This window comes from Pseudomonas sp. B21-023 (assembly GCF_024749165.1).
Taxonomy (GTDB): Bacteria; Pseudomonadota; Gammaproteobacteria; order Pseudomonadales; family Pseudomonadaceae; genus Aquipseudomonas.
Map to the genome: position 1 here is coordinate 1 of NZ_CP087190.1, position 55779 is coordinate 55779.

At 63.2% G+C, this 55779-nt stretch carries 54 protein-coding genes (1 of these 54 only partly in view); 31 read left to right on the forward strand and 23 right to left on the reverse strand.

The features are described 5' to 3' along the window. Genes dnaA through gyrB form a run of 4 tightly spaced genes read left to right on the forward strand, consistent with a single transcriptional unit; the run spans position 1 to position 6215 of the window. Positions 1-1527 carry a chromosomal replication initiator protein DnaA gene (gene dnaA, locus LOY42_RS00005; protein WP_102683382.1) on the forward strand — a complete coding sequence of 509 codons (1527 nt, stop codon included), beginning with the start codon at positions 1-3 and terminating at the stop codon, positions 1525-1527. A gap of 40 nt (positions 1528-1567) precedes the next feature. Continuing rightward, on the forward strand, positions 1568-2671 hold the full coding sequence (gene dnaN, locus LOY42_RS00010; protein ID WP_102683381.1) for a DNA polymerase III subunit beta: 1104 nt from the start codon (positions 1568-1570) through the stop codon (positions 2669-2671). Positions 2672-2686: 15 nt separating this feature from the next. Then, positions 2687-3790, forward strand: coding sequence for a DNA replication/repair protein RecF (recF, locus tag LOY42_RS00015; RefSeq protein ID WP_094010826.1), 1104 nt, complete (start codon positions 2687-2689; stop codon positions 3788-3790). Positions 3791-3794: 4 nt separating this feature from the next. Next, positions 3795-6215, forward strand: coding sequence for a DNA topoisomerase (ATP-hydrolyzing) subunit B (gene gyrB / locus LOY42_RS00020; protein WP_102683380.1), 2421 nt, complete (start codon positions 3795-3797; stop codon positions 6213-6215). A gap of 73 nt (positions 6216-6288) precedes the next feature. Here gyrB and LOY42_RS00025 read toward each other — a convergent pair whose 3' ends face one another. After that, positions 6289-7590 carry a sigma-54-dependent Fis family transcriptional regulator gene (locus tag LOY42_RS00025; protein ID WP_198754083.1) on the reverse strand — a complete coding sequence of 434 codons (1302 nt, stop codon included), beginning with the start codon at positions 7588-7590 and terminating at the stop codon, positions 6289-6291. A gap of 244 nt (positions 7591-7834) precedes the next feature. Between LOY42_RS00025 and LOY42_RS00030 the strand changes: the two genes are divergently transcribed. From LOY42_RS00030 to LOY42_RS00040, 3 genes are read left to right on the forward strand one after another with little or no spacing between them, the layout of a single operon-like run. Then, positions 7835-8719: an MBL fold metallo-hydrolase gene (locus LOY42_RS00030; protein WP_139674720.1), complete on the forward strand. Its 885-nt coding sequence runs from the start codon at positions 7835-7837 to the stop codon at positions 8717-8719. Positions 8720-8760: 41 nt separating this feature from the next. After that, complete coding sequence (locus tag LOY42_RS00035) at positions 8761-10038, forward strand: FAD/NAD(P)-binding oxidoreductase (protein ID WP_139674717.1); 1278 nt, start codon at positions 8761-8763, stop codon at positions 10036-10038. After that, positions 10035-10853 carry a sulfite exporter TauE/SafE family protein gene (locus LOY42_RS00040; protein ID WP_139674714.1) on the forward strand — a complete coding sequence of 273 codons (819 nt, stop codon included), beginning with the start codon at positions 10035-10037 and terminating at the stop codon, positions 10851-10853. Before LOY42_RS00035 ends, LOY42_RS00040 begins: the two co-directional genes overlap by 4 nt. Here LOY42_RS00040 and LOY42_RS00045 read toward each other — a convergent pair. Further along, complete coding sequence (locus LOY42_RS00045; protein ID WP_102683375.1) at positions 10842-11729, reverse strand: LysR family transcriptional regulator; 888 nt, start codon at positions 11727-11729, stop codon at positions 10842-10844. The genes LOY42_RS00040 and LOY42_RS00045 overlap by 12 nt on opposite strands. Before the next feature lie 252 nt (positions 11730-11981). Here LOY42_RS00045 and LOY42_RS00050 point away from each other — a divergent pair, with 252 nt between their 5' ends. Both LOY42_RS00050 and LOY42_RS00055 read left to right on the forward strand, forming a co-directional pair. After that, positions 11982-13631, forward strand: a complete 1650-nt coding sequence (locus LOY42_RS00050) for a GMC family oxidoreductase (protein ID WP_139674712.1) — start codon at positions 11982-11984, stop codon at positions 13629-13631. A 97-nt stretch (positions 13632-13728) separates the two neighbouring features. Further along, positions 13729-15348, forward strand: a complete 1620-nt coding sequence (locus LOY42_RS00055) for an MFS transporter (RefSeq protein WP_139674709.1) — start codon at positions 13729-13731, stop codon at positions 15346-15348. Positions 15349-15667: 319 nt separating this feature from the next. On the opposite strand, the gene LOY42_RS00060 is transcribed toward LOY42_RS00055, so the two are convergent. The 4 genes from LOY42_RS00060 to glyQ all read right to left on the reverse strand — a co-directional run bounded on the left by LOY42_RS00060 (position 15668) and on the right by glyQ (position 20034). Next, positions 15668-16438, reverse strand: coding sequence for a 1-acyl-sn-glycerol-3-phosphate acyltransferase (locus LOY42_RS00060; RefSeq protein WP_102683373.1), 771 nt, complete (start codon positions 16436-16438; stop codon positions 15668-15670). A gap of 65 nt (positions 16439-16503) precedes the next feature. Then, positions 16504-17031 carry a D-glycero-beta-D-manno-heptose 1,7-bisphosphate 7-phosphatase gene (gmhB, locus tag LOY42_RS00065; protein WP_139674706.1) on the reverse strand — a complete coding sequence of 176 codons (528 nt, stop codon included), beginning with the start codon at positions 17029-17031 and terminating at the stop codon, positions 16504-16506. 4 nt (positions 17032-17035) lie between these two features. After that, complete coding sequence (gene glyS, locus LOY42_RS00070) at positions 17036-19090, reverse strand: glycine--tRNA ligase subunit beta (protein WP_258599657.1); 2055 nt, start codon at positions 19088-19090, stop codon at positions 17036-17038. Next, positions 19087-20034: a glycine--tRNA ligase subunit alpha gene (gene glyQ, locus LOY42_RS00075; protein ID WP_023629852.1), complete on the reverse strand. Its 948-nt coding sequence runs from the start codon at positions 20032-20034 to the stop codon at positions 19087-19089. Before glyQ ends, glyS begins: the two co-directional genes overlap by 4 nt. An 83-nt stretch (positions 20035-20117) precedes the next feature. On the opposite strand from glyQ, the gene LOY42_RS00080 reads away from it, so the two are divergent. Further along, entirely contained in the window at positions 20118-20669 is a 552-nt protein-coding gene (locus LOY42_RS00080; RefSeq protein WP_139674700.1) for a DNA-3-methyladenine glycosylase I, read from the forward strand. Positions 20670-20710: 41 nt separating this feature from the next. Further along, entirely contained in the window at positions 20711-21598 is an 888-nt protein-coding gene (locus LOY42_RS00085; RefSeq protein ID WP_258599658.1) for a lysophospholipid acyltransferase, read from the forward strand. A gap of 179 nt (positions 21599-21777) precedes the next feature. Here LOY42_RS00085 and LOY42_RS00090 read toward each other — a convergent pair whose 3' ends face one another. From LOY42_RS00090 to def, 5 genes are all read right to left on the reverse strand, one after another. After that, a complete protein-coding gene (locus LOY42_RS00090) occupies positions 21778-22086 on the reverse strand; it encodes a tetratricopeptide repeat protein (protein WP_023629850.1) in 309 nt (102 codons plus the stop codon). Positions 22087-22097: 11 nt separating this feature from the next. Next, the gene (gene trkA, locus LOY42_RS00095) at positions 22098-23471 is read right to left on the reverse strand and encodes a Trk system potassium transporter TrkA (protein ID WP_023629849.1); all 1374 of its coding nucleotides are present in this window, start codon (positions 23469-23471) and stop codon (positions 22098-22100) included. Between the two features lie 24 nt (positions 23472-23495). Further along, a complete protein-coding gene (rsmB, locus tag LOY42_RS00100; protein ID WP_139674693.1) occupies positions 23496-24803 on the reverse strand; it encodes a 16S rRNA (cytosine(967)-C(5))-methyltransferase RsmB in 1308 nt (435 codons plus the stop codon). Next, complete coding sequence (gene fmt, locus LOY42_RS00105; RefSeq protein ID WP_139674690.1) at positions 24800-25732, reverse strand: methionyl-tRNA formyltransferase; 933 nt, start codon at positions 25730-25732, stop codon at positions 24800-24802. The genes rsmB and fmt overlap by 4 nt, the downstream gene beginning before the upstream one ends. A 62-nt stretch (positions 25733-25794) precedes the next feature. Further along, positions 25795-26301 (reverse strand): peptide deformylase, encoded by a 507-nt coding sequence (gene def / locus LOY42_RS00110; protein WP_038707094.1) that lies wholly within the window; start codon positions 26299-26301, stop codon positions 25795-25797. 209 nt (positions 26302-26510) lie between these two features. On the opposite strand from def, the gene dprA reads away from it, so the two are divergent. The 4 genes from dprA (at position 26511) to LOY42_RS00130 (ending at position 29805) form a co-directional block, all read left to right on the forward strand. Next, on the forward strand, positions 26511-27608 hold the full coding sequence (gene dprA / locus LOY42_RS00115; RefSeq protein ID WP_258599659.1) for a DNA-processing protein DprA: 1098 nt from the start codon (positions 26511-26513) through the stop codon (positions 27606-27608). A 38-nt stretch (positions 27609-27646) separates the two neighbouring features. After that, positions 27647-28204, forward strand: a complete 558-nt coding sequence (locus LOY42_RS00120) for an L-threonylcarbamoyladenylate synthase (protein ID WP_094010815.1) — start codon at positions 27647-27649, stop codon at positions 28202-28204. A 368-nt stretch (positions 28205-28572) separates the two neighbouring features. Next, positions 28573-29016 carry a hypothetical protein gene (locus tag LOY42_RS00125; RefSeq protein WP_139674684.1) on the forward strand — a complete coding sequence of 148 codons (444 nt, stop codon included), beginning with the start codon at positions 28573-28575 and terminating at the stop codon, positions 29014-29016. A gap of 477 nt (positions 29017-29493) precedes the next feature. Then, positions 29494-29805 carry a hypothetical protein gene (locus tag LOY42_RS00130; RefSeq protein WP_139674681.1) on the forward strand — a complete coding sequence of 104 codons (312 nt, stop codon included), beginning with the start codon at positions 29494-29496 and terminating at the stop codon, positions 29803-29805. Between the two features lie 116 nt (positions 29806-29921). On the opposite strand, the gene LOY42_RS00135 is transcribed toward LOY42_RS00130, so the two are convergent. Next, a complete protein-coding gene (locus LOY42_RS00135; RefSeq protein WP_139674678.1) occupies positions 29922-30899 on the reverse strand; it encodes an NADPH:quinone reductase in 978 nt (325 codons plus the stop codon). 133 nt (positions 30900-31032) lie between these two features. Between LOY42_RS00135 and hemF the strand changes: the two genes are divergently transcribed. Beyond that, positions 31033-31944 (forward strand): oxygen-dependent coproporphyrinogen oxidase, encoded by a 912-nt coding sequence (gene hemF, locus LOY42_RS00140; RefSeq protein WP_139674675.1) that lies wholly within the window; start codon positions 31033-31035, stop codon positions 31942-31944. Positions 31945-31969: 25 nt separating this feature from the next. Beyond that, complete coding sequence (aroE, locus tag LOY42_RS00145) at positions 31970-32794, forward strand: shikimate dehydrogenase (RefSeq protein WP_139674672.1); 825 nt, start codon at positions 31970-31972, stop codon at positions 32792-32794. 159 nt (positions 32795-32953) lie between these two features. On the opposite strand, the gene LOY42_RS00150 is transcribed toward aroE, so the two are convergent. From LOY42_RS00150 to betC, 3 genes are all read right to left on the reverse strand, one after another. Further along, the gene (locus LOY42_RS00150) at positions 32954-34519 is read right to left on the reverse strand and encodes a SulP family inorganic anion transporter (protein ID WP_139674669.1); all 1566 of its coding nucleotides are present in this window, start codon (positions 34517-34519) and stop codon (positions 32954-32956) included. 146 nt (positions 34520-34665) lie between these two features. Beyond that, positions 34666-35589 carry a choline ABC transporter substrate-binding protein gene (gene choX / locus LOY42_RS00155; protein ID WP_139674666.1) on the reverse strand — a complete coding sequence of 308 codons (924 nt, stop codon included), beginning with the start codon at positions 35587-35589 and terminating at the stop codon, positions 34666-34668. A gap of 14 nt (positions 35590-35603) precedes the next feature. After that, on the reverse strand, positions 35604-37121 hold the full coding sequence (betC, locus tag LOY42_RS00160; protein WP_139674663.1) for a choline-sulfatase: 1518 nt from the start codon (positions 37119-37121) through the stop codon (positions 35604-35606). A 109-nt stretch (positions 37122-37230) separates the two neighbouring features. On the opposite strand from betC, the gene LOY42_RS00165 reads away from it, so the two are divergent. Both LOY42_RS00165 and LOY42_RS00170 read left to right on the forward strand, forming a co-directional pair. Continuing rightward, positions 37231-38127 (forward strand): choline sulfate utilization transcriptional regulator, encoded by an 897-nt coding sequence (locus LOY42_RS00165; RefSeq protein WP_102682983.1) that lies wholly within the window; start codon positions 37231-37233, stop codon positions 38125-38127. Positions 38128-38178: 51 nt separating this feature from the next. Then, entirely contained in the window at positions 38179-38511 is a 333-nt protein-coding gene (locus LOY42_RS00170) for a DOPA 4,5-dioxygenase family protein (protein ID WP_011531491.1), read from the forward strand. Between the two features lie 74 nt (positions 38512-38585). Here LOY42_RS00170 and trpA read toward each other — a convergent pair whose 3' ends face one another. Then, complete coding sequence (trpA, locus tag LOY42_RS00175) at positions 38586-39395, reverse strand: tryptophan synthase subunit alpha (RefSeq protein WP_102682984.1); 810 nt, start codon at positions 39393-39395, stop codon at positions 38586-38588. Next, positions 39392-40609 (reverse strand): tryptophan synthase subunit beta, encoded by a 1218-nt coding sequence (gene trpB, locus LOY42_RS00180; RefSeq protein WP_139674661.1) that lies wholly within the window; start codon positions 40607-40609, stop codon positions 39392-39394. Before trpB ends, trpA begins: the two co-directional genes overlap by 4 nt. 111 nt (positions 40610-40720) lie before the next feature. Here trpB and LOY42_RS00185 point away from each other — a divergent pair, with 111 nt between their 5' ends. Further along, positions 40721-41617: a LysR family transcriptional regulator gene (locus LOY42_RS00185; RefSeq protein ID WP_139674658.1), complete on the forward strand. Its 897-nt coding sequence runs from the start codon at positions 40721-40723 to the stop codon at positions 41615-41617. Here the strand turns inward: LOY42_RS00185 and LOY42_RS00190 are convergent. Beyond that, positions 41614-41937, reverse strand: a complete 324-nt coding sequence (locus LOY42_RS00190) for a YqjD family protein (protein WP_023632598.1) — start codon at positions 41935-41937, stop codon at positions 41614-41616. The genes LOY42_RS00185 and LOY42_RS00190 overlap by 4 nt on opposite strands. Before the next feature lie 150 nt (positions 41938-42087). Between LOY42_RS00190 and LOY42_RS00195 the strand changes: the two genes are divergently transcribed. Continuing rightward, on the forward strand, positions 42088-42303 hold the full coding sequence (locus tag LOY42_RS00195; protein ID WP_102682987.1) for a dodecin: 216 nt from the start codon (positions 42088-42090) through the stop codon (positions 42301-42303). Positions 42304-42411: 108 nt separating this feature from the next. Continuing rightward, positions 42412-42633 carry a DUF1161 domain-containing protein gene (locus tag LOY42_RS00200; protein WP_102682988.1) on the forward strand — a complete coding sequence of 74 codons (222 nt, stop codon included), beginning with the start codon at positions 42412-42414 and terminating at the stop codon, positions 42631-42633. A gap of 79 nt (positions 42634-42712) precedes the next feature. On the opposite strand, the gene LOY42_RS00205 is transcribed toward LOY42_RS00200, so the two are convergent. After that, the gene (locus LOY42_RS00205) at positions 42713-43717 is read right to left on the reverse strand and encodes an LLM class flavin-dependent oxidoreductase (protein WP_139674656.1); all 1005 of its coding nucleotides are present in this window, start codon (positions 43715-43717) and stop codon (positions 42713-42715) included. Between the two features lie 153 nt (positions 43718-43870). Between LOY42_RS00205 and LOY42_RS00210 the strand changes: the two genes are divergently transcribed. Both LOY42_RS00210 and LOY42_RS00215 read left to right on the forward strand, forming a co-directional pair. Then, positions 43871-44296, forward strand: coding sequence for an OsmC family protein (locus tag LOY42_RS00210; protein ID WP_139674653.1), 426 nt, complete (start codon positions 43871-43873; stop codon positions 44294-44296). Positions 44297-44371: 75 nt separating this feature from the next. Next, positions 44372-44605: a DUF1161 domain-containing protein gene (locus LOY42_RS00215; RefSeq protein WP_111531929.1), complete on the forward strand. Its 234-nt coding sequence runs from the start codon at positions 44372-44374 to the stop codon at positions 44603-44605. 132 nt (positions 44606-44737) lie between these two features. Here the strand turns inward: LOY42_RS00215 and LOY42_RS00220 are convergent, their stop codons facing one another. Continuing rightward, on the reverse strand, positions 44738-45151 hold the full coding sequence (locus LOY42_RS00220; RefSeq protein WP_139674650.1) for a DUF2057 domain-containing protein: 414 nt from the start codon (positions 45149-45151) through the stop codon (positions 44738-44740). 55 nt (positions 45152-45206) lie between these two features. Then, entirely contained in the window at positions 45207-45620 is a 414-nt protein-coding gene (locus LOY42_RS00225) for a hypothetical protein (protein WP_023628734.1), read from the reverse strand. 88 nt (positions 45621-45708) lie between these two features. Here LOY42_RS00225 and LOY42_RS00230 point away from each other — a divergent pair, with 88 nt between their 5' ends. Further along, the gene (locus LOY42_RS00230) at positions 45709-46827 is read left to right on the forward strand and encodes an aminopeptidase (protein WP_139674647.1); all 1119 of its coding nucleotides are present in this window, start codon (positions 45709-45711) and stop codon (positions 46825-46827) included. 7 nt (positions 46828-46834) lie between these two features. Here LOY42_RS00230 and LOY42_RS00235 read toward each other — a convergent pair whose 3' ends face one another. Beyond that, positions 46835-47482, reverse strand: coding sequence for an HAD family hydrolase (locus tag LOY42_RS00235; RefSeq protein ID WP_102683049.1), 648 nt, complete (start codon positions 47480-47482; stop codon positions 46835-46837). A gap of 20 nt (positions 47483-47502) precedes the next feature. Then, positions 47503-48051, reverse strand: coding sequence for a gamma carbonic anhydrase family protein (locus LOY42_RS00240; RefSeq protein WP_139674644.1), 549 nt, complete (start codon positions 48049-48051; stop codon positions 47503-47505). A 66-nt stretch (positions 48052-48117) separates the two neighbouring features. Here LOY42_RS00240 and prlC point away from each other — a divergent pair, with 66 nt between their 5' ends. The 6 genes from prlC to LOY42_RS00270 form a co-directional block, all read left to right on the forward strand. Continuing rightward, positions 48118-50205, forward strand: coding sequence for an oligopeptidase A (gene prlC, locus LOY42_RS00245; protein ID WP_139674641.1), 2088 nt, complete (start codon positions 48118-48120; stop codon positions 50203-50205). Continuing rightward, the gene (locus tag LOY42_RS00250; protein WP_046853600.1) at positions 50202-50483 is read left to right on the forward strand and encodes a YheV family putative zinc ribbon protein; all 282 of its coding nucleotides are present in this window, start codon (positions 50202-50204) and stop codon (positions 50481-50483) included. Before prlC ends, LOY42_RS00250 begins: the two co-directional genes overlap by 4 nt. 112 nt (positions 50484-50595) lie before the next feature. Further along, a complete protein-coding gene (locus tag LOY42_RS00255) occupies positions 50596-52590 on the forward strand; it encodes a M3 family metallopeptidase (RefSeq protein WP_139674638.1) in 1995 nt (664 codons plus the stop codon). A 63-nt stretch (positions 52591-52653) separates the two neighbouring features. Continuing rightward, a complete protein-coding gene (locus LOY42_RS00260) occupies positions 52654-53709 on the forward strand; it encodes a PA0069 family radical SAM protein (protein WP_177486069.1) in 1056 nt (351 codons plus the stop codon). A gap of 308 nt (positions 53710-54017) precedes the next feature. Beyond that, positions 54018-54737 (forward strand): carbonic anhydrase, encoded by a 720-nt coding sequence (locus tag LOY42_RS00265; RefSeq protein ID WP_139674633.1) that lies wholly within the window; start codon positions 54018-54020, stop codon positions 54735-54737. A gap of 188 nt (positions 54738-54925) precedes the next feature. Next, positions 54926-55779, forward strand: partial view of a SulP family inorganic anion transporter gene (locus LOY42_RS00270; RefSeq protein WP_372241256.1) — the 5' portion only. It continues 682 nt past the right edge of the window; 854 of the gene's 1536 nt are visible here — the first part of the coding sequence; the start codon lies at positions 54926-54928; its stop codon lies beyond the right edge, outside the window.

Consider the following 55779-nt stretch of genomic DNA (forward strand, 5'->3'; position numbering starts at 1 on the left):
GTGTCAGTGGAACTTTGGCAGCAGTGCGTGGAGCTTCTGCGCGATGAACTGCCTGCCCAGCAATTCAACACCTGGATCCGTCCGCTACAGGTCGAAGCCGAAGGCGACGAGTTGCGCGTCTATGCGCCCAACCGCTTCGTGCTTGATTGGGTCAACGAGAAGTACCTTGGCCGCCTGCTCGAACTGCTGGGTGAACAGGGCAGCGGCATTGCTCCCGCGCTTTCCTTGTTGATAGGCAGCCGTCGCAGTTCCGCAGCGCGTGCTGCCCCCAACGCACCTGTCAGCGCCGCCGTTGCCGCAACCCTTGCGCAGCAGACGCAGGTGCAGCCTTCGGTGGCTGCGGTTCAGCATGCGAACACTCCAGCGGTCGAGCCAACTCAGGCCGCCGAGGTCGAAGAGCCCTCGAGCCGCGACAGCTTCGACAGCATGAGCGACACCACCACGGCCCCGAAGGCCAACGGGCGTACCGAGCAGCGCACGGTGCAGGTCGAAGGTGCCTTGAAGCACACCAGCTACCTGAACCGTACCTTCACCTTCGAGACCTTCGTCGAGGGTAAATCCAACCAGCTGGCCCGCGCCGCGGCCTGGCAGGTCGCCGACAACCCCAAGCATGGTTACAACCCGCTCTTCCTTTATGGGGGCGTGGGCCTGGGTAAGACCCACTTGATGCACGCTGTGGGTAACCACCTGCTGAAAAAGAATCCGAATGCCAAGGTGGTCTACCTGCATTCCGAGCGCTTCGTGGCCGACATGGTCAAGGCGCTGCAACTGAACGCGATCAATGAGTTCAAGCGTTTCTACCGCTCGGTCGATGCGCTGCTGATCGATGACATTCAGTTCTTCGCCCGCAAGGAGCGCTCGCAGGAAGAGTTTTTCCACACCTTCAACGCCCTGCTCGAAGGTGGCCAGCAGGTGATCCTCACCAGTGACCGCTACCCGAAGGAAATCGAAGGCCTGGAAGAGCGCCTGAAGTCGCGTTTCGGCTGGGGGCTGACGGTCGCCGTCGAGCCACCGGAGCTGGAAACCCGTGTGGCCATCCTTATGAAGAAGGCCGACCAAGCCAAGGTCGAGTTGCCGCACGATGCCGCCTTCTTCATCGCCCAGCGTATCCGCTCCAATGTGCGTGAACTGGAAGGCGCCCTGAAACGGGTGATTGCCCACTCGCACTTCATGGGCCGCGACATCACCATCGAGCTGATCCGCGAGTCGCTCAAGGACTTGTTGGCGCTGCAGGACAAGCTGGTCAGTGTGGATAACATCCAGCGCACGGTGGCCGAGTACTACAAGATCAAGATCTCCGATCTGTTGTCCAAGCGTCGCTCGCGCTCGGTGGCGCGGCCACGGCAGGTAGCGATGGCGTTGTCGAAAGAGTTGACCAACCACAGTCTGCCGGAGATCGGCGACATGTTCGGCGGTCGCGACCACACCACCGTGTTGCACGCTTGCCGCAAGATTAATGAATTGAAGGAATCCGACGCGGACATCCGCGAGGACTACAAGAACCTGCTGCGTACGCTGACGACCTGATGACCGTCTGCGCAGCTATTTGAAGGCAAGGGACTAGACCATGCATTTCACCATTCAACGCGAAGCCCTGTTGAAACCCCTGCAACTGGTCGCAGGCGTCGTCGAGCGCCGCCAGACCTTGCCGGTTCTGTCCAACGTCCTGCTGGTCGTGCAAGGCCAGCAGCTGTCGTTGACCGGTACCGACCTGGAAGTCGAACTGGTTGGCCGCGTACAGCTGGAAGAACCGGCTGAACCGGGCGAGATCACCGTCCCGGCGCGCAAGCTGATGGACATCTGCAAGAGCCTGCCCAGCGATGTGCTGATCGACATCAAGGTCGACGAGCAGAAGTTGCTGGTCAAGGCCGGTCGCAGCCGTTTCACCCTTTCCACTTTGCCGGCCAATGACTTCCCGACCGTGGAAGAAGGCCCAGGCTCGCTGACCTGCCAGCTTGAGCAGAGCAAACTGCGCCGCCTGATCGAACGCACCAGCTTCGCCATGGCCCAGCAGGACGTGCGCTACTACCTCAACGGCATGCTGCTGGAAGTATCCCCCGGCACCCTACGTGCTGTGGCCACCGATGGACACCGCTTGGCGTTGTGTGCGATGCAGGCACCGATCGACCAAGCTGATCGTCATCAGGTCATCGTGCCGCGCAAAGGTATCCTGGAGCTGGCGCGCCTGCTGACAGACCCGGAAGGCATGGTCAGCATCGTTCTGGGCCAGCATCACATTCGTGCCACCACCGGTGAATTCACTTTCACCTCCAAGCTGGTGGACGGCAAGTTCCCGGACTACGAGCGCGTTCTGCCTAAAGGTGGCGACAAGCTGGTGATCGGCGACCGTCAGGCACTGCGCGAAGCGTTCAGCCGCACCGCGATCCTGTCCAACGAGAAGTACCGCGGCATTCGCCTGCAACTGGCCGCTGGCCAACTGAAAATCCAGGCCAACAACCCGGAACAGGAAGAAGCGGAAGAAGAGATCAGCGTCGACTACAACGGCAGCTCGTTGGAGATCGGTTTCAACGTCAGCTACCTGCTGGACGTGCTGGGTGTGATGACTACAGAGCAGGTGCGCCTGATTCTGTCGGACTCCAACAGCAGCGCCCTGTTGCAGGAAGCCGGCAATGACGACTCGTCCTACGTTGTCATGCCGATGCGTCTGTAACCCGTAGCAGGCGACATGTCCCTTCGACGTCTCTCGGTCACCGCGGTGCGCAACCTGCACCCGGTGACCCTCTCACCCTCCCCTCGCATCAACATCCTTTACGGCGCCAACGGCAGCGGCAAGACCAGCGTGCTCGAAGCTGTGCATCTGCTCGGTCTTGCGCGCTCGTTCCGCAGCACCCGGTTAAACCCGGTGATCCAGTACGATCAGCCGACCTGCACGGTGTTCGGCCAGGTCGAGTTGGCTGAGGGCGGTATGAGCAACCTTGGTGTGTCGCGGGAGCGCCAAGGGGATTTCACCATTCGCATCGACGGACAGAATGCGCGCAGCGCCGCGCAACTGGCAGAGATGCTGCCGTTGCAGTTGATCAATCCGGACAGTTTCCGGCTGCTCGAAGGTGCGCCCAAAGTGCGCCGACAGTTCCTCGATTGGGGCGTGTTCCACGTGGAACCCCGCTTCATGGCCACCTGGCAGCGCCTGCAGAAGGCCCTGCGGCAGCGGAACTCATGGCTCCGGCATGGTACACTGGACGCCGTTTCGCAAGCCGCCTGGGATCGAGAGTTATGTCTCGCCAGTGCGGAGATAGATGAATACCGTCGCAACTATATCAAGGCCTTGAAGCCTGTCTTCGAGCAGACCCTGAGCGAACTGGTCGAACTGGACGGGCTGACCCTGAGCTACTACCGAGGCTGGGACAAGGACCGGGAACTCAATGAAGTTCTCGCGGCCTCCCTACTTCGCGATCAGCAGATGGGCCACACCCAGGCCGGGCCACAGCGTGCTGATCTGCGCCTTCGATTGGGCGCGAACAATGCGGCCGACATTCTTTCGCGTGGGCAGCAGAAGTTGGTGGTCTGCGCCCTGCGCATTGCACAGGGGCACCTGGTCAGCCAGGTTCGTCGCGGTCAGTGTATTTATCTGGTGGATGACTTGCCGTCCGAGCTGGACGAGCAGCACCGCCGCGCCCTGTGCCGCTTGCTTGAAGAATTGAACTGCCAGGTGTTCATCACCTGTGTAGACCACGAATTTCTGAGGGAAGGCTGGCAGACGGAAACGCCAGTTGCCTTGTTCCACGTGGAACAAGGCCGTATCACCCAGACCCACGACCATCGGGAGTGAAGGCATGAGCGAAAATCAAACGTACGACTCCTCCAGCATTAAAGTGCTGAAAGGGCTGGATGCCGTACGCAAACGTCCCGGCATGTACATTGGCGACACCGATGACGGCAGCGGCCTGCACCACATGGTGTTCGAGGTGGTCGACAACTCGATCGACGAAGCCCTGGCCGGGCATTGCGATGACATTACCGTCATCATTCATCCGGACGAATCCATCAGCGTTCGTGACAACGGCCGTGGTATTCCGGTCGATGTGCATAAAGAAGAAGGCGTTTCGGCAGCAGAGGTCATCATGACCGTGCTGCACGCCGGCGGTAAGTTCGATGATAACTCCTACAAGGTGTCCGGCGGTCTGCACGGTGTAGGTGTCTCGGTAGTGAATGCTTTGTCGGAGCAGCTGGTGCTCACCGTTCGTCGTAGCGGTAAGATCTGGGAACAGACCTACGTCCATGGCGTGCCCCAAGCGCCTATGGCGGTGGTGGGTGACAGCGAAACCACCGGTACCCACATCCACTTCAAACCTTCGGCTGAAACTTTCAAGAACATCCACTTCAGCTGGGACATCCTCGCCAAGCGTATCCGCGAGCTGTCGTTCCTGAACTCCGGCGTCGGTATCCTGTTGAAGGATGAGCGCAGCGGCAAGGAAGAGTTCTTCAAGTACGAGGGTGGCCTGCGTGCTTTCGTTGAGTACCTGAATACCAACAAGACTCCGGTCAACTCCCAGGTCTTCCACTTCAACGTCCAGCGTGAAGATGGCGTGGGTGTTGAAATTGCCCTGCAGTGGAACGACAGCTTCAACGAAAACCTGCTGTGCTTCACCAACAACATTCCCCAGCGCGATGGTGGTACCCACCTGGTCGGCTTCCGCTCCTCGCTTACCCGTAGCCTGAACAGCTATATCGAGCAGGAAGGCCTGGCGAAAAAGAACAAGGTTGCCACCACCGGTGACGACGCTCGCGAAGGCTTGACCGCGATCATTTCGGTCAAGGTACCGGATCCGAAGTTCAGCTCGCAGACCAAGGACAAGCTGGTTTCCTCGGAGGTGAAGACCGCCGTGGAACAGGAGATGAACAAGTACTTCGCCGACTTCCTGTTGGAAAACCCCAACGAGGCCAAGGCCGTGGTCGGCAAGATGATCGATGCCGCACGTGCCCGTGAAGCGGCGCGTAAAGCACGCGAGATGACTCGTCGTAAAGGTGCCTTGGATATCGCTGGTCTGCCGGGCAAACTGGCCGACTGCCAGGAGAAAGACCCTGCCCTTTCCGAACTGTACCTGGTGGAGGGTGACTCCGCGGGTGGTTCGGCCAAGCAAGGCCGCAACCGTCGCACCCAGGCGATCCTGCCGCTGAAGGGTAAGATCCTCAACGTCGAGAAGGCACGCTTCGACAAGATGATCTCCTCGCAGGAGGTTGGCACGCTGATCACCGCACTGGGCTGTGGCATCGGGCGCGAAGAGTACAACATCGACAAGCTGCGCTATCACAACATCATCATCATGACCGATGCTGACGTCGACGGTTCGCACATCCGTACCCTGCTGCTGACCTTCTTCTTCCGTCAACTGCCGGAGCTGGTCGAGCGTGGCTACATCTACATCGCTCAGCCACCGCTGTACAAGGTGAAGAAAGGCAAGCAGGAGCAGTACATCAAGGACGATGAGGCCATGGAAGAATACATGACCCAATCGGCCCTGGAAGATGCCAGCCTGCACCTGGATGAAGCAGCGCCTGCGGTCTCTGGTGTTCAGCTACAAGGACTGGTCAACGAGTTCCGCGGTGTGATGAAAACGCTGAAGCGTCTGTCGCGCCTGTATCCGGAAGAGCTGACCGAGAACTTCATCTACCTGCCAAAAGTTACCGTCGAGCAATTGGCTGACAAGGCGCAGATGGATGATTGGCTCAAGGCGTTCCAGCAGCGCCTGGACAACAGCCAGCGTTCTGGTTTGGCCTACAAGGCTGACTTGCACGAGGACAAGGAACGTAATATCTGGCTGCCGGTGGTTGAAACCACCTCCCACGGCTTGGCCAGCTACGTCACTTTCAACCGTGATTTCTTCGGCAGCAATGACTACCGCAGCGTCGTCGCCCTCGGCGAAAAACTCGGTACGTTGTTGGGTGAAGGTGCATACGTTCAGCGCGGTGAGCGCCGCAAGGCGGTCACCGAGTTCAAGGAAGCCCTCGACTGGCTGATGAACGAGAGCACCAAGCGCCACACCATCCAGCGATACAAAGGGCTGGGTGAGATGAACCCGGACCAGCTGTGGGAAACCACCATGGACCCGACTGTGCGCCGCATGCTCAAGGTAACTATCGAGGACGCCATCGCCGCCGACCAACTGTTCAACACCTTGATGGGTGATGCAGTCGAGCCGCGTCGCGACTTCATCGAAAGTAACGCGCTGTCGGTGTCGAACCTGGACTTCTGATAAGCGGGCAGTAACAGAAAGCCAATCCCCAGGGATTGGCTTTTTTTTGCCTTCACGAATGTTCCACGTGGAACTACGAAATCCCCAAGGCCTTTAGTCGACGGTACAACGTACGCTCACTCATCCCAAGATGTTCAGCCAACTCACTTCGAGAACCGTTAAAGGTTTCCAAGGCATGGGCCAGATCCGCCATCTTGTTCCTTCCGCGTCTGCGGTTAACAGACTGCGTTGTAGTCGAATGGATCTCCTCCGGGAGATGCTCCGGGCGAATAAGTCCATCATCAGCAAACAATCGCGCCCGCTCTAGTATGTTTCTGAGCTCGCGAATGTTGCCTGGGAAGGTATGAAGAACGAGGCGTTCGAGTGCCTCGGGGCTAACCTTGGGCGCGTGCTTGCCGGCCATACGTTGCAATAGGCTCTCACAGAGCAACGGCAAATCCTCGACTCTTTCGCGTAGCGATGGCAGGCGAATCGGGAAACCGCTGATGCGGTAGTAGAGGTCTTCGCGGAAGGTCCCTTCAACGGCCATCTCCTTCAATGGCTTGTGGGTGGCTGAGACCAGACGGAAGTCTGAATGGACCGTGCGCGTGCTGCCGACCGGACGGAAGCTTCCGGATTCGATCAGACGTAGCAACTTCACTTGCATGGCCAGCGGCACCTCACCGATCTCATCGAGGAACAGTGTTCCACCGTGAGCCGCTTCGGCCAGGCCGATCTTGCGCTGGGTCGCGCCGGTGAAAGCCCCCTTCTCATAGCCGAACAACTCACTCTCGAACAGTGATTCGGTCAGCCCGGTGCAGTCCACCACCACCAAGGGGCCATTGGCCCGGGGACTGCCCAGGTGCAATGCCCGTGCGAAAAGCTCCTTCCCCGTCCCGGATTCACCCTGGAGCAGGACCGGGATCTGCGCGGGGGCGGCACGTTGCAGACTGGAAACGGCGCTCTTGAAGGACGGAGCCCGGCCGACCAAGCCCTGTTGTTGAGGTTGTGCCGATGCCAGGGTGACGCTGGTCAGCCGCTCGACGAACGCTACCACCCTGCCCTCGCCGTCGAGGATCGGACGCAGTTCCACATCTACATGTTCCGGCCCACGTGGTGTGTGATGGATGTGCAGGACGCGCTCGGGCACCTTGCTGTCCAGCGATTTTCGCAGCGGGCAGTGCTCACCCGCCTGGTCGCAGGGAACGGCGTAGTGATGGGAAACCCGATGACACTTATCGCCGATTGGCGCGTGTTCCGCGTTGCCGAACTGGCGACGGTAGGCGGCGTTGGCGGCGAGGATGTTGTAGTCGGTGTCCAGCACGATGCTGGGCAGCACATCGTGTTCAAGGTAGGACACCAGCGCGATGATCGCGGGATGGGAAGCGGCTAGCATGACAGCACCAAATGGAGGACCTGGCGAGCGTAGCAAGGACTGCCAATCACTGCCATCGGCTGACAGTCGACTGCCAGGAACTGTCACCTGTGGGTTGCTGGAATGAGGGCTGCTGCTCGCCCTTCACCACACGAGACCGCTCCTACAGGGGGAAGGCGTCTATCTGAAAGGCTGGCATGCATCTTGATAAAGCACCTTCAACTGCCTATGCCTTCAAGGAGGCTTGGGATAACTGGAGAGTGCAATGATCATCGGCAACAACCTTCACGTTGAAGAGTTCTTCGACAAGGCGACCTGGACCATCAGCTACTTGGTCATGGATGGCGAGACGCGGCAATGCGCGCTGATCGACAGCGTGCTGGATTACGACCCCAAGTCCGGGCGTACCTGCACAAGCTCGGCGGACAAGCTGATCGCCCGCGTCGAGGCGCTGGATGCCAAGGTTCAATGGATTCTGGATACCCATGTGCACGCCGACCATCTATCCGCGGCAGCCTACCTCAAGGCGCGGCTGGGCGGCAGCATCGCGATCGGTGCGCAGATCACCCAGGTTCAGAAAGTCTTTGGCACCCTGTTCAACGCCGAGCCGGGTTTTGCTCGTGACGGCAGCCAGTTCGACGTCCTGTTCGAAGATGAAGAAGGATTTCGCATCGGTAACCTGCATGCCCGCGCCCTGCACACCCCTGGACATACCCCGGCATGCATGAGCTACATGGTCGAGGATGCGGGCGAGACTGCCGTGTTCGTCGGCGACACCTTGTTCACCCCCGACTATGGCACCGCCCGTTGCGACTTCCCGGGCGCCAGCGCAAGAACCCTGTACAAGTCGATCCGTCGGCTGCTCGCCTTCCCGGACCAGACCCGGCTGTTCATGTGCCACGACTACCTGCCTGGTGGCCGTGAGCTGCGCTTCGTCACCACCGTGGCCGAGCAACGCGCCGACAACATCCATATTCATCAAGGGGTCAGCGAAGACAGCTTCGTGCAGATGCGCGAAGCCCGTGACAAGACCCTCGACATGCCCGTGCTGATCTTGCCGTCGGTGCAGATCAACATGCGCAGTGGGCAATTCCCCGAACCTGAAGAAAACGGTGTGAGCTACCTGAAGATCCCGCTGAACAAGCTGTAAGCCACGCCGTACCCATAACGAGATTTCCAAGGAACACCGCCATGCCTGCCCTGTCCCCTGCCGATTCCTCCCGTGCCGACCACCACAAGGTGGTGATCGTTGGCGCAGGTGCCGCCGGTATCGCCACCGCCTCCAGCCTGATCGCCCGTGATCCGTCGCTGGATATTGCCCTGATCGACCCTGCCGATGTGCACTACTACCAGCCAGGCTGGACCATGGTCGGTGCCGGTGTGTTCAAGGCGTCGAGTACCGCCCACACCATGGCCGCCACCCTGCCCCGCGATGTGCGCTGGATCAAGGCGCGGGTGGACGGCTTCGATCCCCAGGGCCAACTGGTGCTGCTCGAGGGTGGTCGCGCTGTCAGCTATGAACAGCTGGTGGTCTGCCCGGGTTTGAAGCTCGATTGGAATGCCATCGAAGGCTTGAGTGAGACCCTTGGGCGCAACGGTGTCACCTCCAACTACCGCTATGACCTGGCACCCTATACCTGGCAACTGGTGCAGGACCTCAAGCAGGGGCGCGCCCTTTTCACCCAGCCGCCGATGCCGATCAAGTGCGCCGGAGCGCCGCAGAAGGCGCTGTACCTGTCGTGTGACCACTGGCTGCGCAGCGGCCACCTGGGCAACGTGAGGGCCAGCTTCTTCAATGCCGGCGCGGTGCTGTTCGGTGTGCCGGACTATGTGCCGGCGCTGATGAGCTACATCGACAAGTACGGCGTCGACCTGAACTATCAGCATCGCCTGACGGCGGTGGATGGCGCGAACAAGCGTGCCACGTTCGTGCGCACCCTCCCCGATGGCACTACCGAGACCCGCGTCGAAGCCTTCGACATGCTGCATGTGGTTCCGCCCCAGGTGGCGCCTGATTTCATCCGCCAGAGCCCACTGGCTGACGCGGCGGGTTGGGTGGATGTCGATCCGCATACCTTGCGCCATCGCCAGTTTGGCAATATCCATGCTCTGGGCGACGTGGCCAACACCACCAACGCCAAGACCGCCGCCGCCGCCCGCAAGCAGGCACCGGTGGTGGCCAACAATGTGCTGGTGGCGCTTGGTCGGCTCGCGACCCTCACGCAATACGATGGCTATGGCTCCTGCCCGCTGACAGTGGAGCGTGGCAAGATCGTCCTGGCCGAGTTCACCTACGGCGGCAAGCTGGCACCGAGCTTCCCGCGTTGGCTGCTCGATGGCCGCAGGCCAACCCGCCTGGCTTGGCTGCTCAAGGCGCAGATCCTGCCGCCGCTGTACTGGAAAGCCATGCTCAAGGGCCGCGAGTGGCTGGCCCGGCCGCAACCCTTGGTGGTCGAGGCGCAACAGTGATCGAGCAACAACTGCTGGGCGCCGGGCTTGGCGCGATCATTGGCGCGGTGTTGGCGTTGACCGGCGCCGGTGGCGGTATCCTCGCGGTACCGCTGCTGGTGTTTGGCCTGGGGCTGAGCATGGTCGAGGCGGCCCCGATCGGCCTGCTGGCCGTGGGGTTGGCGGCGGCAGTCGGTGCAGTGCTCGGCCTGCGCCAGGGGCTGGTGCGCTACCGGGCGGCCCTGTTCATCGCGCTGATCGGGATTGCCTGCGCGCCGTTGGGCCTGATGCTCGCTCACCGTGTGCCCAACCTACCTTTGGCCTTGGTTTTCGCCGGGGTGTTGGTGTATGCCTGTTTGCGAATCTGGCGCAAGGCAGCACGAGAGCTGCGCGGCGAGTCACCTTGCGGCGAACGGGAGATCATGCCTTGCGTGCTCAACCCGTTGCAGGGGCGCTTGCGCTGGACTCTCCCCTGCGCCCGCGCGCTGGCGTTTACCGGAATATTGTCGGGGTTGCTGTCTGGCCTGCTGGGCGTCGGTGGCGGCTTCGTGATCATTCCGGCCTTGAACCGCTACACCAACCTGAACATGAAAAGCATCGTCGCCACTTCGCTGGCGGTGATCGCCCTGGTGTCCACTGGCAGTGTGGTCAGCGCCAGCGTGGCGGGCGTGATGCATTGGAGGGTCGGTGCACCGTTCGCTGCAGGGGCGGTGCTGGGTTTGCTGCTGGCGCGGCCATTGGCGAGCAAGCTGGCCGGTCCGCGCCTGCAGCAGCTGTTCGCCATGGTGGGCTGCGGCGCCGCCGTGCTGCTCGCCGGCAAGGCACTACTCGGCTAGCAATTCTTCCTGCTGGGCGGCGCACAGCGCCAGCAGGTAATCCCACACCACCCGCAAGCGCACCGACTTGTGCAGCTCGCGGCGGGTACAGATCCAGTAGCTGCGCTGGATGGTCTCGCTGGGCAGTACGCGTACCAGCTTCGGATCGTGTCGGGCCATGTAGTTGGGCAGCACGGCGATACCCAGCCCGGCCTGGGCGGCGTGCTGCTGGGCGATCACGCTGGTGCTTCTGAACACCACGTTGGGCGCGCGGCAGAAGCTGTTGAGGAACAGCAGTTCCTGACTGAACAGCAGGTCGTCGACGTAGCCGATCCAGTTGTGCCGGGCCAGATCTTCGCGGGTGTTGAGCGACGGCGCCTGATTCAGGTAGTCCTGGCTGGCGTACAGGGCCAGACGGTAGTCGGTGAGCTTGCGGGTGATCAGCAGGTCGGCGTTGGGCCGTTCCAGGTGAATGCTGATCTCGGCTTCGCGGTTGAGGATACTGACGAACCGCGGCACCGCCACCAGTTCCACCTCCAGCCCTGGGTAACGCTGGAACAGTGCCTTCATGCGCGGAGTGAAGAACATGATGCCGATGCCTTCGGTCACGCCAAGGCGGATCTTGCCCAGCGGCGTGATGGCCTGGGTGATTTCTTCCTGCGCAAGCAGGGCAACGTTCTCCATGGCTTCGGCGTGCTTGAGCAGGGCCTGGCCGGAGGGGGTGAGTTCATAGCCCTGGGCGTGCTGCACGAATAGCGCGGTGCCCAGGTGCTTCTCGATGCTCTCGATATGCCGGGCGACGGTGCTGTGGGTAGTGTTGAGGCGCTTGGCGGCGCTGAGCAGGCGGCCGCTACGCTGCAACTCGAGGAAAAACCGCAGATCGTTCCAGTCGAACATGCTGATCCCTTGGCTGTTCATTGGCGTCGATTCACTGTAGGAGCGGCTTTAGCCGCGATCATCCGCGCAGCGGATGCCAAGCACCGCGGAGGCTGCATCGCGGCTGAAGCCGCTCCTACAGGATTTGCGCCGATCATTACTCCGGCGCTGTGCTAAAACGCACAACGGCTGCGCGAAATCTCGTGTTTCCTCCGCGAAATTAATCAATAAGATGGATCGGGACAAGAATAATAATCAGGCGCGAGGTTGCACATGCCATCAGCCGATTCTGTCTACGACTATGTGGTCGTGGGGGCCGGTCCCGCCGGTTGCCTACTGGCCAATCGTTTGTCCGCCGACCCATCCTGCCGGGTGTTGCTGCTCGAGGCGGGCGGGCGTGACAACTATCCCTGGATTCATATCCCCGTCGGTTACCTTTACTGCATCGGCAATCCACGCACCGACTGGTGCATGAAGACCGAGGCCCAGCCTGGGCTGAACGGGCGTGCCCTGGGCTATCCGCGGGGCAAGGTGCTGGGTGGCTGTTCGTCCATCAACGGCATGATCTACATGCGCGGCCAGGCTGCCGACTACGACCTTTGGGCCGAGCAAGGCAACGAGGGCTGGGCATGGAAGGATGTGCTGCCGCTGTTCAAGGCCAGCGAGAGCCACTATGCCGGTGCCAGCGACAGCCATGGTGCCGACGGTGAATGGCGGGTCGAGCAGCAGCGCTACAGCTGGCCGATCCTCGATGCCTTTCGCGACGCGGCCGAACAAAGCGGCATCGCCAGGATCGACGACTTCAATACGGGCGACAACGCCGGCTGTGGATACTTTCAGGTCAACCAGCGCAATGGAGTGCGCTGGAACTCGGCCAAGGCGTTTCTCAGGCCCATCCTCAAGCGAGCAAACCTGACTGTGCTGACCGGCGTGCAGGTCGACCAGGTTGTGCTCGGCAACACACGCGCCCGGGCTGTAAGGGCACTGTGGCAAGGTGCATGGCATGAGTTCGCGGCACGCCGCGAGATTATTCTCTGCGCAGGTTCGGTCGGTTCGCCCGGCATCCTGCAGCGCTCGGGGATCGGCCCACGCAAACTGCTCGAAGGGTTGGGCATCGCCGTGCGCCACGACATGCCTGGCGTCGGCGGCAACCTGCAGGACCACCTGCAATTGCGCCTGATCTACCAGATCCAGAACACACGCACCCTTAACCAGATGGCCAACAGCTTGTGGGGTAAGCTGGGCATGGGCCTGCGCTATGCCTACGACCGCAGTGGCCCGCTGGCCATGGCGCCAAGCCAGCTGGGAGCCTTTGCCCGCTCGAGCCCCGAGCAGGCGACCGCCAACCTTCAGTATCACGTCCAGCCCTTGTCGCTGGAGCGCTTCGGCGAGCCGCTGCACCGGTTCCCGGCCTTCACCGCGTCGGTATGTAACCTGCGCCCGGCCAGTCGAGGTCGAATCGATATCCGCTCGGCGGACATGAACGCCGCGCCGCTGATCGACCCCAACTACCTCAGCACCCCTGAGGACCTGCGTGTGGCCGCTGACGCCATCCGCCTTACCCGGCGCATCGTCCAGGCCCCAGCCCTGGCCGCCTTCGAGCCCCGCGAGTACCTGCCCGGCCCTGCCCTGCAGAGCGAGGAAGCGTTGCACCAAGCCGCCGGTCAGATCGGTACCACCATCTTCCACCCGGTAGGTACCTGCCGCATGGGCAGCGGTGCGCTCGATGTTGTGGATAACCAGCTGCGCGTGCACGGCATTCCGGGCCTGCGTGTGGCGGATGCCTCGATCATGCCGCAGATAGTCTCCGGCAATACCTGTTCACCCACGTTGATGATTGCCGAAAAGGCGGCACAACTGATTCTCAAGGGAGCCAACACCCAGACCAACCTCAGCGACAGCAACGCGATACCGACGCCCTGACCCGGGTGTGTGCAACAGCGGCAGCGCGAGGTCAGCAGCTGCCGGCAGTGGAACAACAAGAATAATCACTGTGGCCCCAGGGCCGAGGACAGCAACGATGTCGGATTACATCCAGGAACAGGGCGCGGCGGCGAGCAGCCCCAGCCGCCGTGAGGAACGCAAGATCATTTTCGCGTCATCCCTCGGGACAGTGTTCGAGTGGTATGACTTCTTTCTTTATGGCGCCCTGGCGGCGGTGATCAGCAAGCAGTTCTTTGCAGGGGTCAACGACACCACGGCGTTCATCTTCGCCTTGATGGCCTTTGCTGCGGGCTTTCTGGTGCGCCCGTTCGGTGCCCTGGTGTTCGGGCGGCTCGGCGACATGATTGGGCGCAAATACACTTTCCTGGTCACCATCGTGCTGATGGGCCTGTCGACCTTCGCGGTGGGCCTGCTGCCCACGTACGCCAGCATTGGCATTGCCGCACCGATCATCCTGGTGGTGCTGCGCATGCTCCAGGGCCTGGCGCTGGGCGGCGAGTACGGCGGCGCGGCCACTTACGTGGCCGAACACGCGCCGCCCGGCAAGCGCGGTTTCCACACCGGCTTCATCCAGTCCACCGCCACACTCGGCCTGCTGTTGTCGCTGATCGTGGTCCTGGCCAGCCGCTACATCAGTGGTGATCAGTTCGAGACCTGGGGCTGGCGCCTGCCGTTCCTGCTGTCGATCGTGTTGCTGGCGATCTCCACCTGGATCCGCATGAGCATGCACGAGTCGCCGGCGTTCGTGAAAATGAAAGCCCAGGGCAAGATAAGCAAGTCGCCGATCCGCGAGTCGTTCACCTCTTGGCCGAACCTGAAGGTGGTCCTGACCGCGCTGTTCAGCATCAACGCCGGGCAAGCGGTGACCTTCTATACCGCACAGTTCTATGTGCTGTTCTTCATGACCCAGATGCTCAAGATGGACCCGGCCCAGGCCAATACCCTGTTGATCATCAGCGTGGTGATCGGCGCGCCGTTCTTCGTGTTCTTCGGCTGGCTGTCGGACCGCATCGGGCGCAAGCCAATCCTCATGGTCGGGCTGTTGCTGGCCACCGTGTGCTACTTCCCGATGTTCAAGGCGCTGAGCCATTACGCCAACCCGCAGATCGACGCCGCCAGCCGAGAAGCGCCCATCGTCGTCAGCGCCAACCCGCAGGGCTGCACCTTCCAGTTCGACCCGGTGGGCAAGGCCCGCTTCGACAGCCCCTGCGACAAGGTAAAGACCTTCCTGGTCAAACAGGGCCTGCCCTACAGCTCGGTCGAGGCTGCCGGCAGCGAAGTGCAGGTGAGTATCGGCGACAAGACCATCAACGGCTTCGACGAGGCGGCCATGCGCAGCGCCATCGAAGCGGCTGGCTATCCGGCCAAGGCGGACCCGGCGCATGTGAATCAGGTGATGGTGGTGGTGTTGATCGTTGCCATGATCCTGATCGCCACCATGACCTACGGGCCACTGGCGGCGGTAATGGTCGAACTGTTCCCGACGCGAATCCGCTATACCTCGATGTCCCTGCCCTACCACATCGGCAACGGCTGGTTCGGTGGGTTCCTGCCAACGGTATCGTTCGCGTTGGTGGTGTATACCGGGGATATCTTCTATGGGCTTTGGTACCCGGTGCTGATTACTGGGGTGAGCCTGGTGGTGGGGATCTTCTGCCTGAAAGAGACCAAGGACGTGGATATCGATAAGGTCTGAGGTGGCCGGGGCTGCTTTGCAGCCCTTTCGCCGGCAAGCCGGCTCCCACCCCACCGCGCAGTTTTCGAGATTACGCGTACCTGTGGGAGCTGGCTTGTCGTGGCGACGAACCGCAGCGAAAGGGCCGCCAAGCGGCCCCAGCCTGCGGCTTCACGGGCATAAAAAAACCGGCGTAAAAGCCGGTTTTTTTATAGCGCGAAAAAACTTATGCACGATTTTCGCAAAAACGTCATACATGGAAATAAACAGCTAATTCAATCACTTAGCATATCTTGACGATCATCCATGCAAAACTTGCTAACAAGTTATCCACAGATCGTCAGGCTGGCTGCTGCTCCGGGTTTTCCGCCAGCGGCGGCAGCGAACCCATGGCACGCTGGGTCGCTTCGTTCCAGGCCTGGGCGCGGTCGTTCAGCTCGGCGATGGCACGTGGGCCAGTGCCCACTGCATACATCGGTTCACCGATTACCACCTCGATGGTGCCCGGGCGCTTGCCCCAGCCTTCACGCGGCCAGAACTTGCCGGCGTTGTGGGCAATCGGCAGTACCGGCAGCCCGGCGTTGACCGCCAGGGCTGTACCGCCGCGGGAAAACTTGCCGATCTGGCCATGGGGCACGCGGGTGCCTTCGGGGAAGATCAGTACCCAGGTGCCCTGCTTGAGCAGCTCGTCGCCCTGGCTGGCCACCTGGCGCAGTGCCTCTTTGGGGTTCTTGCGATCGATGGCGATCGGCCGCAGCATGGCCATGGCCCAGCCGAAGAAGGGCACATACAGCAGTTCGCGCTTGAGCACCTGGCTCAGCGGCGAGAAATATGCGGAGAGCAGGAAGGTTTCCCAGGTGCTCTGGTGGTTCGACAGGATCACGCAAGGTACTTTCGGCACGTTCTCGGCACCGGTGATCTTGTAGTCGATGCCCAGGACCGTGCGCACCAAAAACAATGCGCAGCGGCACCAGTACACGTTGATGAACTTGTAGCGCTTGGGGAACGGCAGGAAGGGCGCGACGAAGAAGCTCAGCGAGCACCACAGTAGCGAACTGGTGCCCAACAGCAGGTAAAAAAGAAAGATTCTGATCGCCTGCAGGATCGACATAGTGGCATGTACCGTTGCGGGGCGTGCCCGCCTAATGAAAAGTGCGCCACTCCAGGCGCACTCATTTAAATAATTTCTCTGGCGATAGCCGCCAGATCGTCGAAAATCAGTGTAGTTTGCGGGACGCCTTTTTCCAGGGTCCTCTCGCCCTTGCCGGTTTTAACCAGCACGGGTTGTGCATCGACGGCCAGGGCCGCCTCCAGGTCACCTTTGCTGTCGCCAACGAACCACACGCCGGCCAGGGGCACCTGGTAATGCTCGGCAATCGCCAGCAGCATGCCGGGCTTGGGCTTGCGGCATTCGCAGCCTGCGTCCGGGCCGTGCGGGCAATGCACGATCAGGCCGACCTCGCCACCCTGCTCGGCCACCAGCGCGCGCAGGCGCGCATGCATGGCCTCGAGGGTTTCCGGCGAATAGTAGCCGCGGGCAATACCGGACTGGTTAGTGGCCACGGCCACTGTCCAGCCCGCCTTGCTCAACTGCGCGATAGCCTCGATCGAGCCGGGAATGGGGACCCACTCCTCCAGCGACTTGATATAGGCGTCGGAGTCGTGGTTGATCACTCCGTCTCGATCAAGAATCAGCAGTTTCAACGACTTACCCCAGCAGCGAGATATCGGCCACGCCCAGGAACAGGCCGCGCAGGCGGCTGAGCAGGGCATAACGGTTGGCGCGTACCTTGGCGTCCTCGGCGTTGACCATCACCGCCTCGAAGAAGGCGTCGACCGGGTCACGCAGGGCGGCCAGGCGGGCCAGGGCTTCGCTGTACTGGCGCGCGGCTGCCATCGGTTGCACGGCCTGGTCGGCCTGCTGGATGGCCGAGTACAGGGAGAACTCGTTGGCGTTGTCGAAGTACTTCGGCTCGACCTGGTCGGCGATGGCACCTTCGGCTTTACCCAGCAGGTTCGACACGCGCTTGTTCGCTGCCGCCAGGGCTTCGGCTTCCGGCAGTTTGCGGAAGGCCTGCACGGCCTGCACGCGCTGGTCGAAGTCCAGCGCCGAGCCCGGCTTCAGGGCACGCACCGACAGGTAGGTGGAGACGTCGATGCCTTCGTCCTCGTAGCGTGCGCGCAGGCGGTCGAAGATGAACTCCAGTACCTGCTCGGACAGGCCGGCGGCCTTGACCTTGGCACCGAACTGCTTGACCGCGAACTCGACCGCGACATTCAGGTCCAGGTCGAGCTGCTTCTCGATCAGGATACGCAGCACGCCCAGGGCGGCACGGCGCAGGGCGTATGGGTCCTTGCTGCCGGTGGGCAGCATGCCGATGCCGAAGATGCCGACCAGGGTGTCGAGCTTGTCGGCGATGGCCACGGCGGCACCGGTGAGGGTCTGCGGCAGCTCGGCGCCAGCGCCGCGCGGCATGTACTGCTCGTTCAGCGCCAGGGCGACGTCTTCCGGCTCGCCATCGTTGAGGGCGTAGTAGTAGCCGGCGATGCCTTGCATCTCCGGGAACTCACCGACCATTTCCGAGGCCAGGTCGCACTTGGACAGCAGGCCGGCACGACCAGCGTTGGCGGCGCTGCCACCGATGTACGGAGCAATGAAGGCGGCCAGCTTGGAGACGCGCTCGGCTTTTTCGAACACGGTACCCAGCTGAGCCTGGAACACTACGTTCTTCAGGCGCTCGTTGAAGCTTTCCAGGGGCTGCTTCTTGTCTTGCTTGAAGAAGAACTCGGCGTCGGTCAGGCGCGGGCGCACGACCTTCTCGTTGCCCTGCACGATCTGCTTGGGGTCGCGGCTCTCGACGTTGGCCACGGTGATGAAGCGCGGCAGCAGCTTGCCTTCGCTGTCCAGCAGGCAGAAGTACTTCTGGTTGTCCTGCATGGTGGTGATCAGCGCTTCCTGCGGCACCTCGAGGAAACGCTCCTCGAACGAGCACACCAGCGGCACCGGCCACTCGACCAGGGCGGTCACTTCGTCCAGCAGCGCCGGCGGCACGATGGCCGTGCCTTCCTGCTGCATGGCCAGCTCTGCGGTGCGCTTGCTGATCAGCTCCCGACGCTCGGCAAAGTCAGCCAGCACGTGGGCCTTGCGCAGGTCCTCGACGTAGTTGGCCGGGGTGGTGATGAGTACGTTTTCCGGGTGGTGGAAGCGGTGGCCACGGGATTCACGGCCGGCTTTCTGGGCCAGGATGGTGCAGTCGACGACCTGATCGCCCAGCAGCATCACCAGCCACTGGGTCGGGCGCACGAACTCTTCACGGCTGGCGCCCCAGTGCATGCGCTTGGGGATCGGCAGGTCGTTGAGTGAATCCTCGACGATGGTTGGCAGCAGGCTGGCAGTGGCCTTGCCCGGAATGTGCTGGGAGAAGCGCAGCTTCGGGCCGCTCTGGTCGATGTCCGACAGTTCGACGCCACACTTCTTGGCAAAGCCCAGGGCGGCCTGGGTTGGCTGGCCTTCGGCATTGAACGCGGCCTGCAGGGGCGGGCCGTCGATGTTGATGCTGCGGTCCGGCTGCTGCACGTCCAGCTGGCGGATCAGCACGGCCAGGCGGCGCGGTGCAGCGTAGACATGCTTGCCGGTGTAGTTCAGGCCGGCGGCCTGCAGGCCTTTCTCGATGCCGGCGAGGAAAGCGTCGCCCAGCGTGGCGAGGGCCTTGGGTGGCAGCTCTTCGGTGCCCAGTTCAACCAGGAAATCTTGAGCACTCATTGTGCAGCCTCCAGCTTAGCCAACACTTCGTCACGCAGTTCAGGGGTGGCCATCGGGAAGCCCAGGCGTGCGCGAGCTTGCAGATAGCTTTGCGCCACGTCCCGGGCCAGGGTACGTACGCGCAGGATGTAGCGCTGGCGCTCGGTCACCGAGATGGCGCGGCGGGCGTCCAGCAGGTTGAAGGTGTGCGAGGCCTTCAGGACCATTTCGTAGGTCGGCAGCGGCAGGTCCAGCTTGATCAGGCGGTTCGCTTCGCTTTCGTAGAAATCGAACAGTTCGAACAGCTTCTCGACGTTGGCGTGCTCGAAGTTGTAGGTCGACTGCTCCACTTCGTTCTGGTGGAACACGTCGCCATAGGTGACCTTGCCGAACGGGCCGTCGGCCCACACCAGGTCGTAGACCGAGTCCACGCCCTGGATGTACATGGCCAGGCGCTCCAGGCCGTAGGTGATTTCACCCGTGACCGGGTAGCACTCGATACCGCCGACTTGCTGGAAGTAAGTGAACTGAGTCACCTCCATGCCGTTCAGCCAGATTTCCCAGCCCAGGCCCCAGGCGCCGAGGGTTGGCGATTCCCAGTTGTCTTCGACGAAGCGAATGTCGTGAACCAGCGGGTCGATGCCGATGGCCTTCAGCGAGCCGAGGTACAGCTCCTGGAAGTTCGCCGGGTTTGGCTTGAGCACCACCTGGAACTGGTAGTAGTGCTGCAGGCGGTTGGGGTTTTCGCCATACCGCCCGTCGGCGGGGCGACGGCTGGGCTGCACGTAGGCGGCGTTCCAGGTCTCCGGGCCCACGGCGCGCAGGAAGGTAGCGGTGTGGAAAGTGCCGGCGCCTACTTCCATATCGTAGGGCTGAAGCACCACACAACCTTGAGCTGCCCAGTAGTTCTGCAGGGCGAGGATCAGGTCTTGGAAGGTACGCACGGCTGGCGTAGGCTGGCTCACGAAATTCACCTGTATCTGGGGATGCGGATGTAAAGAGCGGGAGTATACCCGATTCGCCTCGCCCTCTACGTTATTGGAGCCTTATGCCACGCTGCTTTTGGTGTTCCGACGATCCGTTGTACCAGGCCTATCACGACCACGAGTGGGGAACGCCGCAGCGCGACCCGGCGTTGCTCTTCGAGATGCTTTTGCTCGAAGGGTTCCAGGCGGGCTTGTCGTGGATCACGGTATTGAAGAAGCGCGAGCGCTATCGCCAGGTGCTGGAAGGTTTCGACCCGGTGAAACTGGCGCGTATGAGCGACGAACGCATCGAAGAGCTGATGCAGGATGTTGGCATCATCCGCAACCGCCTCAAGCTCAAGGCCGTGCGCCGCAACGCCCAGGCATGGCTGGCTGTGGATAACCCCGCCGAGTGGCTATGGTCGTTCGTCGGCGGCGCGCCGAAGATCAACCATTTCCAAGGCCGTGGCGACGTGCCGGCGGTCACCGACGAGGCCAAGGCGATGAGCAAGGCCTTGCAGAAGGCTGGCTTCACTTTCGTCGGGCCGACCATCTGCTACGCCTTCATGCAGGCTACCGGCATGGTCATGGACCACACCACCGACTGCGATCGCTACGCCGCGCTGGTGCGCTGACGGGGTACAATGCGCGCCTTGCTGAAATAAGGAATTCGCCTGTGGAAAAGTTCAAGGGCGCCCTGATGGTCGGGGTGCTGCGCCTGTTTGCCAAGCTGCCCTGGGGCGCCGTGCAGCGCGTCGGCGCCGGTATCGGATGGCTGATGTGGAAAATCCCCAACGGCTCGCGCAATGTCGTGCGCATCAACCTGGCCAAATGCTTCCCGGAGATGGACCCGGCCGAGCGTGAGCAACTGGTCGGTCGCGCGCTCAAGGACATCGGCAAGTCGTTCGTCGAGAGCGCCTGCGCCTGGATCTGGCCGCCGCAGCGCTCGCTCGACCTGGTCAAGGAAGTGCACGGCCTGGAAGTGTTGGAGCAGGCCCTGGCCTCGGGCAAGGGCGTGGTCGGCATCACCAGCCACCTGGGCAACTGGGAAGTGCTCAACCACTTCTATTGTAACCAGTGCAAACCGATCATCTTCTACCGGCCGCCCAAGCTCAAAGCGGTGGATGACCTGCTGCGTGAACAGCGTGTGCAGATGGGCAACCGCGTGGCGCCTTCGACCAAGGAAGGCATCCTCAGCGTGATAAAGGAAGTGCGCCGAGGTGGCCAGGTGGGCATTCCCGCCGACCCGGAGCCGGCCGAGTCCGCCGGGGTGTTCGTGCCGTTCCTGGGGACCCAGGCGCTGACCAGCAAGTTCGTGCCGAACATGCTGGCGGGTGGCAAGGCGGTGGGGGTATTCCTGCACGCCCTGCGCCTGCCCGATGGTTCGGGCTTCAAGGTGTTCCTGGAAGCGGCGCCAGAGGCCATGTACAGCACCGATGTGAATGAATCGGCGGCAGCCATGAGCAAGGTGGTCGAGCGTTATGTGCGCGAGTACCCGAGCCAGTACATGTGGAGCATGAAGCGCTTCAAGAAGCGCCCGGCTGGCGAGCCGCGCTGGTACTGAGATTTCAGGGGGGCGCTTTGCGCCCCTTTCGCCGGCAAGCCAGCTCCCACCTTGACCGTGCCGGCCCGAGCTCATGCTTTCGGCTTAGACAAGCTCTGGCTTGTACAAGGCCCATGGGCTTGCTCGGCCCCGTGGGAGCTGGCTTGCCGGCGATGGGCTGCAAAGCAGCCCCGACAATCTCAGACCTTGTTCAGCTTCTTCAAGAACACCGTCATCTCTTTTTCGGCCTGCTTGTCCCCATGGGCCTGCGCTGCCTCGATCCCCTCCTCCCAGGCCTTGCGCGCGCCAGCCAGATCTCCGCTGAGCTGATACGCCTTGCCCAGCAGCTTCCACGCCGCCGAGTACTTGGGGTCCTGCTTCACGCAGCTGGCCAGGTGCACCGCCGCCTCAGCGCCATTGCCCTCGTCCAGCCAAGCCTTGCCCAGGCCAAAGCGCAGCAGCGGGTTATCCACACCTTTGGCCAGCATCTTCTCCAGCGATTCACGCATGCCCTTCCCTCCTAGAAGAAACTCAAGCCCACGTGGAACAGCTTCTCCACGTCCCGAATATGCTTTTTATCCACAACGAACAGGATCACATGGTCGCCCGACTCGATCACCGTGTCGTCGTGGGCGATCATCACTTCGTCCTCGCGGATGATTGCGCCGATGGTGGTACCCGGCGGCAGGTTGATGTCCTCGATGGCCTTGCCCACTACCTTGCTCGACTTCGAATCGCCATGGGCCACGGCTTCGATGGCCTCGGCCGCGCCGCGGCGCAGCGAGTGCACGCTGACGATATCGCCACGGCGCACGTGGGCCAGCAGAGTACCGATGGTGGCCAGCTGCGGGCTGATGGCGATGTCGATATCGCCGCCCTGCACCAGGTCGACATAGGCTGGGTTGTTGATGATGGTCATTACCTTGCGTGCACCCAGGCGCTTGGCCAGCAGCGACGCCATGATGTTGGCCTCGTCGTCGTTGGTCAGGGCCAGGAAGATGTCGGCGTCGGCGATGTTCTCTTCGAGCATCAGGTCCTTGTCCGAGGCGCTGCCTTGCAGCACCACGGTGCTCTCCAGGGTGTCGGAGAGCTGGCGACAGCGGGCCGGGTTCATCTCGATGATCTTCACCTGGTAGCGGCTCTCGATGGCCTCGGCCAGGCGTTCGCCGATCTGCCCGCCACCGGCGATGACCACGCGCTTGTTGCTCTCGTCGATGCGCCGCAACTCACCCATCACCGCGCGAATGTCCTTTTTCGCGGCGATGAAGAACACTTCGTCGTCGGCTTCGATCACCGTGTCGCCCTGTGGGGTGATCGGCCGGTCGCGGCGGAAGATCGCCGCCACGCGGGTGTCGACGTTGGGCATGTGGGCGCGGATCTGGCGCAGTTGCTGACCCACCAGCGGCCCGCCGTAGTAAGCCCGGACTGCCACTAGCTGGGCCTTGCCCTCGGCGAAGTCGATCACCTGCAGGGAGCCGGGGTGTTCGATCAGGCGCTTGATGTAGTTGGTCACCACCTGCTCGGGGCTGATCAGCACATCCACCGGAATATGGTCGTTGTCGAACAGTTCTTCGCGGGTCAGGTAGGCCGACTCCCGCACCCGGGCGATCTTGGTCGGGGTGTGGAAGAGCGAGTACGCCACCTGGCAGGCGACCATGTTGGTCTCGTCGCTGTTGGTCACCGCCACCAGCATGTCGGCGTCGTCGGCGCCGGCCTGGCGCAGCACCGTCGGCAGAGAGGCGCGGCCTTGCACGGTGCGGATGTCGAGGCGGTCGCCGAGGTCGCGCAGGCGCTCGCCATCGGTATCGACCACGGTGATGTCATTGGCTTCGCTGGCCAGGTGTTCCGCCAGCGTGCCGCCCACCTGCCCTGCGCCGAGGATGATGATCTTCATCCACTACTCCCTACATTCTTGTGCTTACCGCGAGGCGGCGATCTTGATCAGCTTGGCATAGTAGAAGCCGTCGTGGCCGCCTTCCTGGGCCAGCAGCTGGCGCCCGTGGGGCTGGCGCAGACCGGCCTCGGTCGCCAGGTCCAGCTCGCGGGCACCGGGGGTGCGGGCGAGGAAGGCGTCGACCACTTCGGTGTTCTCGGTCGGCAGGCTCGAGCAGGTGGCGTACAGCAGCATGCCGCCCACTTCCAGGGTCGGCCACAGGGCGTCGAGCAGCTCGCCTTGCAGCGCGGCCAGGGCCGGGATGTCGTCGGCCTGGCGGGTCAGCTTGATATCCGGGTGGCGGCGGATCACGCCAGTGGCCGAGCAGGGGGCGTCGAGCAGGATGCGCTGGAAGGGTTTGCCGTCCCACCAGCTGGCGGTGTCGCGGGCGTCGCAGGCGATCAACTCGGCGTCGAGCTTTAGGCGGTCGAGGTTCTCGCGCACGCGGGTCAGGCGCTTGGCCTCGAGGTCGATGGCGACCATGTGCGCCAAGCCCGGTTCGGCTTCAAGCAGGTGGCAGGTCTTGCCGCCAGGGGCGCAACACGCGTCGAGCACACGCTGGCCGGGGGCCAATTCCAGCAGGTCGGCGGACAGCTGCGCGGCTTCGTCCTGCACGCTGACCCAACCCTCGGCGAAGCCCGGCAGGCCGCGCACGTCGCAGGCTTCGGCCAGCACGATGCCGTCACGGCTGTACTGGCAGGCGCTGGCGCTGATGCCGGCCTCGTCCAGCAGCGCGAGGTAAGCGTCGCGGCTGTGATGGCGGCGGTTGATGCGCAGGATCATCGGCGGGTGGGCGTTGTTGGCGGCGCAGATGGCTTCCCACTGCTCAGGCCAGAAGGCCTTGAGCGACTTCTGCAGCCAGCGCGGGTGGGCAGTGCGCACCACCGGGTCGCGCTCCATGTCGGCCAACAGCGCCTCCCCTTCACGCTGGGCGCGGCGCAGCACGGCGTTGAGCAGGCCCTTTGCCCAAGGCTTCTTCAGCTTGTCGGCACACCCGACGGTTTCGCCGATGGCGGCGTGGGCCGGGATGCGGGTGTAGAACAGCTGGTACAGGCCGACCAGCAGCAGCGCCTGCACATCGGCGTCGGCGGCCTTGAAGGGTTTCTGCAACAGCTGCGCGGCCAGCAGGTCCAGGCGCGGCTGCCAGCGGGCGGTGCCGAAGGCCAGGTCCTGGGTCAGGCCACGGTCGCGTTCTTCGACCTTGTCCAGTTGCGCCGGCAGCGAGCTGTTCAGCGAAGCCTTGCCGCTGAGCACGGCGGCAAGGGCACGGGCGGCAGCCAGGCGTGGGTTCATTGGCCGAGCACCTTGCCGCTGGCGAACTTCTCGCGGCGGCTGTTGAACAGGTCGGCGAAGTTGAGTGCCTTGCCACCCGGCAGTTGCAGGCGGGTCAGGCTCAGGGCCTGGTCACCGCAGGCGACCACCAGACCATCTTTGCTAGATGACAGGATTTCGCCGGGGGCGCCCTGGGCTGTGGACAAGTTGGCGGCCAGTACCTTCACGCTTTCGCCATCCAGAGTGCTGTGGCACACCGGCCAGGGGTTGAAGGCACGGATCAGGCGCTCAAGCTCAACGGCCGGACGGTTCCAGTCGATGCGCGCCTCGTCCTTGTTCAGCTTGTGGGCGTAAGTGGCCAGGGCGTCGTCCTGTACTTCACCTTGCAGGCTGCCATCGGCCAGGCCGGCGATGGCCTGCACCACGGCGCCCGGGCCCATGGTGGCGAGGCGGTCGTGCAGGGTACCGCCGGTGTCCTCGGCACTGATCGGGGTGACCACCTTGAGCAGCATCGGGCCGGTATCCAGGCCCGCTTCCATGCGCATCACGGTCACGCCGCTCTCGGCGTCACCGGCTTCAACGGCGCGCTGGATCGGCGCGGCGCCGCGCCAGCGCGGCAGCAGCGAGGCGTGGCTGTTGATGCAGCCCAGGCGTGGGATATCCAGCACAGCTTGCGGCAGGATCAGGCCGTAGGCGACCACCACCATCAGGTCCGGCTTGAGCGCGGCGAGTTCGGCCTGGGCGTCGGCGTTGCGCAGGGTCTGCGGTTGGTACACCGGGATATCGTGGGCCACGGCCAGCGCCTTGACCGCGCTCGGCATCAGCTTCTGGCCACGCCCGGCCGGGCGGTCGGGCTGGGTGTAGACGGCCACGATCTCGTACGGGCTGTCGAGCAAAGCCTTGAGGTGTTCGGCGGCAAACTCTGGAGTGCCTGCGAAGACGATGCGCATGGAGTTCTCGCTTCTTGAAAAAGAAAAAGGCTTGCCGGAGCAAGCCTTCTGGAAGGTGGGGATCAGGCTTGCTGGCGGTGCTGCTTTTCCAGCTTCTTCTTGATCCGGTCACGTTTGAGCTGCGACAGGTAGTCGACGAACAGCTTGCCGTTGAGGTGATCGAACTCGTGCTGCACGCACACCGCCAACAGGCCCTCGCATTCCAGCTCGTACGGCTTGCCGTCGCGGTCCTGGGCCTTGACCCGGACGCGCAGCGGGCGGTCGACGTTCTCGTAGAAGCCCGGCACCGACAGGCAGCCTTCCTGGTACTGGCCCATGTCGTGGGTCAGCTCTTCGACGCTGGGGTTGATGAAGACCCGCGGTTCGCTGCGGTCTTCGCTCAGGTCCATCACCACCACTTGCTGGTGCACGTTGACCTGGGTCGCCGCCAGGCCGATGCCCGGGGCTTCGTACATGGTTTCGAACATGTCGTCGATCAGCTGGCGCAAGGCGTCGTCAAACACCGTTACCGGTTTGGCAATGGTACGCAGGCGCGGATCGGGGAATTCGAGAATGTTCAAAATGGCCATGGCGGTCAGGCAGTCACTGTGCGGTCGGTTGAAAACTGAGCACACATAATAAAGGGAAAAGGTGGACAAGGCACCTGTGAAAGCTCGGCTAGGGTCTTTATGGGCTTTATAGCTGCCATTTAATGGACAGCTTTTCAAAGTATTACCCACAAAGTTATCCACAGGCTGTGCCACGCCGATGGCCCCCTGTCGATCAAGGAGGATCACCTATGAACACTCTCCGTTCGTCGCCTTGCTCGCCTGCCGAACTGGAGGCGCGGCTGCGTCTGCATCGCCTCCCCGACATCGGCCTGCGCCGCTTTCTTACCCTGATCGAAGCCTTTGGCAATGCCTCATCGGCACTCAGTGCGCCGGCTAGTGCCTGGCGTGCGCTGGGGTTGCCAGCCGCCAGTATCGACGCCCGTCGCAGCCCTGAGGTGCGCGACGGCGCGTTGGCTGCGATGGCCTGGTTAGAGCGTCCTGGCCAGCATTTGCTGATGTGGGACGGGTCTGGCTACCCCGCATTGCTGAGTGAAATCGACGACCCGCCACCCCTGCTGTTCGTCGCCGGTGACCCCGCTTTGCTGGAGCACCCGCAGCTGGCGATTGTGGGTAGCAGGCGTGCTTCACCACCGGCGCTGGATACCGCGGCTGCGTTCTCGCGTTGCCTGGCGCAAGCCGGATTCACCATCACCAGCGGGCTGGCGCTGGGCGTTGACGGTGCCGCTCATCGGGCCGCGCTGAAAGCCGGGGGGCAGACCATTGGGGTGCTCGGCACGGGGTTGCAAAAACTTTATCCACAGCGCCACCGTGACCTTGCCCGGGCGATGCTCGACAGCGGCAGCGCGCTGGTTTCCGAGTACCCGCTGGATGCCGGGCCGCTGGCCGGTAACTTCCCCAGGCGCAACCGCATCATCAGCGGGCTGTCGCTCGGCGTGCTGGTGGTCGAGGCGAGTATCGCCAGCGGCTCATTGATCACCGCGCGCCTTGCCGCAGAGCAAGGGCGCGAGGTGTATGCCATTCCGGGTTCGATCCACCACCCCGGCGCCAAGGGCTGCCACCAGCTGATTCGCGACGGCGCGCTGTTGGTGGAAAGCGTGGAGCAGATCCTCAACAGCCTGCGCGGTTGGCAGAACTTGCCGGGCGCGCCTGTGGGCAAAGCCGACCATCCCCTGCTCGCCTTGCTCCACGCCGCACCCCACACCAGCGAGGGCCTGGCGCACAGCAGCGGACAGCCGTTGGCCCAGGTGCTGGCCAGCCTGACCGAGTTGGAGCTCGAGGGCCGGGTCAGCAATGAAGCCGGGCGTTGGTTTGCCCGTTCCGGCTAAGTACACTGCGCACACGGCGTTTATGCGGAGAGACGGAAATGGTGAGCAGTTGGCGTGTGCAACAAGCCGCGCGTGAGGTGAAGGCGGGTGCGGTGATCGCCTATCCGACGGAAGCGGTCTGGGGCCTGGGCTGCGACCCGTGGAACGAGGACGCGGTGTATCGCCTGCTGGCGCTCAAGTCGCGGCCTGTGGATAAAGGCCTGATCCTGGTCGCCGACAGCATCCACCAGTTCGACTTCCTGTTCGAAGACTTCCCCCAAGACTGGATCGACCGCATGGCCGCCACCTGGCCGGGGCCGAACACTTGGCTGGTGCCGCACCAGGACCTGCTGCCCGAGTGGGTGACCGGGCAGCATGACAGCGTGGCATTGCGGGTCAGCGATCACCCACAGGTGCGTGAGCTGTGCGCGTTGGTCGGGCCGTTGATTTCCACGTCCTGCAACCCGGCCGGGCGTCCGGCGGCCAAGAGCCGGTTGCGGGTGGAGCAGTATTTCCACAAGCAGCTGGACATGGTGCTGGGTGGGGCGTTGGGGGGGCGGAAGAATCCGAGTGTGATTCGGGATTTGGCGACCGGCGAGGTTGTGCGCCCGGGGTGACTCTCTGTTCTGACCGACCAAAAAAAACCGCCATGTTGGCGGTTTTTTGATGCAGAAGAGGGTTTCAGCCCTGTCGCCTGGGTAGAGTTCTGCACTCTTTGCCAGACCATGTGGACTGATTGCTATGCCTGCACGGCCACCTCGTCAATAAACGGCATGCCTCATGCAAAACGCTGTAAAAGATTGCTTAGACCGGCTCCTGTTCAGAAACCGCGCAGATTCTCCTGATTATCTCTCAAATGGTTGCCCAGTAATCCAATTGGGAAACGTCCTACTACCCCCGTCCTAAGCCACCACCTTCACTACAGGAACCCCTACCTCTAGCTTGCTCGCCCGTGCGTCACAAATCGGCGGGAGCATCTAGAACAATGCCGCTATTCGAGAATGCCGAGTACCTGATAAGGGGGAATCTGGAGCAGCTAGCGTCCAATCATCGGGTCAGGGCGGTGGAAATAGGCAGATTTACCGCGGATCAGTTCGAAGCGATCAACAGGCAGAAAGCAGGGCAGGATTTACCCCAGCTTGAGGATCCGGGCATCGTCTTCATTGGCAGTCATGCCTACAGAAGTCGGGTGATACGCGACGGATACACCATTGATGACATGGTTCTGCAGATCAAGGCAGCGCTGGCAGCGACATCGGTCTGGAAGAGTGCCACGCACATGACTGCCCTTCGCAGCACGATTGGCCGAAATGATGGCTATGGCAATGAAATCTATGATGAGGCGATTTTTGAACTGACGGCCCGCAAGCCCAAGGCGGAGCTCTATTCCATCGTGCCCAAAGGGGATAGAAACAAGCCCAAAAAATAATGGCCGCTTAAGCGGCCAAAGGGTAAGGATGCGCTCGCCCGGATAACTTGAAACTCAACCGGCGCACCAGCACAACCTCAGGGAGAAAGGCTACGCCTCAGAGCCGGCACGGTCAAGCGAGGCCCTACCCCTCGCGTGTCGCTCCCACAGGGATTCTCTTCACCCTCAGGACTTTCTGATTTTTCCTCCCAAGGCTGCCCATTTCGAATTCAGAGAAATATCCTACGCAGCCTGTCGACCGCCATTACCTTCTCAGTGGGAACGCTTGCCTCTAGGCTCCAGACCGTCGCCGAATAACTTGGCGATCGGGTGTGGTAGCCCGGGTATTCGATTCCCCATGTCAGTCCATGGCGGCTGTGCGTGGGAGGCTTTCGAGCCTGCCTGGTTTGGGAATCGCCCGGGTCTACCACCTCGCGTACAGTCGCCACCCAATTCGCGTGGTAGCGGGGCCGGTGGTTTTTTAAGGAGCGAATTCCCATGACTAGAAAGCTTGTTCCCGATCCACCACTCCCAAATACCACAACCCACCCCTTCGGCCGCTGCGACGCCGGCCACCCTCCACTCTTCACCGTAAACCCCAATATCGAAGCCCACGATGCCCTGGTGCACGTAGCGCTTTACCTGCGCTGCGCCTACGACACTGGCATCAAGGCACTCGACCACCTGCGCGACGAGGGGCGTGGCATGTACTGGTCGAGCCTGCATTCGCTGGAAATGGCGGAGGGGTTGGTGGAGGCGATGCTTGAGGGCATTGAGTCAGCGTCTGTAGCCGAAAGGCCCGCTGGCTGAACTGACGCCATCGCCGGCAAGCCGGCTCCCACAGGTACAGCGTCATCCAGGAGGTTTGCGCGGTCCCTGTGGGAGCTGGCTTGCCAGCGAATGGGCCGCAGAGCGGCCCCAGGATTTCAAGGCAGCAGAACAGTCGAGCCCACCGTCCGCCGCGCCGACAACTCACTCTGCGCCTTGGCCGCCTCACTCAACGGATACCGCTGCTGGATATCCACCACCAACTTGCCACTGGCGATCATCGCGAACAGGTCATCCGCCATGGCCTGGGTGTTCTCGGCGTTGTTGGCATAGCTCGCCAGCGTCGGCCGAGTGACATACAGCGACCCCTTCTGCGACAAAATCCCCAGGTTCACCCCGGTCACCGCGCCGGACGCATTGCCGAAGCTGACCATCAACCCACGCGGCTTCAGGCAATCCAGTGAAGTCAGCCAGGTATCCGCCCCCACGCCGTCATACACCACCGCGCACTTTTGACCGTCGGTCAGCTCCAGCACGCGTTTAGCCACATCTTCGTGGCTGTAGTCGATGGTCGCCCAGGCCCCGAGTGCCTTGGCCCGCTCGGCTTTCTGGGGAGAGCTGACAGTACCAATCAGCTTCGCCCCCAGTGCCTTGGCCCACTGACAAGCCAGCGATCCGACGCCACCGGCAGCAGCATGGAACAGCACGAAATCCCCCGGCTGCACGGCATAGGTCTGCTTGAGCAGGTACTGCGTGGTCAGCCCCTTGAGCATCACCGCCGCCGCCTGCTCGAAGCTGATCGCATCCGGCAGCTTGACCAGGTTGGCCTCCGGCAGTGTATGCACCTCGCTGTAGGCCCCTAGCGGCCCACCGGCATAGGCCACGCGGTCGCCGACCTTGATCCGGCTGACGCCCTCGCCCACCGCCTCGACTACCCCGGCGCCTTCGGTACCCAGTCCGGAAGGCAGCGACGGCGGCGCATACAGCCCGCCTCGGAAATAGGTGTCGATGAAGTTCAGGCCGATCGCATGGTTACGCACCCGCACGTGCTGCGGGCCGGGGGGGGCCGGGTCGAACTCCACCAGTTGCAGGACTTCCGGGCCGCCATGCTGGCTGAACTGGATACGCTTGGCCATCACACACTCCTGTCGTCGAGGGTCGCAAAGGCCTTCTATCGGACGCCTTTGCTTGATCGCCGTCAACTGCGGCGCGAGGTTTGCCGGTGGTATGCTACGCGGCGAATTTTCCCCGCTCCCTCCAGGTGACCCGATGACCAGCCGCACCGAGGCCGTGAAAGCCTACCTGCTCGACCTGCAAGACCGCATCTGCACTGCCCTCGAGAATGAAGACGGCGGCGCCCGCTTCGTCGAGGATGCCTGGGTGCGTGATGCCGGCGGCGGCGGTCGCACGCGGGTGATCGGCGATGGCAAGGTGATCGAGAAAGGCGGCGTGAACTTCTCCCACGTGTTCGGCAGCGGCTTGCCGCCGTCGGCCAGTGCCCACCGCCCGGAGCTGGCGGGCCGTGGCTTCGAGGCGCTGGGCGTGTCGCTGGTGATCCATCCGCACAACCCGCATGTGCCGACTTCCCACGCCAACGTGCGGTTCTTCATCGCCGAAAAAGAGGGCGAAGAGGCGGTGTGGTGGTTCGGCGGCGGCTTCGACCTGACCCCCTACTACGGCAATGAAGAAGACTGCGTGCACTGGCACCGCGTGGCCGAGCAGGCCTGCGCGCCGTTCGGCGCCGACGTGTACCCGCGTTACAAGGCCTGGTGCGACCGCTACTTCCACCTCAAGCACCGTGGCGAGCCACGGGGTATCGGCGGCCTGTTCTTCGATGACCTGAACGAGTGGGACTTCGACACCTGCTTCGCCTTCATCCGCGCCATTGGTGACGCCTATGTCGACGCCTACCTGCCGATCGTGCAGCGCCGCAAGGGCACCCCGTATACCCTCGCCCAGCGCGAATTCCAGGAGTACCGCCGTGGCCGCTACGTCGAGTTCAACCTGGTCTACGACCGTGGCACCTTGTTCGGCCTGCAGTCCGGTGGCCGCACCGAATCGATCCTGATGTCGCTGCCACCGCAGGTGCGCTGGGGTTACGATTGGAAGGCCGAGCCCGGCAGCGAGGAAGCGCGGCTGACCGAGTATTTCTTGCAGGACCGTGACTGGCTCGCCCGCTAAGCCTGTGGATAACCGAGGATCCCCCATGGACCAGTACGTTGTTTTCGGTAACCCCATCGGCCACAGCAAATCGCCGTTGATCCACCGCCTGTTCGCCGACCAGACCGGCGAGGACCTGGAGTACGCCACCCTGCTGGCGCCGCTGGACGAATTCAGCGACTGCGCCCGTGGCTTCTTCAAGCAAGGCAGCGGCGCCAACGTTACCGTACCGTTCAAGGAGGAGGCCTACCGCCTGTGCGACAGTCTCACCCCACGCGCCAAGCGTGCCGGCGCGGTGAACACCTTGAGCAAGCTGGCCGACGGCACCTTGCAAGGCGACAACACCGACGGTGCTGGGCTGGTGCGTGACCTCACCGTCAACGCCGGGGTCGAGCTGGCCGGCAAGCGCATCCTCATCCTCGGTGCCGGTGGCGCGGTGCGCGGCGTGCTGGAGCCGATCCTGGCACACAAGCCGCAATCGCTGGTGATTGCCAACCGCACGGTGGAGAAAGCCGAGCAGTTGGCCCGTGAGTTCGATGAGCTGGGGCCGGTGGTGGCCAGCGGTTTTGCCTGGTTGCAGGAGCCGGTGGACGTGATCATCAACGCCACTTCGGCGAGCTTGTCCGGCGAGCTGCCGCCGATTGCCGACAGCCTGGTCGAGGCGGGGCGTACCGTTTGCTACGACATGATGTATGGCAAGGAGCCGACGCCGTTCTGCCAGTGGGCCAGCAAGCTGGGTGCGGCCAAGGTACTGGATGGGCTGGGGATGCTGGCGGAGCAGGCCGCCGAGGCGTTCTTCATCTGGCGTGGGGTTCGGCCTGAGACCGGGCCGGTGCTGGATGAGCTGCGCCGGCAGTTGGCCCGCGGCTGAGTTCGAGATTTTGGGGCCGCTTTGCGGCCCTTTCGCTGGCAAGCCAGCTCCCACAGGTACCGCCTAGTCTTGAGTAAAGCGCGGTCTATGTGGGAGCTGGCTTGTCGTGGCGACGAACCGCAGCGAAAGGACTGCAAAGCAGCCCCAGGATTTCAAAGCTCATTCCTCAAATCGAATGGGACACAGTTCAACCCCCTCCAGCTTCTGCAACTCCTCCATCACCTGCGGCCTTGCCCGCTGCAACGTCAGGCTTCCGCCACTGCGCATCAACCGCCGCGCCTCGCGGTGCAACATATCCACACCCGAATAATCGATGAAGTTCACCTGCCGAGCATCGATCACCACGTGTGGCCCTTGGCAGCGCTGAAGGCGCACCTGCAGGTAATGCGCCGCGCCGAAGAAGATCGACCCCCCCACCCGCAACACATCCGCCTCTCCTTCCCGGCTCTGCTGCACCCGTGGCCGCGACGTGCGCTTGAGGTAGAAGAACAGCGACGCCAGCACCCCGGCATAGATCGCCGTCTGCAACTCCAGCAGCAGCGTCGCGGCGGCGGTCAACAGCATGACCAGGAACTCCGAGCGGCTGACCCGAAACAGCGCGCGAATGCCGCGATGGTCCACCAGCCCCCAGCAGATCAGCAGGATGCTCCCCGCCATCGCCGGGATCGGCAGGTGGGCGATCAGTCCGGCACCGGTCACCGCGAACAGCGCCACCCACAGCGCCGAGAACACCCCGGCCAGTGGCGACCGCGCACCTGCGTCGTAACTGAGGCCCGAGCGAGTGAAGGAACCTGCGGACAGGTAGCCGGAGAAAAATGCGCCGCCGATGTTCGACAATCCTTGTGCGCGGATTTCCTGGTCAGGGTCGATCAGTTGCTCCGAACGTGCCGACAACGAGCGGGCAATCGACAGGCTGGTGACCAGCCCCAGCATGCCTACCGCCACGGCGCTTGGCAGCAGGCGCAGCATCAGCTCCACATCCAGCAGAGGCAGCGGGCTGAAGGGCGGGAGCTGCCCGATGAACGCAGCCACCCTGGGCACATGGCCGAAAACGCCGGGTAATAGCCAGGCCACCAGGCTGACCAGCAGCAGGCTTATCAACAGGCTTGGCCAGCGCGGGCGCCAAAGTTTCAACGCGATACCGAACACCAGTGTGGCCAGGCCCAGGGCCAGAGACGGCAGGTCCACTTCGCCGACATGGCCGGCCAGATCCTGCACGGTCTTCAACGCCGTGGCCTGGCTCGGCAGGTCCATCCCCAGCAGGTTCGGTAACTGCCCAAGGGCGATGACGATGGCGGCGCCGAGGGTAAAGCCCAGCACCACCGAGTGGGAAACGAAATTGACCAGCGCACCGAAGCGCAACAGCCCCAGCAGCAACTGGAAGATGCCGCCGAGGAAGGTCAGCAGCAGTACCAAGGTTACATAGTCGGCGCTGCCGGCCACGGCCAGGGGGCTGATGCTGGCGTAGAGGACGATGGAGATGGCGGCCGTGGGCCCGCAGATCAGGTGCCAGGACGAGCCCCACAGGCAGGCGATCAGCACTGGGACGATGGCGGCGTACAGGCCGTACTCGGCGGGCAGGCCGGCGATCAGGGCGTAGGCGATGGACTGCGGCAGGGCGAGGATGGCGCCGCTCAGGCCCACCAGCAGGTCCTGGCGCAGGCTGCGGCCCGATTGACGGGGCAGCCAGGTGAGGAAGGGCAGCAGGTGGGTCAGGCGGGGCATGGGGCAAACTCGCTTAGGATCCGATCTTGTGTTGGCCTTGCTGGCCTCATCGCCGGCAAGCCGGCTCCCACAGTGATACCACAAGCCTCAAGACTGTCGCTGGGAGCTGGCTTGCCAGCGATGAGGCCGGAACTGGCTGCAAGGCTCTAGAGTCTGCCTGTTACGGCCTCTTGGGCGCTGCCCCCGGCTTTTGTGGTCACTCCAGCCAACCACCCTTCCAGCACCTGCGGATGGGCCTTCACCCAACTCCTGGCCGCCTCATCGAAGCTCACCTTCTTGTCCACAACCTCGGCCATGATGCTGTTCTCCATCTCCAGCGAGAACTTCAAGTTCCCCAGCAGCTTCGCCGCATTCGGGCAGGCTTGTGGATAACCTTTGCGGGTCAGGGTGTAGACATCGCCCTTGCTGCCGAACCATTTCTCCCCGCCCGTGAGGTAATGCATCTTAAGCTTCACGTTCATCGGATGCGGAGTCCAGCCAAGGAAGGTGATGAACTGCTGCTTCTTCACTGCCCGGTCCACTTGAGCGAGCATCGCCTGCTCGCTGGACTCGACCAGTTTCCACTGGCCCAGGTCGAACTCATTCTTGTCGATGATCTCTTTCAGCGACAGGTTGGCCGGCGCGCCGGAACCGATGCCGTAGAGCTTCTTGTCGAACTGCGCAGCGTGCTTTTGCAGGTCGGCGAAGTCCTTCACGCCCGCGTTCCATACGTAATCGGGCACCGCCAGGGTGAACTCGGTGCCTTCCAGGTTCTTCGCCAGCTGCTGCACATCGCCATTGGCGATGAACTTGTCATGAAAGCCCTGCTGCGCCGGCATCCAGTTGCCGAGGAAGGCATCCACCCGGCCATCCTTCAGGCCGCCGTAGATGATCGGCACGGCCAGGCTGTCGATCTTCACCTGGTAGCCCAGGCTTTCCAGGAGTAGGCGGGCGATGGCGTTGGTGCTGGCGATATCGCTCCAGCCGGGGTCGGCCATCTTCACGGTGCTGCATTGCGCGTCGCTGTCGGCGGCATGTGCCGTGCCCAGGCTCAGGGCCAGGGTGAGCACGGCGGTGGAGAACTTCTGCATGGCGGCCTCTCTTCTCAATCCAGGGGTGCGGGCTGTGGATAACGTGCCTTGCGCTCGAGGTCGTCGAGATCGATATGGTTGCGCATGTACTGTTGGCTGGCGTCCACCAACGGTTGGTGGTCCCAGCTTTCCAGCTTGCCGATGGCCAGCGCCTCGGCCACCAGGCGGCGGCGCCGTTGGCTGGCCAGCACCTGCTGGCGCAGGGCCGGGATATCCCAGCGCTGCCTGGCTTCATCGGCAAATGCCTGCAGCAGCGCCTGGTGGTCCGGGCTGCCGGTGAGGTTCTCCCGCTCGTGCGGGTCGCGGCTCAGGTCGTAGAGTAGCCATGGGTCGTCTTCGCTGTACACGAACTTGTAGGGGCCGCGGCGGATCATCATCAGCGGGCCGACCGTGCCTTCGGCCATGTACTCGCCGATTACCTCGTCGTGCCCGCCCTGCCCTTGCAGGTGGCCGAGCAGCGAGCGGCCATCCAGGTGCAGGTGGTTATCCACAGCGCCGCCCGCCAGTTCGACCAGGGTTGGCAGCAGATCGCAGGTGGACACGCTGGCGCCGATTCGCGCCGGTGCGAAGTGCTTGGGCGCATGGATCAACAGCGGCACCCGCGCCGCCATCTCGAACCAGTGCATCTTGTACCAGAGCCCGCGCTCGCCAAGCATGTCGCCGTGATCGCCCGAGAACACGATCAGGGTGTCGTCGGCCAAGCCGCACTCCTCGAGGGTCTGCAGCAGCTTGCCGATGTTGTCGTCGATGTAGCTGCAGGCGCCGAAGTAGGCGCGGCGGGCGTCGCGGATCTTGTCCACGGGCAGTGGCTTGTTCCACAGGTCGTAGACCTTGAGCAGGCGTTGCGAGTGTGGGTCCTGCTGATCCTGTGCGATTTCGTCGCGCGGCAGCGGGATATCCACAGCCTCGTACATATCCCAGTAGTGTCTGGGGATAGTGTAGGGGTCGTGCGGATGGGTCATGGAAACGGTCAGGCAGAACGGCCGGCCATCATCCTCGCGTACATGGTCGTAAAGGTACTGACGCGCCTTGAACACCACTTCCTCGTCGAAATCCAGCTGGTTGGTACGCACGCACGGCCCGGCTTGCAACACCGAGGACATGTTGTGGTACCAGCTCGGGCGGCCGTCAGGGGCGTCCCAGTTCACCGCCCAACCATAGTCGGCCGGGTAGATATCGCTGGTCAGGCGTTCTTCATAACCATGCAACTGGTCCGGCCCGCAGAAGTGCATCTTGCCTGACAGCGCGGTGCGGTAGCCAAGGCGGCGCAGGTAGTGAGCATAGGTCGGGATGTCGGCAGGAAAGTCGGCGGCGTTGTCGTACGCGCCGATGCGGCTGGGCAACTGGCCGCTGACCAAGGTGAAGCGCGACGGCGCGCAAAGCGGGCTGTTGCAGTAGGCACTGTCGAACACCACGGCCTGCTCGGCGAGGCGGGCCAGGTGGGGCATCTTGATCGGCGATGGGTTGTAGATGGGCAGCAAAGGCGCGGCCATCTGATCGGCCATGATGAACAGGATGTTGGGTCGCTTCATGGGTGCCTTCCATCGTCGAGGGTTATGGGTACCACTTGCAATCCAGCATGCGGCTGCGGATAACAGGGGTAAAGCCCATGCCGGGCAATGACTGGGATTAGCCAAGCTTATGTTCGAGCACCTTGCCGACCTGCCCCTCGACACCTTGCGAGTGTTCGAGGCCGCCGCCCGCCTGCGCAGCTTTACCGCTGCCGCCGTGGAGCTGGGCACCACCCAGCCGGCGGTGAGCCAGCAGATGAAGCGCCTGGAGGCGCAGCTGGGCACGCGGTTGTTCGACCGGATCTACCGGGGCATCGAGCTGACCGAGGCGGGGTTGCTGTTGTTCGAGCAGGTGCACCAGGGCTTGCAGGTGATGGACGATGGCGTTGCCCAAGCCAGTGGGCGCGGTCAGCGCGAGGTGCTGCAGGTGGCGACCGACTTCGCCTTTGCGGCGTTCTGGCTGATGCCACGCTTGCAGCGTTTCCACGAGGCTTATCCACAGGTGGACGTGAGCCTGGTGACCGGCGAGCGCAGCCAGGCGATGCTGCGCCCGGACATCGATGTGGCGGTGCTGTTTGGTAATGGACGCTTCCATCAGGGCGAGAGCCGCTGGCTGTTCGATGAGGAAGTTTTCCCGGTGTGCAGCCCTCGGCTGATTCATGGCAAACCCTTGTCAGCCGTGGCTTTGCAGCGATTGCCATTGCTGCATCTGAAGGGTGAGCAGGCCAGTCGCTGGTTCGATTGGGCCGGGGTTTTCCGCGGTCTTGGTGTGGACAGCCCTCCTCCGTCCGGTCAGCTGCGGTTCGACAACTACACCCTGCTGATTCAGGCCGCAATTGCCGGCCAGGGCGTGGCGATCGGCTGGGCGCACCTGGTGGACGGGCTGGTCGAGCAGGGGCTGCTGTGCCGGCCGCTGGAAGGCAGCTTGCGCTCGAAGCGGGGGTATTACGTGGTACTGCCGCCACGCAAGCGGCGTGGGGCGTTGATCGAGCGGTTTGTGGATTGGCTGGAGCAGGAGCGCCTGTAATGAGATGGCGTAGACTCCAAGATATTCGCATTACTGCAATCAGGAGCCACCGTGCAAAGGATCAAGGGCTATCACGCCCACGTGTACTACGACGCATCGACCATGGAGCAGGCCCGTGAACTATGCGAGGAGGCGACGCGGCTGTTCCCCGTGACCATGGGCCGCATGCACCAGAAACCGGTCGGGCCGCACCCGGACTGGAGCTGCCAGCTGGCGTTCGGGCCGGAGGTGGTGGGGGTGGTACTGCCGTGGCTGGCGCTGTATCGCAAGGGGCTGGTGGTGTTCCTGCACCCGGAAACCGGGGATGAACTGGCGGATCACCGCGATCATGCGATCTGGATGGGGGCGATCAGGCCGCTGGACCTGTCGATTTTCGAAGGCTAGTTGCTTGGGCCGGCAAGCTCCCACGAGTCGTGTGGGAGCCGGCTTGCCGGCGATCGAGGGCGAAGCCCTCGCGCTTAGTTGCGTGCCGCGCGCACACCTTCAGCCAGCGCCGAGCACAGGCTCAGCACATCATTCACAGCCTGGTCGGCACCCTTGGCCTGGGCGATCTTGTCGACCAGCGCCGAGCCTACCACCACGCCATCGGCCAGGCGGGCGATAGCCGCAGCCTGCTCCGGTGTACGAATGCCGAAACCAACGCTGATCGGCAGGTCGGTATGCCGACGCAGGCGCGCAATGGCCTCGGTCACATGCTCGGTGGTCGCCGAGCCCGCACCGGTCACGCCGGCCACCGACACGTAGTAGACGAACCCGGAACTGCGCTCCAGCACGCGCGGCAGGCGCGCGTCGTCGGTGGTCGGGGTGGTCAGGCGGATGAAGTCGATGCCGGCGGCCTGGGCCGGGGTAGCCAGCTCGGCGTCGTGCTCCGGCGGCAGGTCGACGATGATCAGGCCATCGACACCAGCTTCCTTGGCTTCGGCGACGAACTGCTCCACGCCGAAGCGATGGATCGGGTTGTAGTAACCCATCAGCACGATCGGGGTGGTTTGGTTCTCCACACGGAATTCACGCACCATTTTCAGGGTCTTGGCCAGGGTCTGGCCAGCTTCCAGGGCGCGCAGGGTGGCGAGCTGGATGGCCACGCCGTCGGCCATCGGGTCGGTGAACGGCATGCCCAGCTCGATCACGTCGGCACCGGCGGCCGGCAGGCCCTTGAGGATTTGCAGCGAGGCATCGTAGCCGGGGTCGCCAGCGGTAACGAAGGTGACCAGTGCCGAGCGGCCTTCGGCCTTGAGATCGGCGAAGCGTTGTTCGAGACGGCTCATGCCTGTTTCTCCTGGGCGGCCATGTGGTTCATCACGGTTTGCATGTCCTTGTCGCCGCGACCGGACAGGCAGATCACCATCAGGTGGTCCTTGGGCAGCGTCGGCGCGCGCTTGATCGCCTCGGCCAGGGCGTGGGAGCTTTCCAGCGCCGGGATGATGCCTTCCAGGCGGCAGGTGGCGTGGAAGGCGTCCAGGGCTTCCTCGTCGGTGATGCTGACGTACTCCACGCGCTTCACTTCGTGCAGGTAAGCATGCTCCGGTCCGATGCCGGGGTAGTCCAAGCCTGCAGAGATCGAGTGGGCGTCGGTGATCTGACCGTCGTCGTCCTGCAGCAGGTAAGTGCGGTTGCCATGCAGCACACCCGGAACGCCGCCGTTGAGGCTGGCCGCGTGCTTGTCGGTGTGCACGCCGTGGCCGCCGGCTTCGACGCCGATGATCTTGACGCTCGGCTCTTCGAGGAACTCGTGGAACAGGCCCATGGCGTTGGAGCCGCCGCCGACGCAGGCGATCAGGCTGTCGGGCAGGCGTCCTTCCTTCTCTTGCAACTGCGCGCGGGTCTCTTTGCCGATGATCGACTGGAAGTCGCGGACCATCGCCGGGTACGGGTGGGGACCCGCCACGGTGCCGATCAGGTAGAAGGTGTCTTCCACGTTGGTGACCCAGTCGCGCAGCGCCTCGTTCATCGCGTCCTTGAGCGTGCCGGTGCCGGCGGTGACCGGGACGATCTCGGCGCCCAGCAGCTTCATGCGGAACACGTTGGCCTGCTGGCGCTCGATGTCGGTGGCGCCCATGTAGATCACGCAGGGCAGGCCGAAGCGCGCGGCGACGGTGGCGGTGGCCACGCCGTGCATGCCGGCGCCGGTTTCGGCGATCAGGCGTTTCTTGCCCATGCGCTTGGCCAGCAGCACCTGGCCGATGCAGTTGTTCACCTTGTGCGCGCCGGTGTGGTTGAGTTCTTCACGCTTGAAGAAGATCTTGGCGCCGCCGCAGTGCTCGGTCAGGCGCTCGGCGAAGTACAGCGGGTTGGGCCGGCCGATGTAGTCGCGTTGGAAGTAGGCCAGCTCTTCAAGGAACTTGGGATCGGCCTTGGCGGCTTCGTATTCGCGGGCAAGGTCGAGCACCAGCGGCATCAGGGTTTCGGCCACGTAGCGGCCGCCGAACGAGCCGAACAGGCCGTTGGCGTCGGGGCCGGGGCGGTATTGGGTCTGGGTCATGGGGCGCTCCGTAGGCGAAGTAGAGATTCGATGGGCTTTACTCTAACCACGACGTGGCCGGCTGAAAACCGATAAGATTGCGCAAACCTGTCAGGAAAACTCACAAGTAAGATGGCTCAGGACCTTCCTCCCCTCAATGCGTTGCGGGCCTTCGAGGCGACAGCCCGGCTGAACAGTGTCAGCCAGGCAGCAGAAGCGCTTCATGTAACCCATGGCGCGGTCAGCCGGCAGATCAAGGTGCTTGAGGAGCATCTGGGGGTAGCCTTGTTCGTCAAGGACGGGCGTGGCGTCAAACTCACAGATGCCGGTGTGCGTCTGCGCGATGCCAGCTGCGAGGCCTTCGACCGGCTGCGCGGGGTCTGCGCCGAGCTTTCCCGCGCTGCCGACGAAGCGCCGTTCGTGCTCGGTTGTTCCGGCAGCTTGCTGGCGCGTTGGTTCATCCCCCGCCTGGGGCGCCTGAAAGCCGACCTGCCGGAGCTGCGCCTGCACCTGTCAGCGGGCGAAGGTGACCTTGATCCGCGACGCCCGGGGCTGGACGCACTGCTGGTTTACGCAGAGCCACCGTGGCCGGCGGACATGCAGGTGCATGTGCTCGCCGAAGAGCGCATCGGCCCGGTGATGAGCCCGCGCTTTGACGCTTTCGACCGTTTGAAAGCCTTGCCAGCCGTGGCTTTGCAGCATGTTGCCGTACTCCATACGACCTCGCGGCCGCAGGCTTGGCCTACCTGGGCGCGAGAGCATGGGCTGGCGCCCGAGGCGCTGAGCTACGGGCAAGCCTTCGAGCATCTCTACTACTTGCTGGAAGCAGCGGTAGCCGGGCTGGGTGTGGCCATCGCCCCGCAACCGCTGGTGGCGGACGACTTGAAGGCTGGGCGGTTGGCCGCGCCATGGGGTTTTTCCCCCACCAATGCGGCATTGGCCTTGTGGGTACCCCGGCGCGCCGCGGACGGCCGCGCCGAGCAACTGGCGCAATGGCTGCGCCAGGAGCTGCAGCGACAGACGGGTTAGTTGCGGCGGCACATCAGGTAGGCGGCCAGCAGGCCCAGGGCGCCCACCGCGACACCTGCGGTGGTCCAGGGGTGTTCCTGGGCGTAGTCGCGGGTGGCTACACCGGTTTCGCGGGTGCGGGTCTTCACTTCCTCATAGGCATCGCTGAGCAGGCTGCGTGAGTGCTTGAGGGCGCTTTCGGCGTTGCCGCGCAGCGTCTTCATGGTCTTCTGCGTTTCTTCCGACGCATCGTGCTTGAGGCCTTCCAGAGTCTTGAGGAGGCTTTCGATCTCGGCTTCCATGCTTTCCAGTGAGGTTTTGCGCAACGCATTGCGTGCCATGTCGACTCTCCTTGCTGAGTGGGGATGTACAGGTTGCGACTGCGCAGCTGGGTGAAAGTGCGATCGAACTTTCCCCTGCGGCGATCGCTCGCAGGTAAACCGGGCCTGTGCTGCTAGGCTCAAGCCACTACCCACTCAAGGAGAGCGCTCATGTCGGATCACCACACCTACAAGAAGATCGAGCTGGTCGGGTCCTCGCCCACCAGCATCGAAGAAGCGATCAACAATGCCCTGGCCGAGGCCGGCAAGAGCATCAAGCACCTGGAATGGTTCGAAGTGATCGATACCCGCGGACATATCCGTGACAACCAGGCCGCGCATTTCCAGGTGACGCTGAAGGTTGGGTTCCGCATCGCCAACAGCTGAAACCAAGCTGGGCTAGGCTTGCCCGGCGTGTTGAGGTATCAAGGTTAAGGTTGCAGGGCGCGTGCTTCGCGCCCTTTTGGTCTTTGATCTGTACAAGGAAAGCGATCGATGAAGAAATTGATTCTGGCCGTGGGCCTGATGGTGTTGGCTGGCGGCGCGATGGCGGCGGGCAAGCCGTGCGAGGAACTCAAGGCTGAGATTGCGGCGAAGCTGGATGCCAAGGGTGTGAAGGGCTACAAGCTTACGATCGCACCCAAAGGTGATCCTGCCGACAAGGTGGTGGGTACCTGCGAGGGCGGTACCAAGGTCATCGCCTACAGCCGTGATTAGTAGCTGTACCGCGGGACAAGGCCGCTACCCACAAAGGCTCTGCTAGTCCTGTGGGAGTGGGCTTGCCCCGCGATTGATTTCACTCGTCCTTGAGCGCCTGCGCCATCAGCTCATAGGACTTGATACGGTCGGTGTGCTCATACAGGTCACTGGTAAAGATCAGCTCGTCCGCCCCTGTCTGCTCCAGCAATATCTCGACCTTCGCCCGCACCTTCTGCGGGCTGCCGATCATCGCCAGGCCCAGGAAGCTGCTCACCGCATCACGTTCATGGGGCAGCCAAAGACCATTCATGCTCTCGACGGGCGGGCGCTGCATCAGGCTCTGGCCACGGATCAGCGCAAGGATGCGCTGGTACACCGAGGTGGCCAGGTATTCGGCCTTTTCGTCGGTTTCAGCCACCACCATCGGAATGCCCAGCATCACGTAAGGCTTGTCCAGCGTCGTCGACGGTTTGAAATGGTCGCGATAGATGCGGATCGCCTCGTGCATGTAGCGCGGCGCGAAATGCGAAGCAAAGGCGTAGGGCATGCCGCGCATGCCGGCGAGCTGGGCACTGAACAGGCTGGAGCCGAGCAGCCACATGGGTACCTCGGTGTCGTGGCCGGGCACGGCGATGACTTTCTGGTCGTCGGTGCGCGGGCCCAGGTAGCGCGACAGTTCCTCGACATCGTCCGGAAAGTCGTCGGCGCTGCCGGAGCGCTCGCGGCGCAAGGCGCGGGCGGTCATCTGGTCGGAACCGGGCGCGCGGCCCAGGCCCAGGTCGATGCGGCCTGGGTACAGGCTGGCGAGGGTGCCGAACTGTTCGGCGATCACCAGCGGTGCGTGGTTAGGCAGCATCACCCCACCAGAGCCGATGCGGATGGTCGAGGTACCACCGGCGAGGTAACCGATCAGCACGGCGGTGGCCGAGCTGGCGATACCGTCCATGTTGTGATGCTCGGCGACCCAGAAGCGGTTGTAGCCGAAACGCTCGACATGTTGCGCCAGGTCGAGCGAATTGCGCAGCGATTGCGCCGGACTGCCGTCGGCGCGCACGGGCACCAGGTCGAGGGTGGAAATCTTCAGGTCTCGCAGGTGCGTCATTGGAGCCTCCGCTACAGGTGGTTGGCCATGGGCCTTCTCGTCTCTGTATGGGCATATTCGCTGGATTCAATGCCTTCTTACAGATTGATCTGAACTTGGCGTGGGCCTGGTCCTCAGAACCTTAGACACCCCAACCCTGTGACAGGAGGCAGCATGAAGAAGACAGCATCGGCGGTCTGGCAAGGTGGCCTGAAGGACGGCAAGGGCCAGATCTCCACTGAAAGCGGCGCGCTCAAGCAAGCGCCCTACGGCTTCAACACCCGCTTCGAAGGCACGCCCGGGACCAACCCGGAGGAGCTGATCGGCGCTGCCCATGCTGGCTGCTTCTCAATGGCGTTGTCGATGATGTTGGGCGAGGCGGGATTCACGCCTGAACGAATTGACACTCACGCCGAGGTGAGCCTGGACAAGCAGACCGATGGCTTTGCCATCACCGCCGTTCACCTGACCCTCAAGGCCACCGTGCCTGGGGCCAGCGAGGCGCAGTTCCAGGAGATCGCCAACAAGGCCAAGGCTGGCTGTCCGGTGTCCAAGGTGCTGAACGCGACCATCAGCCTGGATGCCACCCTGCTTTCCTAGGCGGCGCAACGGCGGCGGTTTCCTGTAGTCTAACCAGCGTTGGCAGCTCGTCTGCCCTGCCTCAGGAGCCGTTCCATGATCCGCGTAGCATTTGGTGTGCTGGCTTCCCTGCTGGCCACCGCCGCACTGGCCGCGCCCAAGCCGTGCGAGGAACTGAAGGCCGAGATCGAAGCGAAGATCCAGGCGCGCGGGGTGACGTCCTACACGCTGGAGATAGTGCCCAACAGCGAAGTCCATGACCGGAGCATGGTCGTGGGAAGTTGTGAGGGTGGAACCAAGAAGATCATTTATCAAAAGAATGATCGGTAACACACGGGCCGCGTTGCGGCCCATCGCCGGCAAGCCGGCTCCCACATGGATTGCGTCATTCTCCAGGTCGGCGCCATGACTGTGGGAGCCGGCTTGCCGGCGAAAGGGCTGCGCAGCAGCCCCGTGGTTCGATCAAGGAATACAGGTGACGTTGCTCGGCTCGTTCACGACCACCTTGCGGCTGGCGTCGTACAACAGCACCTGCGGCTGCATCGCCGGAGCCCGGGCCTCCAGGCGGTAACGCTCGCCCGCCTTGAAATCGTTGTAGCGCACGGTCAGGTAGCAGGTCCGCTCGGTCGGGTCGGTACTGAAGCCACCGGCGTAGATCTCGTAGTCGAAACGCACCACCAGTTCGTGCCGGCCCGGCGTCACCTGAAAGTAGCGGCCATCGTCCAGGCGCTTGCCGTCCAGGCGGTCGGCCATGAGGGTGCGACCGGGGGTGATGGTGTACATGTCGATCCAGGCCTTGCCGGGGTCGGCGGGGGGCAAGGGGCTGGCGCAAGCCCCCAAAGCACTGAGGGTCATCAGCATCATGGGCTGGCGCATGGTGAAACTCCCGCTCGCGGTTCACAGGCTACAAGCATAGCGCCGTTCGCGGTGTTCAGGTGCGCTGGCAGCCTGCCGGCTCGCCCTGGCCGATCAGCTTCTGGCGCTGGTCGTAGAGTTTGATCCACGGCCGGAAGCCGATGCTGCCGGCTTGCATCTGGTAGCGCTGGCCGGCAGTGAAGTCCTTGAAGGTGAGGTTGAGCTGGCAGTCGCGCCACAGCGGCTCCTCCACCGGGCCGATGTTGCTGGGCGTCACGGCGAACTGGTAGCGCACGGTCAGTTCATGGTTGCCGGGTTGTACCTCGAAATAGCGGCTGTCGGCCCAGTCGCGCTCATCCACTTGCAGGGCGTGCAGCGAATCGTTGTCACCCGGTGCCAGGTCTACCCAGGCCTGATTCGGGTCCGGGTCGGGCAAGGTGGAACACCCGGACAACAGCACGAGCGTGCCGACGGCAAACAGTGTACGCATGGCAAAGCTTCCCCTTGGCGAGATAGTCTTGGTCGCATTCGGCCGACTAGCGAGATAGACAGCCTCGATGTTTGGACTTTTTCTTTTCATGCGCTGCAGCCGTCGGGCTCTCGACCGCGTTTTCACCCGGTTTGTTCCCGTGACGCTGGCTGTCCTGCTGAGCGGTTGCTCCAGCGTGAGCTATTACGGTCAGCTGGCCGAAGGGCAATGGCAGCTGTTGCGGGCACGCCAGCCGCTGGATCGGGTGATTGCAGACCCTGCCACCAGCCCGGCCTTGCGTCAGCGCCTGTTGTTCGCCGAAAAAGCCCGGGCGTTCGCCAGCACGCAACTGAAGTTGCCGGACAACGGCAGTTATCGGGTGTATGCCGATCTCGGCCGGCCATACGTGGTGTGGAACGTGTTCGCCACCCCGGAGCTGTCATTGCAGCCGGTGACCCATTGTTTCCCCATCGCCGGTTGCGTGGCCTATCGTGGCTACTACCGCCAGGGTGCCGCCCGCGGAGCGGCGGCGCTGATGCGCCAGGAGGGGCTGGATGTCTATGTCGGGGGCGTGGAGGCCTACTCCACCCTGGGCTGGTTCGACGACCCGATTCTTTCGACCATGACCGGCTGGGGCGAGGAGCGCCTGGCCACGGTGATTTTCCATGAGCTGGCGCATCAGCGCTTCTACGTTCCGGACGATACCGAGTTCAACGAATCGTTCGCATCGTTCGTCGAGCAGGAAGGCACCCGGCAATGGCGCGCGGCGCGCGGGTTGGCGGCGGTCGAGGAGCATGGCGCCGGGCAACGCGACGCCTTCATACGTCTGGTGCTGGCCAGCCGCGAGCGCCTGCAGGCGATCTATGCCGGGCCGCTGGATGCGGCGGGCAAGCGGACGGCCAAGCAGGCGGAGTTCGAACGGTTGCGGCGCGAATACCGAGAGGTGCGGGATCGGGATTGGGCGGGGGATCGGCGTTTCGATGCCTGGATGTACGGGCCGATGAACAATGCGAAGTTGTTGCCGTTTGGCCTGTATGACCAGTGGGTGCCGGCTTTTTCGCAGTTGTTCAAAGAGGTTGGTGGGGATTGGCAGCGGTTTTATGAGCGGGTGGAGGCGCTTGGGCGGTTGCCGATCGAACAGCGCAAATTGGCGTTGGCAGCGCTGGCCTCATCGCGGGGCAAGCCCGCTCCCACGACAGCTCGTGGGGGCGGGCCTGATCTGCGATAAAGCTTGATTAGCGCACGAATGCCTGGTGCAGCTCGGCCAGCGTCTCGAAGTGGAACGCCGGCGCCTCGGCCTCCAGTTCCTCACGGCTGCCGAATCCGTATCCCACCGCCACCGCCTGCAAACCGTTGCTGCGCGCACCGATCAGGTCATGCTTGCGATCCCCGATCATCAAGGTCTGCGTCGGATCCAGCCCCTCCTCGTCCAGCAGGTGGCGAATCAGCTCCACCTTGTTGGTCCGCGTGCCATCGAGCTCGCTGCCGTAGATCACCTTGAAGTGATGGTCGAAGGCGAAATGCCGGGCGATTTCGCGGGCGAACTCCCAGGGTTTGGAGGTGGCGATGTACAGGGTGCGGCCCTGGCCATTGAGCGCTTGCAGCAACTCGGGCACGCCGTCGAACACTAGATTCTCGTAAAGCCCGGTTACCTTGAAGCGCTCCCGGTAGTAGTTCACCGCGTCCCAGGCCTTGGCCTCGTCGAAGGCATAGAACTGCATGAACGCCTGCAGCAAGGGCGGGCCGATGAAGTGCTCGAGGCGAGCAAGGTCCGGCTCATCGATGCCCAGCTTGGCCAGGGCGTACTGGATCGAGCGGGTGATGCCCAGGCGCGGGTCGGTCAGGGTGCCGTCGAGGTCGAAGAGGATGTTTTGCTGGTGCATGGTGTTCTCTGCAGTCGAATTCATTCCGGGCGGTCGTAGCCTTCGGCCAGGTGCTGGTCCTTGAGCTTGACGTAGTTGCCGGCGCTGTAGGGGAAGAACGCGTGTTCCTGCTCGCTCAGCAGGCGCACCTGCTTCACCGGGCTGCCCATGTACAGGTAGCCGCTGACCAGGCGTTTGCCGGGTGGCACCAGGCTGCCGGCGCCGATGATCACTTCGTCCTCGACGATGGCGCCGTCCATGATGGTGCTGCCCATGCCGACCAGGATGCGATTGCCCAGGGTACAGCCATGCAGCATGACTTTGTGACCGATGGTCACCTCGTCGCCTATGATCAGTGGGTAGCCATCGGGGTTGAAGGGCCCGGCGTGGGTGATGTGCAGCACGCTGCCGTCCTGCACGCTGGTGCGCGCGCCGATACGGATGCGGTGCATGTCGCCGCGCACCACGGTCAACGGCCAGATCGAGCTGTCCTCGCCGATCTCGACGTCGCCGATGACCACCGCCGAACGGTCGACGAAGGCCCGTGTTCCCACTTTCGGCGTGTGTTCCCGAAACGTGCGGATGGCCATGATAGTGTTCCTCTGCAATGCCGATAGGCAGGCTGCCTGCTGCGGTCGGCGTCGATTGTAATTAAGATGGTCCCGTGTTTCTCCTGCCAAGGTACCCGAACCGTGAGTGCGAACAACCCGCTGCTGCAGTCCCATGATCTGCCGCCCTTCTCCGCGATTCGCGCCGAGCATGTGCTGCCGGCGATCGAGCAGATCCTCGCCGACAACCGCAAGGCCATCGCCGAGATCCTCGAAAAGCAGGGCAAGAACCCGACCTGGGCCGGCCTGGTGCTGGCGATGGACGAACTCAACGATCGCCTGGGCGCCGCCTGGAGCCCGGTCAGCCACCTCAACGCGGTGTGCAACAGCCAGGAACTGCGCGAGGCCTACGAGTCGTGCCTGCCGGCCCTGAGCGCCTATTCCACCGAACTGGGCCAGAACCGTGCCCTGTTCGAAGCGTATGAAGCCCTGGCCGCCAGCCCTGAAGCCGCCAGCTTCGACGTGGCGCAGAAGACCATCATCGACCACGCTCTGCGCGATTTCCGCCTGTCGGGCATCGACTTGCCGGCCGACAAGCAGCAGCGCTACGCCGAGGTGCAGAGCAAGCTCAGCGAACTGGGCAGCCGCTTCTCCAACCAGCTGCTCGACGCCACCCAGGCCTGGACCAAGCACGTCACCGACGAAGCCGCGCTGGCCGGCCTGACCGACTCGGCCAAGGCGCAGATGGCCGCCGCAGCGCAGGCCAAGGGCCTGGACGGCTGGCTGATCACCCTGGAGTTCCCCAGCTACTACGCAGTGATGACCTACGCCAGCGACCGCGCCCTGCGCGAAGAGCTGTATGCCGCTTACTGCACCCGTGCCTCCGACCAGGGCCCGAATGCCGGCCAGTTCGACAACGGCCCGGTGATGGAAGAGATCCTCGACCTGCGCCAGGAACTGGCCGGGCTGCTGGGTTACAAGAACTTCGCCGAGCTGAGCCTGGCCACCAAGATGGCCGAATCCAGCGACCAGGTGCTGAGTTTCCTGCGTGACCTGGCCAAGCGTTCCAAGCCATTTGCCGCCCAGGACCTGGAGCAGCTCAAGGCCTATGCGGCCGAGCAAGGCACCCCCGAGCTGGCCAGCTGGGACGCCGGGTACTTCGGCGAGAAGCTGCGCGAGCAGCGCTACAGCGTGTCCCAGGAAGCGCTGCGCGCCTACTTCCCGATCGACAAGGTGCTGTCCGGCCTGTTCGTTATCGTGCAGCGCCTGTACGGTATCGAGATCAATGAGCTCAAGGGCTTCGATAGCTGGCACCCGGACGTGCGCCTGTTCGAGATCAAGGAAAACGGCCAGCACGTCGGCCGCTTCTTCTTCGACCTCTATGCCCGCGCCAACAAGCGTGGCGGTGCCTGGATGGATGGCGCCCGCGACCATCGCCGCACCGCCAATGGCAGCCTGCAGAGCCCGGTGGCCAACCTGGTGTGCAACTTCACCCCCGCCACGCCCGGCAAGCCCGCGCTGCTTACCCACGACGAAGTCACCACCCTGTTCCACGAGTTCGGGCACGGCCTGCACCACCTGCTGACCCGTATCGAGCATGCCGGTGTGTCCGGCATCAACGGCGTGGCCTGGGACGCGGTGGAGCTGCCGAGCCAGTTCATGGAGAACTGGTGCTGGGAGCCCGAGGGCCTGGCGCTGATCTCTGGCCACTACGAGACCGGTGAGGCATTGCCCCAGGACCTGCTGGACAAGATGCTCGCGGCGAAGAACTTCCAGTCCGGCATGATGATGGTGCGCCAGCTGGAGTTCTCGCTGTTCGACTTCGAGCTGCACGCCACCCATGGCGACGGCCGCAGCGTGCTGCAGGTGCTCGAGGGCGTGCGTGACGAGGTCACGGTGATGCGTCCGCCGGCCTACAACCGCTTCCCCAACAGCTTCGCGCACATCTTCGCCGGCGGTTATGCGGCGGGTTACTACAGCTACAAGTGGGCTGAAGTGCTGTCGGCCGACGCCTTCTCGCGCTTTGAGGAAGAAGGTGTGCTCAACGCCGAGACCGGCCGCGCCTTCCGCGAAGCCATCCTGGCCCGTGGCGGTTCCCGCGAGCCGATGGTGCTGTTCGTCGACTTCCGTGGCCGCGAGCCTTCCATCGATGCATTGTTGCGCCACAGCGGCCTCACCGAGGACGCGGCGGCATGAGTGAGGTAGCCGTGAGCAAGAGCAAGCGACGCTTCATCGCCGGGGCGGTTTGCCCGGCGTGCAGCGAGATGGACAAGCTGATGATGTGGAACGAGGACGGTGTGCCGCACCGTGAGTGCGTGGCCTGTGGGTTCACTGACACCCTGAACGAACAAGGCCTGTCGGTACCCAGCGAGCTCGGCACCCGGGTCAATCACCTGGCGCCGAAAGCGCCGCCGGCCAAGGTGCAGACCGTGCAGTTCTTCCCCAATCCGAAGCTGAAGAAGCCTTCGGAATAACGATCTTTCGGGCGCCCTGGGACGCTCTTTGGGCTCAGGGTAGATATTGCTGCCTGTCCCGCTTGGGTGGGTCACTAAGGTGTAGGTCCCTTGACCCGCACCGAGGTGCACGATGACCCACCCATTCGTTTTTCTTCCTGGCGGGCTGCTTGATTACGCGTCGTTGCGGCCCGAGCAGCTCGAACCGGCCGTTCGCCAGATTCATGATGCCAACCTGACAGCGCTTGAGCGGATCGTTGCCGATCAGGCGCATGTTCCTGGATGGAATGACCTGGTCCTGGCAATCGAGCGGCTCGACCAGCGGCTGGAGGACACTTTTCACTCACTGGTCCCCCTCGCTTACGAGGGCGGGGGTTGGGCCGATGCGGTGAGTGCCTGCCATGGTCTGCTCGGCGACTGGAAGCGACGTAAACATGAATGCCCGGGGCTGTTGCAGGCCTATCAACGCATCGACGAGGCGACACTCGACACTGAGCAACGTGTGGTGCTGTCGAGGATTCTCAGGGACTTTCGCCTGGGTGGCTTTCAGCTGGGGGGCGCTGAACGGGCCCAATTGCGCGCGACCGAAGCTGCCATTAGCGGGCTCGAACGGCAGTTCATGGGCAATCTGAGAGGCGCTCGAAATGCCGCGGCACGTTTATTGACCGATGAATCGCAATTGAGTGGTCTTGACGGACCGCAACGGCGACGCCTGCGGGACAACGCCCAGGAAGAGGAGCTGGATGGTTGGCTGATCGACCTGGGGGAAACGACCGTCGAGGCGATTCTCGAATCGGCTGATGATCGCTCGCTGCGTGCCTGGGTCTACCGTGCTTCCCGGTCACTGGCGACGGACCCTGACCACGACAATGCCCAGGTAATGCAAGCGCTGTTGCGTTTGCGATACGAGCGGGCCCAGCTGCTGGGCTTGGCCAACGCTGCCGAGGTCGGGCTCGAGCTGAAAGCCGCTCGTACCACAAGCGAGGTCGAAACATTCATCGACGGTCTGATCGAAGAGAACCGTCCCAGACTGCAAGCCGACCTAAAGGAACTGCAGGAGCGGGCTGACCAATTGGGGATGGGGACGCTTGAGCCTTGGGATATCGCTTATCTGACCAGGCAGCTCAGGGACGATGCTGTCGCCGGGCTGCAACTGCGTGATCGCTTTCCACTCGATACAGCCCTGACCGCTTTGCGCGAGCTGCACGAGCGATTGTTCGATATCCGCATGGTGCCGCGTGCCGTCGCGGTCTGGCACGCAGATGTGCAAGTGCTGGAGGTACGCGAAGAGGGTAGCGTGCTGGGGTACATCTACCTCGACCTTCACGCGCGTCCTGGCAAAGTGTCCTGGCCGTACTGCTACCCCATGCGTCAGCGCCATGTCGATACCGACGGTGCGCTGACATTGCCAACCACCTTGCTGTCCTGCTCCTTCGCACACGGCCCCGATGGATCTACGTCGCGCCTTGGCCACAGCGATTTGTGCAAGCTTCATCATGAATTCGGCCATGCGCTGCACCAGATTCTCGTGACCCATCGTCATCGTCGCCTCAATCGCACCCTGCCGGCGATGCTCGGCCCGGACAGCTGTGAGTTCGTTGGCATCCTGTTCGAGCAATGGTGCTGGTCCGCACCTGCTCTGCAAGGCGTCACAGCCCTCATGGCGGATACTGCCCCGGTTCCCCTGGAAGCCTTGCGGCGCTGGTTGGCGAGCCGGCGGCGGCTGCGGGGTGTGGCCGAGGCCGAGCAGCTGCGGCGTGCCTGGTTCGACTTCATCGCGCACCGCGATAGGGATGCACGTCTCGACCTGCAATACCTGGCGCGCCAGGCCAGCCATCTGGTCGGGCTCCCTGCAGCGTTCGCGCAGGAGCGTTTCGCCGAGTCTTTCGACTACCTGGTGACAGGTTATGAGGCCGGGTACTACAGCTACAAATGGGCCCAGGCGCATGCCATCGATGCGTTCACCCGTTTCGCAGCACAAGGTGTCGATCAGCGGGAGGTCGCGCGGATCATGCGGCGGGAGCTCATGACCAAGATTGCCTTGCGCGGGCTTTCCGCTTCATTCAACGCGTTCGTCGGCAGGGGGCTTTCCCTGGCGGCCTACCGTGCCTGGCATCAGCCCGCCTGACGGTACTGGCTATCGATGACGACTCATTGTACTGTACAAAAATACAGTAAATGGGTTGTCGTCATGTCTACTTCTCCCATCCGCGGCCGCGGCACCGCCAGCAACCCGCACAACCGTTTCGCCCCGAGTCGTGCGGTGGCCGAGGATGACGGGTGGTACCAAGAGGTGCCAATAACCCAGGGCACCGAGGTACGGATCGAGGTGGCGAAGACCATCATCGCGCGCAACACCTCACCCGACCTGCCTTTCGACCGTTCGATCAACCCCTATCGCGGCTGCGAGCATGGTTGCATCTACTGTTACGCCCGTCCCAGCCACGCCTACTGGGACCTCTCTCCCGGCCTGGATTTCGAAACCAAGCTGATCGCCAAGACCAACGCCGCCGAGGTGCTTGAGCAGCAGTTGAGCAAGCCTGGCTACGTCTGTGCGCCGATCAACCTGGGGTCCAACACCGACCCTTATCAGCCCATCGAGCGCGAACAACAACTGACCCGGCGCCTGCTCGAAGTTCTGCTGCGTTACCGCCACCCAGTGACCATCGTCACCAAGGGCTCGCTGGTGCTGCGCGACCTTGACCTGCTGAGCGAGCTGGCCAGCCAGCGCCTGGCACGGGTGATGATCAGCCTCACCACCCTGGACGATGAGCTCAAGCGCACCCTCGAACCACGAGCGGCCGCTCCAAAGGCGCGCCTGCGCGCAATTCGCGTGCTGCGTGAGGCCGGTGTTCCGGCGGGCGTGCTGTGTTCGCCGATGATTCCGATGATCAATGACAGCGAACTTGAGCACCTGCTGGAGGCGGCGAAGGAGGCCGGCGCGCAGAGCGCGGCGTACATGATGCTGCGCTTGCCGCTGGAGGTGGCACCGTTGTTCGAGCAGTGGCTGCACGATCACTACCCGCAGCGGGCCACGCATGTGCTGAGCCTGATTCGTCAGAGCCGGGGTGGTGAACTCTACGACAGCCGATTCGGTGCGCGGATGCGCGGTGAAGGGGTGTTCGCTGACTTGCTGGCGCAGCGCTTTCGCAAGGCGGCCAGGCGGCTGGAGTTCGAAGGGCGGGAGGACCTGGCGCTTGATTGCAGTGCCTTCTGCCCTCCCGGTGCACAGATGGCACTGTTCTAGCCAGCGGCTCGTTCAATCGTGAAGGCGAGCCCTACCTATAAGTACAACTAAAGCAACCCAACAATTTCACTCATGAAGGTTGGCAACTGATGCTTTTTTGCTATTATCCAGTGCTCCCCTCGCCTATCCAGAACGCCCGTTCTAGAGCCTGCGCAATTAAGTTTCAGTTAAGTTTCCTACGCTAGCGTGAGTCATGAGTCAGCAATGACTGTGATTATTTACCCGTGCGCGTCATCTAAATCCCCGCGTCACCCCAATCTTTCCCCGGTAACATGGAATTCACTTTCAAACCGTCAAGAGGATGAATCATGCCCGTCAAGGACCCCTCCAAGGCCGTCCCGGCTGCACCCGCCGAAAGCGCTGATGCCGCCATGAAGCATATCGTCGACGGCTTCCTGCGGTTTCACACCGAAGTCTTTCCCGAGCAGCAAGAGCTGTTCAAGAAACTGGCTACCGCGCAAAAGCCGCGGGCCATGTTCATCACCTGCGCAGACTCGCGCATCGTCCCCGAACTGATCACCCAGAGCTCGCCCGGCGACCTGTTCGTGACCCGTAACGTCGGCAACGTGGTGCCGCCCTACGGCCAGATGAACGGCGGTGTATCGAGTGCTATCGAGTACGCCGTGCTGGCGCTGGGCGTGCACCACATCATCATCTGCGGTCACTCCGACTGCGGCGCGATGCGAGCGGTGCTCAACCCGCAGTCGCTGGCGAAGATGCCGACCGTTTCCGCCTGGCTGCGCCATGCCGAGGTAGCGCGGACCGTGATCGAGGACAACTGCTCCTGCGGCAGCGAGCACGAAAGCATGCAGCTGCTGACCAAGGAAAACGTCATCGCCCAGCTGCATCACCTGCGTACCCACCCCTCGGTCGCTTCGCGCCTGGCCGCCGGGCAGCTGCATATCCATGGCTGGATCTACGACATCGAAACCAGCCAGATCGAAGCTTACGATGCCGCCAGCGACCGCTTCCTGCCGCTGACCGCGGGCGATTCGATCCCTTCTGCCACACCGAGAGGCCGCTACTAAGCGACCCCAACACGCTGAACAAGCCTTGATTGCCGGCTGCACCCGATGGGTGCGGCGCGGCCTTCGCCTGCCTTGAATCTTCCTGAATGCCGTGCCGGCAGACCCGCTGGCGGCCCACGCCTGCGCGTCGTTCAGGCTTCCCCGTGCTAGCGGCCAGCGGAATGGCCGTGAATCTAGAAAGGAGCTACATGGTGAACATGACACAGATAAAGGCGGCCCTGCCGCGTGAGTTGCTGGCCTCGGTGGTGGTCTTCCTGGTGGCCCTGCCCTTGTGCATGGGTATTGCCATCGCCTCGGGCATGCCTCCGGCGAAGGGGCTGATCACCGGGATCATCGGCGGCATCGTCGTGGGTTTCCTCGCCGGCTCGCCGTTGCAGGTCAGCGGCCCGGCGGCGGGCCTGGCGGTGCTGGTGTTCGAACTGGTGCGCCAGCATGGCGTGGCCATGCTCGGGCCGATCCTGTTGCTGGCCGGCCTGCTGCAACTGCTGGCTGGGCGCTTGCGCCTGGGTTGCTGGTTCCGGGTCACCGCGCCGGCGGTGGTGTACGGCATGCTTGCCGGGATCGGCGTGCTGATCGTGCTGTCCCAGGTGCACGTGATGTTCGACACCGCGCCCCAGCCATCGGGTGTGGATAACCTGCTGGGTTTCCCGGCGACGCTGGCCTCGGCCTTGCCGCTGGAAAGTGCAGGCGCCGGTTGGCAGGCTGGTGCGCTGGGCTTGGGCACCATCGCCATCATGTGGGGTTGGGAGCGCTGGCGCCCGCAACGCCTGCGCTTCATTCCCGGTGCCTTGCTCGGTGTGGCGGCAATGACCGCTGTCAGCTTGTGGCTGGCACTGCCGGTCAACCGCGTGCAGGTACCTGCGAACTTGTCCGAGGCCATTGACTGGCTGCGTCCGGACGACCTGCTCAAACTGGCCGACCCGACCCTGCTGGTGGCGGCCTTTGCCCTGGCCTTCATCGCCAGCGCCGAGACCTTGTTGTCCGCGGCGGCAGTCGATCGCATGCACAGTGGCCAGCGCTCGGATTTCGACCGTGAGCTGTC

Bases quoted from the DNA above. Each gene is read 5' to 3' on its own strand.
- LOY42_RS00230 (WP_139674647.1), top strand. From the start codon at position 45,709: ATGCGCTGCAGCCGTCGGGCTCTCGACCGCGTTTTCACCCGGTTTGTT.
- LOY42_RS00030 (WP_139674720.1), top strand. From the start codon at position 7,835: ATGATCATCGGCAACAACCTTCACGTTGAAGAGTTCTTCGACAAGGCG.
- gyrB (WP_102683380.1), top strand. From the start codon at position 3,795: ATGAGCGAAAATCAAACGTACGACTCCTCCAGCATTAAAGTGCTGAAA.
- LOY42_RS00120 (WP_094010815.1), top strand. From the start codon at position 27,647: ATGGTGAGCAGTTGGCGTGTGCAACAAGCCGCGCGTGAGGTGAAGGCG.
- LOY42_RS00080 (WP_139674700.1), top strand. From the start codon at position 20,118: ATGCCACGCTGCTTTTGGTGTTCCGACGATCCGTTGTACCAGGCCTAT.
- LOY42_RS00200 (WP_102682988.1), top strand. From the start codon at position 42,412: ATGAAGAAATTGATTCTGGCCGTGGGCCTGATGGTGTTGGCTGGCGGC.
- prlC (WP_139674641.1), top strand. From the start codon at position 48,118: ATGGTCCCGTGTTTCTCCTGCCAAGGTACCCGAACCGTGAGTGCGAAC.
- LOY42_RS00195 (WP_102682987.1), top strand. From the start codon at position 42,088: ATGTCGGATCACCACACCTACAAGAAGATCGAGCTGGTCGGGTCCTCG.
- trpA (WP_102682984.1), bottom strand. From the start codon at position 39,395: ATGAGCCGTCTCGAACAACGCTTCGCCGATCTCAAGGCCGAAGGCCGC.
- LOY42_RS00185 (WP_139674658.1), top strand. From the start codon at position 40,721: ATGGCTCAGGACCTTCCTCCCCTCAATGCGTTGCGGGCCTTCGAGGCG.
- trkA (WP_023629849.1), bottom strand. From the start codon at position 23,471: ATGAAGATCATCATCCTCGGCGCAGGGCAGGTGGGCGGCACGCTGGCG.
- fmt (WP_139674690.1), bottom strand. From the start codon at position 25,732: ATGCGCATCGTCTTCGCAGGCACTCCAGAGTTTGCCGCCGAACACCTC.
- dnaN (WP_102683381.1), top strand. From the start codon at position 1,568: ATGCATTTCACCATTCAACGCGAAGCCCTGTTGAAACCCCTGCAACTG.
- LOY42_RS00130 (WP_139674681.1), top strand. From the start codon at position 29,494: ATGACTAGAAAGCTTGTTCCCGATCCACCACTCCCAAATACCACAACC.
- rsmB (WP_139674693.1), bottom strand. From the start codon at position 24,803: ATGAACCCACGCCTGGCTGCCGCCCGTGCCCTTGCCGCCGTGCTCAGC.
- dprA (WP_258599659.1), top strand. From the start codon at position 26,511: ATGAACACTCTCCGTTCGTCGCCTTGCTCGCCTGCCGAACTGGAGGCG.
- recF (WP_094010826.1), top strand. From the start codon at position 2,687: ATGTCCCTTCGACGTCTCTCGGTCACCGCGGTGCGCAACCTGCACCCG.
- LOY42_RS00255 (WP_139674638.1), top strand. From the start codon at position 50,596: ATGACCCACCCATTCGTTTTTCTTCCTGGCGGGCTGCTTGATTACGCG.
- LOY42_RS00035 (WP_139674717.1), top strand. From the start codon at position 8,761: ATGCCTGCCCTGTCCCCTGCCGATTCCTCCCGTGCCGACCACCACAAG.
- LOY42_RS00150 (WP_139674669.1), bottom strand. From the start codon at position 34,519: ATGCCCCGCCTGACCCACCTGCTGCCCTTCCTCACCTGGCTGCCCCGT.
- def (WP_038707094.1), bottom strand. From the start codon at position 26,301: ATGGCCATTTTGAACATTCTCGAATTCCCCGATCCGCGCCTGCGTACC.
- glyS (WP_258599657.1), bottom strand. From the start codon at position 19,090: ATGAGTGCTCAAGATTTCCTGGTTGAACTGGGCACCGAAGAGCTGCCA.
- LOY42_RS00260 (WP_177486069.1), top strand. From the start codon at position 52,654: ATGTCTACTTCTCCCATCCGCGGCCGCGGCACCGCCAGCAACCCGCAC.
- aroE (WP_139674672.1), top strand. From the start codon at position 31,970: ATGGACCAGTACGTTGTTTTCGGTAACCCCATCGGCCACAGCAAATCG.
- LOY42_RS00165 (WP_102682983.1), top strand. From the start codon at position 37,231: ATGTTCGAGCACCTTGCCGACCTGCCCCTCGACACCTTGCGAGTGTTC.
- LOY42_RS00220 (WP_139674650.1), bottom strand. From the start codon at position 45,151: ATGCGCCAGCCCATGATGCTGATGACCCTCAGTGCTTTGGGGGCTTGC.
- LOY42_RS00045 (WP_102683375.1), bottom strand. From the start codon at position 11,729: ATGTTCGACTGGAACGATCTGCGGTTTTTCCTCGAGTTGCAGCGTAGC.
- LOY42_RS00125 (WP_139674684.1), top strand. From the start codon at position 28,573: ATGCCGCTATTCGAGAATGCCGAGTACCTGATAAGGGGGAATCTGGAG.
- LOY42_RS00190 (WP_023632598.1), bottom strand. From the start codon at position 41,937: ATGGCACGCAATGCGTTGCGCAAAACCTCACTGGAAAGCATGGAAGCC.
- LOY42_RS00265 (WP_139674633.1), top strand. From the start codon at position 54,018: ATGCCCGTCAAGGACCCCTCCAAGGCCGTCCCGGCTGCACCCGCCGAA.
- LOY42_RS00210 (WP_139674653.1), top strand. From the start codon at position 43,871: ATGAAGAAGACAGCATCGGCGGTCTGGCAAGGTGGCCTGAAGGACGGC.
- LOY42_RS00235 (WP_102683049.1), bottom strand. From the start codon at position 47,482: ATGCACCAGCAAAACATCCTCTTCGACCTCGACGGCACCCTGACCGAC.
- LOY42_RS00240 (WP_139674644.1), bottom strand. From the start codon at position 48,051: ATGGCCATCCGCACGTTTCGGGAACACACGCCGAAAGTGGGAACACGG.
- LOY42_RS00050 (WP_139674712.1), top strand. From the start codon at position 11,982: ATGCCATCAGCCGATTCTGTCTACGACTATGTGGTCGTGGGGGCCGGT.
- LOY42_RS00090 (WP_023629850.1), bottom strand. From the start codon at position 22,086: ATGCGTGAATCGCTGGAGAAGATGCTGGCCAAAGGTGTGGATAACCCG.
- betC (WP_139674663.1), bottom strand. From the start codon at position 37,121: ATGAAGCGACCCAACATCCTGTTCATCATGGCCGATCAGATGGCCGCG.
- hemF (WP_139674675.1), top strand. From the start codon at position 31,033: ATGACCAGCCGCACCGAGGCCGTGAAAGCCTACCTGCTCGACCTGCAA.
- LOY42_RS00060 (WP_102683373.1), bottom strand. From the start codon at position 16,438: ATGTCGATCCTGCAGGCGATCAGAATCTTTCTTTTTTACCTGCTGTTG.
- choX (WP_139674666.1), bottom strand. From the start codon at position 35,589: ATGCAGAAGTTCTCCACCGCCGTGCTCACCCTGGCCCTGAGCCTGGGC.
- LOY42_RS00135 (WP_139674678.1), bottom strand. From the start codon at position 30,899: ATGGCCAAGCGTATCCAGTTCAGCCAGCATGGCGGCCCGGAAGTCCTG.
- LOY42_RS00250 (WP_046853600.1), top strand. From the start codon at position 50,202: ATGAGTGAGGTAGCCGTGAGCAAGAGCAAGCGACGCTTCATCGCCGGG.
- LOY42_RS00225 (WP_023628734.1), bottom strand. From the start codon at position 45,620: ATGCGTACACTGTTTGCCGTCGGCACGCTCGTGCTGTTGTCCGGGTGT.
- LOY42_RS00205 (WP_139674656.1), bottom strand. From the start codon at position 43,717: ATGACGCACCTGCGAGACCTGAAGATTTCCACCCTCGACCTGGTGCCC.
- LOY42_RS00025 (WP_198754083.1), bottom strand. From the start codon at position 7,590: ATGCTAGCCGCTTCCCATCCCGCGATCATCGCGCTGGTGTCCTACCTT.
- LOY42_RS00055 (WP_139674709.1), top strand. From the start codon at position 13,729: ATGTCGGATTACATCCAGGAACAGGGCGCGGCGGCGAGCAGCCCCAGC.
- LOY42_RS00215 (WP_111531929.1), top strand. From the start codon at position 44,372: ATGATCCGCGTAGCATTTGGTGTGCTGGCTTCCCTGCTGGCCACCGCC.
- trpB (WP_139674661.1), bottom strand. From the start codon at position 40,609: ATGACCCAGACCCAATACCGCCCCGGCCCCGACGCCAACGGCCTGTTC.